56 protein-coding genes (2 of these 56 only partly in view) are annotated in these 57,671 nt (G+C 41.5%); 36 read left to right on the plus strand and 20 right to left on the minus strand.

Features of this window, described 5'->3' with window-relative positions:
- Together yhaM and AC623_RS03530 are read left to right on the plus strand one after the other, a co-directional pair.
- Nucleotides 1-94, plus strand: the end of a protein-coding gene (gene yhaM, locus AC623_RS03525; RefSeq protein ID WP_049660613.1) for a 3'-5' exoribonuclease YhaM. It extends 848 nt beyond the left edge of the window; the window shows 94 of its 942 coding nt (coding positions 849-942); its start codon lies off the left edge, out of view; its stop codon occupies nt 92-94.
- 77 nt (nt 95-171) lie between these two features.
- On the plus strand, nt 172-345 hold the full coding sequence (locus AC623_RS03530; protein ID WP_049660615.1) for a sporulation YhaL family protein: 174 nt from the start codon (nt 172-174) through the stop codon (nt 343-345).
- Between the two features lie 59 nt (nt 346-404).
- Here AC623_RS03530 and AC623_RS03535 read toward each other — a convergent pair whose 3' ends face one another.
- The 7 genes from AC623_RS03535 to AC623_RS03570 form a co-directional block, all read right to left on the minus strand.
- Nucleotides 405-1,298: a peptidylprolyl isomerase gene (locus AC623_RS03535; protein WP_049660616.1), complete on the minus strand. Its 894-nt coding sequence runs from the start codon at nt 1,296-1,298 to the stop codon at nt 405-407.
- 197 nt (nt 1,299-1,495) lie between these two features.
- A complete protein-coding gene (locus AC623_RS03540) occupies nt 1,496-1,681 on the minus strand; it encodes a hypothetical protein (protein WP_041100212.1) in 186 nt (61 codons plus the stop codon).
- A 139-nt stretch (nt 1,682-1,820) separates the two neighbouring features.
- The gene (locus AC623_RS03545) at nt 1,821-2,357 is read right to left on the minus strand and encodes a DUF3267 domain-containing protein (RefSeq protein WP_049660619.1); all 537 of its coding nucleotides are present in this window, start codon (nt 2,355-2,357) and stop codon (nt 1,821-1,823) included.
- Nucleotides 2,358-2,527: 170 nt separating this feature from the next.
- On the minus strand, nt 2,528-3,097 hold the full coding sequence (locus tag AC623_RS03550) for an HTH-type transcriptional regulator Hpr (RefSeq protein WP_049660621.1): 570 nt from the start codon (nt 3,095-3,097) through the stop codon (nt 2,528-2,530).
- Between the two features lie 150 nt (nt 3,098-3,247).
- Nucleotides 3,248-3,607 (minus strand): YtxH domain-containing protein, encoded by a 360-nt coding sequence (locus AC623_RS03555; protein WP_049660624.1) that lies wholly within the window; start codon nt 3,605-3,607, stop codon nt 3,248-3,250.
- A gap of 414 nt (nt 3,608-4,021) precedes the next feature.
- Nucleotides 4,022-4,540: a tryptophan transporter gene (locus AC623_RS03565; protein WP_049660628.1), complete on the minus strand. Its 519-nt coding sequence runs from the start codon at nt 4,538-4,540 to the stop codon at nt 4,022-4,024.
- Between the two features lie 141 nt (nt 4,541-4,681).
- Nucleotides 4,682-5,101: an HIT family protein gene (locus AC623_RS03570; RefSeq protein WP_049660631.1), complete on the minus strand. Its 420-nt coding sequence runs from the start codon at nt 5,099-5,101 to the stop codon at nt 4,682-4,684.
- Between the two features lie 153 nt (nt 5,102-5,254).
- Between AC623_RS03570 and AC623_RS03575 the strand changes: the two genes are divergently transcribed.
- Complete coding sequence (locus AC623_RS03575; protein WP_049660633.1) at nt 5,255-5,992, plus strand: ABC transporter ATP-binding protein; 738 nt, start codon at nt 5,255-5,257, stop codon at nt 5,990-5,992.
- Nucleotides 5,989-7,212 carry an ABC transporter permease gene (locus AC623_RS03580; protein WP_049660635.1) on the plus strand — a complete coding sequence of 408 codons (1,224 nt, stop codon included), beginning with the start codon at nt 5,989-5,991 and terminating at the stop codon, nt 7,210-7,212. Before AC623_RS03575 ends, AC623_RS03580 begins: the two co-directional genes overlap by 4 nt.
- Before the next feature lie 101 nt (nt 7,213-7,313).
- Here AC623_RS03580 and AC623_RS03585 read toward each other — a convergent pair whose 3' ends face one another.
- On the minus strand, nt 7,314-7,829 hold the full coding sequence (locus AC623_RS03585; RefSeq protein ID WP_049660637.1) for an antibiotic biosynthesis monooxygenase family protein: 516 nt from the start codon (nt 7,827-7,829) through the stop codon (nt 7,314-7,316).
- Nucleotides 7,830-8,128: 299 nt separating this feature from the next.
- Between AC623_RS03585 and hemE the strand changes: the two genes are divergently transcribed.
- From hemE to AC623_RS03620, 8 genes are all read left to right on the plus strand, one after another.
- Entirely contained in the window at nt 8,129-9,169 is a 1,041-nt protein-coding gene (hemE, locus tag AC623_RS03590; RefSeq protein WP_049660639.1) for a uroporphyrinogen decarboxylase, read from the plus strand.
- A gap of 19 nt (nt 9,170-9,188) precedes the next feature.
- The gene (gene hemH, locus AC623_RS03595; protein ID WP_049660640.1) at nt 9,189-10,130 is read left to right on the plus strand and encodes a ferrochelatase; all 942 of its coding nucleotides are present in this window, start codon (nt 9,189-9,191) and stop codon (nt 10,128-10,130) included.
- A 21-nt stretch (nt 10,131-10,151) separates the two neighbouring features.
- Nucleotides 10,152-11,552: a protoporphyrinogen oxidase gene (gene hemY / locus AC623_RS03600; protein ID WP_049660642.1), complete on the plus strand. Its 1,401-nt coding sequence runs from the start codon at nt 10,152-10,154 to the stop codon at nt 11,550-11,552.
- 133 nt (nt 11,553-11,685) lie between these two features.
- Nucleotides 11,686-11,883 (plus strand): hypothetical protein, encoded by a 198-nt coding sequence (locus AC623_RS03605; protein WP_049660644.1) that lies wholly within the window; start codon nt 11,686-11,688, stop codon nt 11,881-11,883.
- Entirely contained in the window at nt 11,876-12,268 is a 393-nt protein-coding gene (locus tag AC623_RS03610; protein ID WP_049666208.1) for a hypothetical protein, read from the plus strand. The genes AC623_RS03605 and AC623_RS03610 overlap by 8 nt, the downstream gene beginning before the upstream one ends.
- A 42-nt stretch (nt 12,269-12,310) precedes the next feature.
- Nucleotides 12,311-12,475: a hypothetical protein gene (locus tag AC623_RS21695; protein WP_197090938.1), complete on the plus strand. Its 165-nt coding sequence runs from the start codon at nt 12,311-12,313 to the stop codon at nt 12,473-12,475.
- A gap of 212 nt (nt 12,476-12,687) precedes the next feature.
- A complete protein-coding gene (locus AC623_RS03615) occupies nt 12,688-13,260 on the plus strand; it encodes a TetR/AcrR family transcriptional regulator (protein ID WP_049660645.1) in 573 nt (190 codons plus the stop codon).
- A 73-nt stretch (nt 13,261-13,333) separates the two neighbouring features.
- Nucleotides 13,334-15,631 carry a YhgE/Pip domain-containing protein gene (locus AC623_RS03620; protein WP_082174512.1) on the plus strand — a complete coding sequence of 766 codons (2,298 nt, stop codon included), beginning with the start codon at nt 13,334-13,336 and terminating at the stop codon, nt 15,629-15,631.
- A gap of 87 nt (nt 15,632-15,718) precedes the next feature.
- Here AC623_RS03620 and yhfH read toward each other — a convergent pair whose 3' ends face one another.
- On the minus strand, nt 15,719-15,853 hold the full coding sequence (gene yhfH, locus AC623_RS20875) for a protein YhfH (RefSeq protein WP_065410836.1): 135 nt from the start codon (nt 15,851-15,853) through the stop codon (nt 15,719-15,721).
- 195 nt (nt 15,854-16,048) lie between these two features.
- Between yhfH and AC623_RS03625 the strand changes: the two genes are divergently transcribed.
- The 4 genes from AC623_RS03625 (at nt 16,049) to AC623_RS03640 (ending at nt 21,041) form a co-directional block, all read left to right on the plus strand.
- Nucleotides 16,049-16,783, plus strand: a complete 735-nt coding sequence (locus AC623_RS03625) for an MBL fold metallo-hydrolase (protein ID WP_049660649.1) — start codon at nt 16,049-16,051, stop codon at nt 16,781-16,783.
- Between the two features lie 13 nt (nt 16,784-16,796).
- Nucleotides 16,797-17,786: a lipoate--protein ligase gene (locus AC623_RS03630; RefSeq protein WP_049660652.1), complete on the plus strand. Its 990-nt coding sequence runs from the start codon at nt 16,797-16,799 to the stop codon at nt 17,784-17,786.
- A gap of 135 nt (nt 17,787-17,921) precedes the next feature.
- Nucleotides 17,922-19,475, plus strand: a complete 1,554-nt coding sequence (locus tag AC623_RS03635; RefSeq protein ID WP_049660654.1) for a fatty acid--CoA ligase family protein — start codon at nt 17,922-17,924, stop codon at nt 19,473-19,475.
- Between the two features lie 249 nt (nt 19,476-19,724).
- Nucleotides 19,725-21,041, plus strand: a complete 1,317-nt coding sequence (locus tag AC623_RS03640) for a M48 family metallopeptidase (RefSeq protein ID WP_049660656.1) — start codon at nt 19,725-19,727, stop codon at nt 21,039-21,041.
- Nucleotides 21,042-21,174: 133 nt separating this feature from the next.
- Here the strand turns inward: AC623_RS03640 and AC623_RS03645 are convergent, their stop codons facing one another.
- A complete protein-coding gene (locus tag AC623_RS03645; RefSeq protein ID WP_049660658.1) occupies nt 21,175-21,405 on the minus strand; it encodes an IDEAL domain-containing protein in 231 nt (76 codons plus the stop codon).
- Between the two features lie 213 nt (nt 21,406-21,618).
- Here AC623_RS03645 and AC623_RS03650 point away from each other — a divergent pair, with 213 nt between their 5' ends.
- From AC623_RS03650 to AC623_RS03675, 6 genes are all read left to right on the plus strand, one after another.
- Nucleotides 21,619-22,236 (plus strand): TVP38/TMEM64 family protein, encoded by a 618-nt coding sequence (locus AC623_RS03650; protein ID WP_049660661.1) that lies wholly within the window; start codon nt 21,619-21,621, stop codon nt 22,234-22,236.
- Between the two features lie 140 nt (nt 22,237-22,376).
- On the plus strand, nt 22,377-25,856 hold the full coding sequence (addB, locus tag AC623_RS03655; RefSeq protein WP_049660662.1) for a helicase-exonuclease AddAB subunit AddB: 3,480 nt from the start codon (nt 22,377-22,379) through the stop codon (nt 25,854-25,856).
- Nucleotides 25,857-25,858: 2 nt separating this feature from the next.
- On the plus strand, nt 25,859-29,563 hold the full coding sequence (gene addA / locus AC623_RS03660; RefSeq protein WP_049660665.1) for a helicase-exonuclease AddAB subunit AddA: 3,705 nt from the start codon (nt 25,859-25,861) through the stop codon (nt 29,561-29,563).
- Nucleotides 29,564-29,711: 148 nt separating this feature from the next.
- Entirely contained in the window at nt 29,712-30,905 is a 1,194-nt protein-coding gene (locus AC623_RS03665; RefSeq protein WP_049660666.1) for a DUF418 domain-containing protein, read from the plus strand.
- Nucleotides 30,906-30,909: 4 nt separating this feature from the next.
- The gene (locus AC623_RS03670; protein ID WP_049660668.1) at nt 30,910-31,812 is read left to right on the plus strand and encodes a fumarylacetoacetate hydrolase family protein; all 903 of its coding nucleotides are present in this window, start codon (nt 30,910-30,912) and stop codon (nt 31,810-31,812) included.
- 75 nt (nt 31,813-31,887) lie between these two features.
- Nucleotides 31,888-32,250: a YisL family protein gene (locus AC623_RS03675; protein WP_049660670.1), complete on the plus strand. Its 363-nt coding sequence runs from the start codon at nt 31,888-31,890 to the stop codon at nt 32,248-32,250.
- A gap of 74 nt (nt 32,251-32,324) precedes the next feature.
- On the opposite strand, the gene aspA is transcribed toward AC623_RS03675, so the two are convergent.
- Both aspA and AC623_RS03685 read right to left on the minus strand, forming a co-directional pair.
- The gene (gene aspA, locus AC623_RS03680; RefSeq protein WP_049660674.1) at nt 32,325-33,815 is read right to left on the minus strand and encodes an aspartate ammonia-lyase; all 1,491 of its coding nucleotides are present in this window, start codon (nt 33,813-33,815) and stop codon (nt 32,325-32,327) included.
- Between the two features lie 35 nt (nt 33,816-33,850).
- Nucleotides 33,851-35,164 carry an anaerobic C4-dicarboxylate transporter family protein gene (locus AC623_RS03685; protein WP_049660676.1) on the minus strand — a complete coding sequence of 438 codons (1,314 nt, stop codon included), beginning with the start codon at nt 35,162-35,164 and terminating at the stop codon, nt 33,851-33,853.
- 877 nt (nt 35,165-36,041) lie between these two features.
- Here AC623_RS03685 and AC623_RS03690 point away from each other — a divergent pair.
- Nucleotides 36,042-37,493 carry an alanine/glycine:cation symporter family protein gene (locus AC623_RS03690; protein ID WP_049660678.1) on the plus strand — a complete coding sequence of 484 codons (1,452 nt, stop codon included), beginning with the start codon at nt 36,042-36,044 and terminating at the stop codon, nt 37,491-37,493.
- Nucleotides 37,494-37,726: 233 nt separating this feature from the next.
- Nucleotides 37,727-39,226: an alpha-amylase family glycosyl hydrolase gene (locus AC623_RS03695; protein ID WP_049660681.1), complete on the plus strand. Its 1,500-nt coding sequence runs from the start codon at nt 37,727-37,729 to the stop codon at nt 39,224-39,226.
- A gap of 49 nt (nt 39,227-39,275) precedes the next feature.
- On the opposite strand, the gene AC623_RS03700 is transcribed toward AC623_RS03695, so the two are convergent.
- The 3 genes from AC623_RS03700 to AC623_RS03710 all read right to left on the minus strand — a co-directional run bounded on the left by AC623_RS03700 (nt 39,276) and on the right by AC623_RS03710 (nt 41,628).
- The gene (locus AC623_RS03700; protein ID WP_049660682.1) at nt 39,276-40,142 is read right to left on the minus strand and encodes an SDR family oxidoreductase; all 867 of its coding nucleotides are present in this window, start codon (nt 40,140-40,142) and stop codon (nt 39,276-39,278) included.
- A gap of 108 nt (nt 40,143-40,250) precedes the next feature.
- A complete protein-coding gene (locus AC623_RS03705; protein ID WP_049660685.1) occupies nt 40,251-40,742 on the minus strand; it encodes a YajQ family cyclic di-GMP-binding protein in 492 nt (163 codons plus the stop codon).
- Between the two features lie 28 nt (nt 40,743-40,770).
- Nucleotides 40,771-41,628 (minus strand): DegV family protein, encoded by an 858-nt coding sequence (locus tag AC623_RS03710; RefSeq protein ID WP_049666209.1) that lies wholly within the window; start codon nt 41,626-41,628, stop codon nt 40,771-40,773.
- A gap of 143 nt (nt 41,629-41,771) precedes the next feature.
- On the opposite strand from AC623_RS03710, the gene AC623_RS03715 reads away from it, so the two are divergent.
- Nucleotides 41,772-42,587, plus strand: a complete 816-nt coding sequence (locus AC623_RS03715) for a YitT family protein (RefSeq protein ID WP_049666211.1) — start codon at nt 41,772-41,774, stop codon at nt 42,585-42,587.
- Nucleotides 42,588-42,638: 51 nt separating this feature from the next.
- Here AC623_RS03715 and AC623_RS03720 read toward each other — a convergent pair whose 3' ends face one another.
- On the minus strand, nt 42,639-43,472 hold the full coding sequence (locus AC623_RS03720) for a Cof-type HAD-IIB family hydrolase (RefSeq protein ID WP_049660687.1): 834 nt from the start codon (nt 43,470-43,472) through the stop codon (nt 42,639-42,641).
- Between the two features lie 189 nt (nt 43,473-43,661).
- Between AC623_RS03720 and AC623_RS03725 the strand changes: the two genes are divergently transcribed.
- Nucleotides 43,662-43,970, plus strand: coding sequence for a metal-sulfur cluster assembly factor (locus AC623_RS03725; RefSeq protein ID WP_049660688.1), 309 nt, complete (start codon nt 43,662-43,664; stop codon nt 43,968-43,970).
- 102 nt (nt 43,971-44,072) lie between these two features.
- Here the strand turns inward: AC623_RS03725 and AC623_RS03730 are convergent, their stop codons facing one another.
- Nucleotides 44,073-44,885, minus strand: a complete 813-nt coding sequence (locus AC623_RS03730; protein WP_049660690.1) for an undecaprenyl-diphosphate phosphatase — start codon at nt 44,883-44,885, stop codon at nt 44,073-44,075.
- Nucleotides 44,886-45,083: 198 nt separating this feature from the next.
- Here AC623_RS03730 and clpB point away from each other — a divergent pair, with 198 nt between their 5' ends.
- Nucleotides 45,084-47,681 (plus strand): ATP-dependent chaperone ClpB, encoded by a 2,598-nt coding sequence (gene clpB / locus AC623_RS03735; RefSeq protein ID WP_049660691.1) that lies wholly within the window; start codon nt 45,084-45,086, stop codon nt 47,679-47,681.
- Between the two features lie 36 nt (nt 47,682-47,717).
- Here the strand turns inward: clpB and AC623_RS03740 are convergent, their stop codons facing one another.
- On the minus strand, nt 47,718-47,900 hold the full coding sequence (locus AC623_RS03740) for a YjzD family protein (RefSeq protein WP_049660693.1): 183 nt from the start codon (nt 47,898-47,900) through the stop codon (nt 47,718-47,720).
- A gap of 195 nt (nt 47,901-48,095) precedes the next feature.
- On the opposite strand from AC623_RS03740, the gene AC623_RS03745 reads away from it, so the two are divergent.
- The 6 genes from AC623_RS03745 to AC623_RS03770 all read left to right on the plus strand — a co-directional run bounded on the left by AC623_RS03745 (nt 48,096) and on the right by AC623_RS03770 (nt 52,895).
- Nucleotides 48,096-49,064, plus strand: a complete 969-nt coding sequence (locus AC623_RS03745) for a BMP family ABC transporter substrate-binding protein (RefSeq protein WP_049660694.1) — start codon at nt 48,096-48,098, stop codon at nt 49,062-49,064.
- Nucleotides 49,065-49,066: 2 nt separating this feature from the next.
- Complete coding sequence (locus AC623_RS03750; protein ID WP_049660696.1) at nt 49,067-49,252, plus strand: ComZ family protein; 186 nt, start codon at nt 49,067-49,069, stop codon at nt 49,250-49,252.
- A 180-nt stretch (nt 49,253-49,432) separates the two neighbouring features.
- Entirely contained in the window at nt 49,433-50,365 is a 933-nt protein-coding gene (locus AC623_RS03755) for a beta-ketoacyl-ACP synthase III (protein ID WP_049660697.1), read from the plus strand.
- Between the two features lie 40 nt (nt 50,366-50,405).
- Complete coding sequence (fabF, locus tag AC623_RS03760) at nt 50,406-51,650, plus strand: beta-ketoacyl-ACP synthase II (RefSeq protein ID WP_049660699.1); 1,245 nt, start codon at nt 50,406-50,408, stop codon at nt 51,648-51,650.
- A gap of 188 nt (nt 51,651-51,838) precedes the next feature.
- A complete protein-coding gene (locus AC623_RS03765; protein ID WP_049660700.1) occupies nt 51,839-52,045 on the plus strand; it encodes a hypothetical protein in 207 nt (68 codons plus the stop codon).
- An 85-nt stretch (nt 52,046-52,130) separates the two neighbouring features.
- Nucleotides 52,131-52,895 (plus strand): YjbA family protein, encoded by a 765-nt coding sequence (locus tag AC623_RS03770; RefSeq protein ID WP_049660702.1) that lies wholly within the window; start codon nt 52,131-52,133, stop codon nt 52,893-52,895.
- Nucleotides 52,896-53,049: 154 nt separating this feature from the next.
- On the opposite strand, the gene trpS is transcribed toward AC623_RS03770, so the two are convergent.
- Together trpS and AC623_RS03780 are read right to left on the minus strand one after the other, a co-directional pair.
- Complete coding sequence (trpS, locus tag AC623_RS03775) at nt 53,050-54,039, minus strand: tryptophan--tRNA ligase (protein WP_049660703.1); 990 nt, start codon at nt 54,037-54,039, stop codon at nt 53,050-53,052.
- A 61-nt stretch (nt 54,040-54,100) separates the two neighbouring features.
- Nucleotides 54,101-54,475, minus strand: a complete 375-nt coding sequence (locus AC623_RS03780) for a DUF3899 domain-containing protein (protein WP_049660704.1) — start codon at nt 54,473-54,475, stop codon at nt 54,101-54,103.
- Between the two features lie 358 nt (nt 54,476-54,833).
- On the opposite strand from AC623_RS03780, the gene AC623_RS03785 reads away from it, so the two are divergent.
- The 3 genes from AC623_RS03785 to opp3C form a co-directional block, all read left to right on the plus strand.
- The gene (locus AC623_RS03785; protein ID WP_049660706.1) at nt 54,834-56,498 is read left to right on the plus strand and encodes a peptide ABC transporter substrate-binding protein; all 1,665 of its coding nucleotides are present in this window, start codon (nt 54,834-54,836) and stop codon (nt 56,496-56,498) included.
- 150 nt (nt 56,499-56,648) lie between these two features.
- Entirely contained in the window at nt 56,649-57,578 is a 930-nt protein-coding gene (gene opp3b / locus AC623_RS03790) for an oligopeptide ABC transporter permease (RefSeq protein WP_049660708.1), read from the plus strand.
- Nucleotides 57,578-57,671: the start of an oligopeptide ABC transporter permease gene (gene opp3C / locus AC623_RS03795; RefSeq protein ID WP_049660709.1), read on the plus strand. Its footprint extends 935 nt past the window's final position; the window shows 94 of its 1,029 coding nt (coding positions 1-94); the start codon lies at nt 57,578-57,580; its stop codon lies beyond the right edge, outside the window. The genes opp3b and opp3C overlap by 1 nt, the downstream gene beginning before the upstream one ends.

The raw sequence follows: 57,671 nt of genomic DNA on the forward strand, positions 1-57,671 counted from the left end.
CCGGGCGCTAGAGCGTACAAAGCCGGGTGAGTTTTCTGAGCGTGTATTTGCTCTCGACAACCGTTCCTTTTATAAGCCGCATTTTTCTTCTTAACATGTCCAAATTTGGGCATGTTTTTTTCTTTCTCCGAATACACTGTTTAACAAATGCGGATAAGAAAGGAGATTAGAATGACAATCCCATTATGGATTTATGCAGTAGTCGCAGGAATTTTTTTTAGCGCATTTATGACGATTAAAACATCAAGAGCGGAGAAGAAGATAGATGAGGAATTTATTGAGCAGGAAGGGCAGGTTTATATACAAAGGATGGAGAAAGAAAGAGAAATGAGAGCAAAGAGTTAAAAGGAAAGAGGCTGTTTGATAAGTGATCGCCACTTATCGGACAGCCTCTTTTAAGGTGTTTATTTTTCTTCTTTTTTACTCGAGTCAGATACGCCTTCGAAAGCACCTTTTAAGTCTTTGTCTTTGACTTCGACATCGGCCGCTTTCATTTCTTTATCTAACTTTTTCTGAATCGTTTCTGGATCTGCTTTAGATTTCTTCAGTTCTTCTGTCATTTCAGCTTTCATTTCTTTAAATGGTTTTTTCGCTTTTTTGTCTGTCACTTCAATAATGTGGTAACCATACTCTGACTTGATCGGCTTGCTGACTTCGCCTTTTTTCAACGTATCAAGGGCTTTTGAGAATTCTGGAACGAACTGTTGACGTCCTTGATTATCGACCCATCCAAGCTCACCGCCATTTTGTGCGGAGCCCGGGTCAGAAGAATATTCTTTAGCTAAGTCTGCGAATTTCTCGCCTTTTGCTAGCTTGTCCTCTACTTCCTTGGCTTTCTTTTCATCCTCGACTAGAATGTGACGCACTTTTACTGGGGCTTTCCAGTTATCGTAGTAGGCTTTTACTTCTTTATCTGTTACTTTTACATCAGCAAGGGCTGCTTTTTCTCGTAAAAGCTCCAGCTTTAAAAATTCTTTGAACCCTTTTTCGTCAAGGTTATATTGAGCTAAGAACGCTTCGTATTGCGAGCCTAGCTGTTCTTTCGCTTTTTTAAGCTCTTTGTTCACTTCTTTATCGGATACTTCGTATTTATCAGAAAGTACCTTTTTGTACATTACTTCCTGAAGCGCTTGCTCCATTTGTGGAGAGTATTTCTCCTTCATTGCATCGTACAGCTCTTGCTGTGTTACGTCGCCTGCTTTCGAAGTAGCAACCACATCATCATTTCCCCCGGCGCCGCATCCAGCCAGACCGACGGCCCCTGCGAGTAAAGAAGCAGACAGGATCCATTTTTTCATTTCTTAAACAACTCCCTGGTTTATCAGCCGGCTTTCATGCAGCAACGGCTTTTTCAATTTTTTGTACAGGTCATACTATATCATATTTTTATGAAGCAGCCAAAAAATTCAATTCAAAAAAGCGAGAATGTGCCAGTTGTTTAGATGGGTGAACTTATTAGATTTAAAAAAAGAAGCCAGCTTTTAAGCGGCTCCTTTTATGTAAAAAGAATTTCCACATAAGAGGAAATCAACAAAATCGTGATGTAGATATTAATCGTACGAAAAATTTTAGGGTGGCGTTCCTCCGGGATCTCTTTTTGAACGCAAAGAATATTGGTCATACGATTGATATTGTAGAGAATTAATGCTGAAAAAATAATAAATACGATAATAACGGAGATCACTCTATCCCCTCCCTTTTTGTTCAGATGTAATAAACATAACAAAAATTGTGTTAAAAAGATAGAAAAATAGCTAAAAGCAGAGAATGGAGTCTCTGCTTTACATCTCGAAAGTACTCATGAAAACAATGCAGCTCTTTTATTGCGGGATGAGAATTTCATATCCTCTGTCATGCTCCTCAATGACGGCATATTTTGGAGAAGCAGCCATTGCTTTTAAATAAAGCAGGTCAATGGCACACATACCCATATGGAAAGCAGTCAGCATCGTAAAGTAATGAATATAATGAGGAAACAACATTCCACAGATCAGCAAGGCTGGATTAATAGTAAAGAAAGGGAGCAGAAGGCTCACCATAAATGTTCTCTTAGGAACGGGCTGTTTTATATTAATCGAAATGATAGGCATACAAAAACAAGTCATTTTGCATCGGCATTTCATTTGCCGCCAGTAATGCAAAATTGGTAAAAGATGAACAAGCTTATGCAGCGGATAAATGGCCAATAAAGCTATCAGAAAAAAATGAAAGTAACCTGAATACAAAGTTTTTGAAAAGAGCGATTGCATGAGAGCAAAGCTGAAGGAAAAGAACAGCATTGTCAGCAAAAGAGAATAGATCAGGATCTTATTCGTGCCGTATCTCCTTTCAAAATCAAATGTACGCCAGCATTTCATTGGAATCATCCCTCCGTTTGACGTTAAGACGTCCTATTGCCTAACAACTTTACGATGTGCTCAAAGAAAAATCAAGCCATTTTTTATTAAAAATAAGTAAAGTTTGCGACAAGACAATCAAAAGGGATGCCAGAGAGAGAAAGGAAGCGCTTTTCCGTTGAAAAGGGCTATTAAACTTTTTGTTCGATCTTTTTCTTTCGCAATCTTCCATCTTCTTCATCAAGGTCTTCACCAATATTATGCATAGACTTCTCAAATATGTCGACAAAGTCTTCGCCATAAATGTTTTTTACGATGGCCATTACCTCAATAAGGTCAGGAAATTTACCAAATAGTTCACGTAATGGAGCGCTGCCTGTAAAGACAGAATTTGCGGCAGGATCAAAATTTTCCATTAGGTCCAGTAAAAGCTGTTCTCCCTGTTCAGTAATTTCTACATACGTGTTTCGCTTATCGGTTTCTTTTTTAGAAAATCTTAAGTAGCCTCTTTCTTCTAATTTTTTTGAAAAGTTAAAGGCAGTAGAAACGTGCATCACCCCAAATTTAGCAATATCAGAAATAGAAGCTCCTTTTAGGTGATAAGCAATCCATAGAATATGATGTTCATTAATATTTAAGTCATAAGGCTTGATCCAGCGCTGCCAATCTTTTTCTATTGCTTTCCATAACGCTTTGCTTAATTGAGCCATTCTTTGGCTAAAAATAAGCGCTTCTTTCATTGAATATTGATGATTTGTCATTTTTGCACCTTCTTTTCCGAATTCTTTCACTCCTAATGAATAGTAAGTTACAGAGTCTATTAATATTATTATGCCAATAAAGTAAAAAATAATAAAGACATAAATTAACTAAATTTTCGAAAAAAATGGAGAGCCTTGGACGGCTCTCCATTATTTTCGAGCAGGCAATGCCTTTTGCAAGTCTTCTACTGTTTTTTGGACTTCCACAACGTCCTGCTGCAATTTTTGAATATTCGGCTCTGTGCTTTCCTTCCAGATACCAGCGCTCACTTTTAAGCCGTCTGCTACTTCTCCAATGTTGTCCTTGCTAACGTCTTTTAAATGGATAACAGCTTGCTTTACTTGTTCCGCTTCTTTCTTGATTACTTGTGCATTGCTCTTTAAGGCTGATTGAGCTACTTTTACTTTTTGTCTTGCTTCTTGACCTGATAGGGGCGTGCTCAATAAAGTAGCGGCTGCCCCGACAGCTGTGCCGGTAAGCATACCGATTAATAATGATTTTGCGTTCATATTTTTCACCTCTCCTGATTAATGTTCTCGTTAAAAAACAAAATTCCTCTAATTCAATAGGGGACAGGTACATTGCCAGTTGGCAGATGCATAGTATGTAGAAAGACCCCGCTTTGTTATAGTTCCCTTAAGTAATCAAAAACAAACGATTGATTCTGGTTAAAGGAGTGGCATAGATGGAAGGCATCATCTTTGGACTATTTGCCCTGAGCTTTATCCTTTTGATCAGTATGATTCATCACATTCGATCGATATGGAGGCCGGGCATCTCTATGTCGAGACCTCTCTTAATCAAGAGGGCTCGTATTCTTGGAATTGCAGGGGGCTTTGTTTTACTTATTGCCGTACTGTTGCTGTATAGGTAGAAATATACCAAAAAGACTCCTTTGTTTAAAAGGAGTCTTTTTGGACTGTTTACACTTGTTCAGCTAGACTAGAACGTTTTAGCACGGATTGTACGATTGGATAGATCACGAGCATGACAACGGCGTTTACAACCGAAGCAGGCAGCACAATCGTAACAAACAAAGCAGCAAACGGTCCTGGAAGGCCTACGATAACAAGGGCAGAGCCTAGGAAGACAACCCCAGAAACAATGGTGCCAACAGCCGTTAACACAGCTGCTCCGATAGCATTTTTGCTATATTTAGCAAATAGAATGAACAAACCATAGAAAACAAAAGCAGTAACTGGTTTATCAATCATATTAGGAATCAGTCCGCCTGGAAAAGATGTTGTTAGACCAGAAATCATTCCAGTTACAAGTCCGGCAAGCAGCACACTTTTCACGTTCGGGAACAGCAAAATTCCTAAAAACATCATCGTCAGCATCATGTCGGGCTTCATTCCAAGAAACAATCCTGGCATAACAGTGTGTAAAACAGCCCCTATACCTATTAATAGTGATAGGGTAACTAAAGATTTTGTATTCACTTCTCATCTCTCCTCTTCTCATCTCTTCTCGAGTTGACTTTTCCTGACGTGCGCTCATCGCCGCCAGCGAAAAGATAGAATAAGTATATCATATGAAATAGTACTAAGGAAGCTGAATATTCAGTCAACCATCAGTCCTTTTTAAAGATGAGCGGCAATTTCTTTTGCAATTTGCTGCAGATCTTCTCCTGTATATTTACTGTCATGTGTTTCAAAAACAGGATGGAAGCCGTCTTGACGTCCGTAGCGTGGAATAAGATGAATATGATAGTGGAATACAGTTTGTCCGGCTGTTTCACCATTATTGTTTAAAATATTTAATCCGTCAGGGTTATAGGCTGCTTTCAGTGCTTGGGCGATAATAGGCACCCGTTGGAATAAGCGGCTTGCTTCTTCCGGGGAAAACTCAAAAATATCTTTTTTGTGGGTCTTTGGGATGAGCAAAGTATGGCCTTTCGTTACCTGGCTAATATCGAGAAAAGCGTACACTTCTTCGTCTTCATACACTTTGGCAGAAGGGATCTCTCCATTAATGATTTTACAAAAAATACAGTCGCTCATTTTTTTCATCCTTCCTATGTATAATTGTCAAAATTTTATCATAAAAGCGATCTTTATTAAATAGACAAGTATAGAGAGGGGTTTCTTAACAATGAGATTCTACGAATATTTTGTTAAAATACATGTATGACTTTATGAGAAAGGGCGTTTTTTATGTCTTTATTAACGGTAGAGGGACTGGTTGGCGGTTATACCCGCAAACCGGTATTAAATGATATTTCCTTTTCGATTGGCAAGGAAAGCATTGTTGGTTTAATTGGCTTAAATGGAGCAGGAAAGAGTACAACGATCAAACATATTATCGGATTGATGGAACCGAAAAAAGGGAAGATTTCCATTAATGGCATCACGTTGCAGGATAGCCCGGAAAAATATCGGCGCCAATTCTCTTATATCCCGGAAACCCCTATTTTATATGAAGAACTAACATTAGAAGAACATATGAAATTAACGGCGATGGCGTATGGGTTAACGGAGGATGAGTATAGCCGGCGTATTGGCCCATTATTAAAAGAATTTCGTCTCGATTCAAAAATGAACTGGTTCCCGGCTCATTTTTCAAAAGGCATGAAGCAGAAGGTGATGATCATGAGTGCCTTTCTAACAGAACCTTCGCTATATATTATCGACGAACCGTTTCTCGGTCTTGATCCGCTCGGTATCCAGTCTTTGCTTGAATGGATGAAGACGACGCGCGACAACGGGGCAGGTATTCTCATGTCAACCCATATACTGGCGACGGCGGAAAAATATTGTGATTCCTTTATTATTTTACATAATGGTGAAATTCGGGCGAAGGGAACCATTGCGGAGCTTAGAGAACAATTTCAAATGCCGGGTTCTTCTCTTGATGATATTTATATTCAATTGACGAAGGAAGAAGAGCGATGAAACAAGTAGAGGAGTTATGGAAATCACGAATAACGGCTTATTATGCAGAACTGCGCAAGTACTTGCGCTATATGCTGAATGACCATTTGCTATTTGTTTTAGTGTTTGGGCTCGGCGCAGCGTTATATTACTACAGCGGCTGGATCAAAACACTAGATGAGACATTCCCAGCGCCGCTTGTCATGGCTGTTTTGTTGGGCGCTTTGCTTTCCTGGAGTCCTGTATATACATTTTTAATGAGGGCAGATACAGTGTTTCTACTCCCGCTCGAAGAGAAAATGGCTCCTTATTTTCGTAAAGCTGTCTGGACAAGCTTCCTTTCTCAAAGTTACTTACTAATCGCTGCGCTTGCTGTATTTATGCCCTTATATACACAAGTAAAAGGCGGTTCGATGAAGATCTTTTTCTTTTGGCTGCTTTTGGCCGCTATTATGAAAGTTTGGAACTTACATGTTCGCTGGCACGTGCTTAAGATACAAGAAAAAGAGAGCAGACAAATTGATTGGGGCATCCGATTAGCGTTGAACGTTTTGCTTCTTTATTTCATATTTTCAGGAGCATCGAGTCTCTTTGCGGTCGCTATAGCCGTTGTTATGGTTGCCTATTATATGTATTTTCGTAACACAGCAAGAAAGATGGCACTGAAATGGGAAACGCTCGTTGAGTTAGAGGAAAAGCGGATGGCTGCTTTCTACCGCCTAGCTAACTTGTTTACCGATGTGCCTCATTTACGAGGGACTGTAAAGCGGCGAAAATGGCTGGACAAGCTGCTAGGCAAAGCTTCCTTTCAGCCGGCTGAAACATACACATACTTATTTCGGCGCACCTTTTTCCGAATGAATGAATTTTTTGGACTATACATTCGGCTTACCATCATTGCGGCCCTGATTATTGGTTTTAGCAGCCAGCCGATCTTGCAGCTCATTATCGCTTTATTGTTCATCTATTTAACCGGATTCCAGCTATTGCCGATGATTCGCCTGCATGAGACGAAGATATGGGTATCTTTATATCCTGTAGCCGCTGAACGAAAAAGTGCTTCATTGCTTCGTTTGATCAATCAGCTGCTTTTGCTGCAGGCCGTTGTATTTAGCTTGGCGGCATGGGCAGGCCATTCAATAAGTCAAGCGGGCATTGTGCTGGCAGCTGGGGTTGTGTTTGCTCTGTTTTTTGCTAAAATGTATGCACCAGTGCGGCTTGATAAAATCGTTCGATTATAGAGCCAGCAACAAAGCTGCGAAAGCAGTTCGCTAAAAAAGACAGCCTGAAGTCGGTTTACACCGATTTTAGGCTGTCTTTTTGTTATCATCATGAGGCACCATTAATCATTCTCACTAGGAACTGCATAAGTTGTCACATAAGAAGGACTAGAGAAAATATGCGGTTGTTGATTGACACCTGCTTCTGGCTTTTTCGTTTCATGGGCTTGTTTGAACTCTTTAGAGTCCTTCCAGTTTGTGAATGATTCCCGGTCTTGCCACTGTGTTAAGATGACATACGTGTCTGAGTTAAGCGGTCGAAGTACACGGATCGCTATAAATCCCGGTGTGTTTTCGATCGCTCGGGCTCGACCCTTGAAACGGTACTCGAAAATAGGGCGTCCTTCATCTGTCACAGGGATGTTATTGCACACAACGAAGCCGTGATCAGCTAATTCCCCAGAGGTGTCAATTACCTCGTATTTACGCGGAGATTGAAAAATACTCTTCTTATTATTCGTTTCGTGTAGAAGGGCAGCCCCCTCTGCATTTTCCATTAAAATAATTTTTTCAGATGCATGTTTCTCTTGGAGAGTCTTCATGAAGTTATATGTACCCGTCGTAATAAAAATATACATGTCTCCACCTCATTCACTAATAGTTATTGTCTCTATAATATATTACTTTACACTTAGATGCTGCTCTCTAAACTACTATACGAGCAGAAGAAAGGGCAGGAAGTCTCTTGAAAGAGGAGAAATAGCTGTTTTCTTTGGAGAATTTATGACATTTAAGAGTCCATGCTATACTTTTCTTCGTAAAAGAACTATAGTGTAAACGTATAAATAGATAGGATTCGTCGCTTATCTCCGTTTACGGACTGAATATAAAGTGATAGATCGATTTTTATAAGATGAAAGGTGGATGTGCAGCAGCTATGAGACAAATTAATGAAACATTTTTAAAAGCGGCAAAAGGGGAAAGGACAGAATATACACCAGTTTGGTATATGCGGCAAGCAGGCCGTTCTCAGCCAGAATATCGTAAATTAAAAGAAAAATATTCCCTCTTCGAAATTACCCACCAACCTGAATTGTGTGCTTATGTCACCAAGCTTCCGGTCGATCAATATAACGTTGATGCAGCCATTCTTTATAAAGACATTATGTCACCGCTTCCTTCTATAGGAGTAGATGTCGATATTAAATCAGGCATTGGACCCGTCATTGATAATCCAATCCGCTCTTTAGCTGACGTAGAAAAGCTAGGAGAAATTGATCCAGAAAATGATGTTCCATATGTACTGGATACGATTCGTTTGTTAACGAAGGAACAGCTTGATGTTCCGCTTATCGGCTTTGCCGGTGCGCCTTTTACACTTGCCAGTTACATGATTGAAGGCGGCCCTTCTAAAAACTACAACAAAACAAAAGCTTTTATGTATGCGGAACCAAAAGCATGGCAAGCACTGATGAATAAGCTAGCAGAAATGACTGTAACGTATGTGCGTGCACAAGTTAAAGCGGGAGCTCGTGCTGTCCAAATTTTTGATTCATGGGTAGGCGCTTTAAACGTATCTGATTACCGTCTATTTATTAAACCGGTAATGGAGCGGATTTTCAGTGAGCTTCGCGAAGAGAATGTTCCATTAATTATGTTTGGCGTTGGCGCCAGCCATTTAGCTAAAGAATGGCATGATCTTCCGCTTGACGTTGTGGGCCTAGATTGGCGTTTATCGATTAAAGAAGCTAGAGCGATGGGAATTACGAAAACAGTACAAGGAAATCTTGATCCTGCCATTTTGCTTGCTCCTTGGGAAGTAATCGAAGAAAGAGCGCGTGCTATTTTAGATGAAGGTCTTGCTGAACCAGGACACATCTTTAATTTGGGGCATGGTGTATTCCCAGATGTAAATCCGGACACATTAAAACGCCTGACAAGTTTTGTACATGAATACAGTGCGGCAAAGAGAAAATAAGGCAACAGAGGTGAGAGACATGACGAAGAAAAAAATGGGCTTATTAGTCATGGCATACGGGACGCCATATAAGGAAGAAGATATTGAACGCTATTACACACATATCCGCCGGGGCAGAAAGCCGACGCCTGAAATGCTTGAAGACTTACGTTCTCGCTACGAAGCAATTGGCGGCATTTCACCGCTCGCTTCAATTACGAGGGAGCAGGGAGAGAAGCTAGAGGAATATTTAAATGCAGCACAGAATGAGGTTGAATTTAAACTGTATATCGGCTTAAAGCACATTGAGCCGTTCATTGAAGACGCTGTTCAGCAAATGAAAGCGGATGGTATTGAGGAAGCGGTCTCGCTTGTGCTCGCTCCTCATTTCTCAACGTTTAGCGTAAAGTCGTATAATGGCCGAGCTAAAGAAGAAGCAGAAAAAATTGGAGGACCTCTCATTACATCTATTGAGAGCTGGTACGAAGAGCCAAAATTTATTAATTATTGGGCGGAAAAGATTAAAGAAACGGTTGCTCAGATGTCTTCGGAAGAGCGCAAGAATTTCGTAATGATTGTTTCTGCACATAGTCTTCCAGAGAAAATTACCACAATGGGAGATCCGTATCCAAAGCAGTTAGAGGAGACAGCTAAGCTCATTGCTGAAGCGGCAGGCATTGCAAATGTAGAGGTTGGCTGGCAAAGTGCAGGAAATACTCCTGAGCCGTGGATTGGCCCGGATGTGCAAGACTTGACACGCGATTTGTTCGAACAAAAAGGCTATCAAGCTTTTCTTTATGTACCAGCAGGGTTTGTGGCTGATCACTTAGAGGTTCTATATGACAATGATTACGAATGCAAAGTAGTGACGGATGAAATTGGTGCAGGATATTACCGTCCACCTATGCCTAATGCTCGTCCAGAGTTCATTGAGGCTCTCGGTGAAGTAGTTCTGAAACATTTAGCAGCAAACACAAAATGATAAAAAGAAGGCGATGAAACTGTGCTAGGCGAAAAAAAGAGGGTTGTTGTCGTAGGGGGCGGAATTACAGGTTTAACCGCGGCTTACTACTTGCAGAAGGCTGCTAAGACCAGCAAGCTTCCATTAGCTGTCACATTAATTGAAGCAACACCTCGCCTAGGCGGCAAAATACGAACGGTAAAGAAGAATGGCTTCATTATTGAGAAAGGCCCAGACTCCTTTCTCGCAAGAAAAGAAAGCGCCATCCGGCTAGCAAAAGAGGTAGGATTGGGCGATCAATTAGTAAACAGTAAGGAAGGCCGTCCATGCGTATTGGTGAATGGCAAGCTTCACCCGATACCTGAAGGGTCTATCGTCGGAGTTCCGACAAAAATAACGCCTTTTCTGACAACGAACCTTTTTTCTGTTGCAGGAAAGGTAAGGGCAGGCGCAGACTTTTTTCTGCCAAAAATGGAGTTGAAGAATGATATTTCGCTCGGCGGATTTTTTAGGCGCCGCCTCGGCGACGAAGTGGTCGAGCACTTGATCGAGCCGCTTTTGTCTCGTGTATACGCGGGTGATATTGATAAACTTAGCTTAATGGCGACGCTTCCGCAGCTTTATAAAGTAGGACAAGAGCATCGCAGCTTAATATTAGGAGCAAAACAGATAGCCGCTGCACTTGCTAATGAATCAGGCGGTTTTCTAACACTGAAAGCAGGGTTAGAAGAATTGGTGGAAGGAATCGAAGAACGGCTTGAAGGCGGTTCGGTTTTAAAAGGTATACGTGTAAAGAGGATTGACAAACGAGAAGGCGAGAAGTTTGTCCTGTCGCTAAATGATGGCGGAAACATCATCGCTGATGGAGTTGTTTTGGCGACTTCACACCTTACACTGCCTTTTATCATGCCGCAATACGGTTTTTTTGATTCTTTAAAAGAGATGCCATCCATGTCCATTGCTACGGTGGCGATGGCTTTTCCAAAAGAAGTTGTTTCGCGGCACATAGACGGAACAGGATTTGTCGTCTCACGAAACAATGATGTCACGATTACAGCCTGTACATGGGTGAATAAGAGGTGGCCGCATGCCGTACCTGAAGGAAAAGCATTGCTGCGCTGTTACGTCGGCCGTGCTGGTGATGAAGCCATTGTTGATTTGTCAGACGCTGAAATTGAACAGATTGTCATAGATGATCTGAAAAAGATCATTTCCCTATCGTCCAAGCCGGATTTTACAGTAGTAAGCCGCTGGAAACATGCAATTCCGCAATATACGATTGGTCATAAAGAACGCCTGGACACGATTGAAGAGCAGATACGAGAGAACCTGCCGGGGCTTTTTATTGCCGGCAGCTCCTTCAGAGGGCTCAGCATTCCAGATTGTATAGAACAGGGAGAAGCAGCAGCACAGCAAGCGGCAGCGTTTATTTCAAAATTATAAAGAAAAGAGACGATTCTAGAGAGCATCTGCTTTTAGAAGCCGTCTCTTTTTTGTAGTTGTTTCAATAACTTTTTCGTATGACTTTTCTTCAAAGGGAACAATAGAAATACTAAATCATAAAGGAGGTTCCCACATGGAGAGAGATAAATTAGATATGAAGGGTGAAACGACAAATTTACACATAAAAAGAGAAGCCAACGACCAAGTATTAGAAATTAGCTCAACTGGATATGGACTTGAATCCGTTTCAAGAAGAGAAGCAGCGGAAGACAAAAACGAAATGACTTCCCCTATGAAGGAGCAGCCTTTTGTTGAAAACAAGCATGAATGAAAAGGAGAAGCACAAGATTGTGGAAGTGATCGATCCCGTTTTGAAAGAACGTATTCATAAAGAAGTAGACGGTCTAAAGTTTACGAAAAACTTCCGTTCGGCTACGGCAGAGGAGTGGTATATTTTTTTGCCAGGATTTGCGGCTGGACCAGCGGGCAGCGCAGCAGGGAAAGCGCTAATCCATTATAATCTTTACGGCAATCGGGATATATTTATTCATACGACGATTATCTTTGATGATCGGGCAATGGGAGAACCAAAGCTTTATAGGTTGGTTTATGCGATTGCGGATGAAATAGTCAACCGGCTTGTTGGTTACGCGGATACATTGCTTTCTGTCCATGCTGGAGAGAATTCCTATGAAGCGGAATATCGATCACCTTAATAGAAGAAATGAAGCCATTATAAAGTAAAGGAGGGGAACAATATGGGAAAGTGGAATGAACAAGCAGCTCCTAATAACAATATGGATGCGTCTGAAATAAAAAGGGCATTCAGGAAAAATCAGCAGGAGCATGTGGAGTTTTCAGAGGAATTAGCAGACGGAGGAGAAAGAAATAAAAGCTTTGAAGAACAGAAAGATAAATTGTAAGCTGATAGAGGCCAACTATTTCACTATAGTCCATAATGGTTAAGTAAAAGCGATGTTCAAAATAATTTTACTTATCCTTTTAAATTCTGTACACGACTGTACAGAATTTTTTCTTGCTTTCGTTTAAAGCCCTTGCTATCTTTAAGTGTTTGCAGTATGATGTTTATATGAATTGACCGGATTGTTCATTTGGTCAGAATGGGAGGCAGGGAATGGCAGTTGACCGAAAAAAACAAATTGTTGAAGCGGCTACCAAATCCTTTTCACTCTTTGGCTACAAAGCGACAACGATGGACCAAGTAGCTAAGCTTGCCAATGTCGGCAAAGGGACGATTTATACGTTCTTTAAAAACAAGGAAGAATTGTTTGATGAAATCGTTCAGACGCTTATTATTGAGATGAGAGAAGCGGCAGAAAAAGCGATCGATCCTTCCAAGACATTCCATGAAAATGTTCATAGAGCTCTTTTTCAAATTCTTCAATTCAGAAAAAAGCATCAGCTAACGATCAAGCTGTTTCAAGAAGGAAAAGAGATGGGAACCCCTGCTGTTCTCGAAGTAATGAATATGATGGAGGAAGCGGTTCTTTCTTTTATTAAGGAAAAGATCCTGTTAGCTGTTGAAGCAGGCGAAATTAAGCCATGCGATCCCGAGGTCACAGCATTTGTTATGTTTAGACTCTATATTTCTTTGATTTTTGATTGGGAGCAGAGAAAAGAACCATTAAGTGAAGAGGATATTTCCCGATTGTTTGAGCTGTATTTATTTGAAGGGTTATCCATTTAAGGAGAATCCTTTTCTTTTACACTAGATTGACCAAATGAATAAAATGGTCACTATTATTACGATGGAGGCAATTATGAAACGATCTATGTTTATAGCAGAATTAAAAAATATTGCTGGCAATCGAATGTTATTCATTTCAATGATAGCCATCTTGCTTATTCCTCTTTTATACGCAGGAATGCTTTTATGGGCGTTTTGGGATCCGTACTCACAATTAGATAAATTGCCGGTAGCCATTGTGAATAAAGATGCCGGCGCGGACTTTGATGGTGAAAAACTAGCCATTGGTCAGGAATTGACGAAAGAACTCAAGAAAAGTGATGATTTTGATTTTCAGATTGTGAGCGAGAAAGAAGCACAAAAAGGAATAGACAATCAAGAGTATTATATGATGATCGAAATTCCAGCTGATTTTTCTGCAAACGCTACTACGCTGCTAGATGATACACCTAAAAAGCTAGAGTTGAAGTATGTGCCGAATGAAAGCTACAATTTCGTTTCTTCGCAAATGGGGACAACAGCCATGAAGGAAATTCGGGCTTCTGTCCAAAAGAGCGTGACAGAAACGTATGCAGAAACGATGTTTGATAAAATGAAGTCGATGGGGGAAGGCTTTGAAACGGCAAGCAAAGGGGCCGGAGAACTAGATGAAGGAGCAGATAAGCTTTCTGAAGGAGCCGCCCAATTAAAAGAAAACTTAGCTATTCTAGCTGATCGCTCTGTACAATTTTCTGAAGGTATTTCGAAAGCCGGGAAAGGATCAAAAGAATTAGCAAATGGAGCTTCAAAGCTAAGTTCAGGGCTAGCACAACTTGAGCAGGGCCAAAATAAGCTCACAGCCGGCAGTCAAGAGTTACAAAAAGGCACGAGTGAATTAGCTTCTGGCCTTTCTAATTTACAAACGGGCCTTCACACCGTAGATGGAAAAATGACGGAGCTTAATTCCGGCACGGCCCAAATGAAAGAAGGCGTGCAGCAGTTTCAAAGTAAACTTCCTGAATTAACAGAAGGCACACAGAAGCTCTCAGCTGGTGCTGAACAGTTAAATACTGGACTAGGGCAGTTTGAGGAACAATTGATTGCTGGTATGAATGAATCAATGAATCAGCAATTAGAGCAATACATGCCATTGCTGGAGAAAAAGTTCTCTCCTGTAGAAATTGCGCTCATTAAGCAAAAATTAAAAGAGCAGCAAAACCAAATGGCGGAGCAAATCAGAACGAATGTCGGTCAACTACAGGAAGGAAGCAAGCAGCTTGCTTCTGGTTCTAAAGCGGTTAATCAGGCCATTAGCGGACAGCTTGCCCCTAATATTAAGTCATTAAATGAAGGACTTGGGAAAGTACAGACAGGACAACAACAGTTACAAGCAGGCATTCATAAGCTAGCAGAGGGATCCGATCAATTAGCTGCTGGCACGGGACAGCTGCAGGCTGGAGAAGAGACTCTCACAAATGGCATGAATCAAGTGGGGGAAAAACTTTCTGATGCAAAAAATGGATCGGCAGAACTGGCAAGTGGAGCTGAATCATTAAATAGCGGTTTAGGAGAATTAAATAATGGCTCATCTAAATTATCGGAAGGAGCTGGAAAGCTGGCCGAAGGCTCTACTGAGTTAGAAAGCGGCTCCGTAAAACTGAAAGAAGGAACGAAAGAGCTGCATGATAAATTAGGAGAAGCGGCAGGCAAAGCAAACGAAGTACACGCAAAAGACGACACATACGACATGATGGCAGAGCCTGTGAAAGTGGATAAAGAGGTTCAGCATCATGTGCCGAACTACGGAACAGGTATTGCTCCTTACTTCCTGTCTCTCGGCTTGTTTGTCGGGGCGCTCATGTTAACGATTGTCTTTCCGCTTAGAGACCCTGCGGAACAGCCTTCGAGCGGTTTCCGGTGGTTTATCGGCAAGACGGGTATTATGCTCACTGCAGGAATAGCACAGTCATTGCTCGTTTCAGCTGTTTTATTATTTGGATTGAAAATAGAAGTACAGAGTGTACCATTGTTTATTTTAACGACGATGATTACAAGCCTGACCTTTATGGCGATTATTCAAATGCTTACAACGCTGTGGGGAAATCCAGGACGCTTTATAGCGGTGTTAATTTTAATTTTGCAATTAACCGCGAGTGCCGGTACATTCCCATTGGAATTAATACCAAAGGCATTGCAGCCATTTAATTCGATTTTGCCAATGGCGTATTCTGTCCGGGCCTTTAAGGCAGTGATTTCCAGTGGTGATTTTCATTTTATGTGGACAAACGAACAAATTCTTCTTTCGTTTGCGGCAATTTGTCTAGTCATTACCGCCCTGTTCTTTAAACGGTTGTTTAAAAAACAATATGGTGTGCAGACGGTGGAAGAATAAAATTAAAAAAGCAGAACCAGCTCAAGGCGAAGCTGGTTCTGCTTTTTTATATAGTATGGAATTGGAGGCTAAAGGAATAGGGATATCTTAAAGATCTTGAATGTCAGTACACTCATCACACACATGGCCGTAGCACTCATGCTGTTCCTCAATATAAGAGCCGCACTTTGCGCATTGTTTTGCCGGTAAGTTTTTGAAAAAGTCAACGATGTTTTTAACCATTTGATGTTTCCTCCTCATTTTTGTTATATAACTGATGTCTTATTTTTATTTATTGTATTATAACAGTATGTGCTAGTCAACCGTTTTTTATTAAATTTTTTAACAAATCAAATAATTCATGAAGTTGAACGAAAGACATTTGGGGAATACAATACGTATGAAGATAAAATCTAATTGATGGAAAGGAGCCCTTTCATGAACGTTACGGTTATTGGCTGCTGGGGCGGCTATCCAAAAGTGAATGAAGCAAGTTCAGGCTATTTGTTTGAAGAAGGCGGATTTAAAATGTTAGTTGATTGCGGAAGCGGAGTTCTCTCGCATTTGCAAAACCATATACAGCCCGAACAACTTGATGCTGTTTTGCTGTCACATTATCATCCAGACCACGTAGCAGACATTGGTGTGCTGCAGCATGCTCTTTTAATCGGCAAACATTTAGGAAAAGACATTTCACCGCTGCCGATTTATGGGCACAAGGAAGACGAAGCAGGCTTTGCTGCTCTTACATATAAAGATCTGACAGTAGGAAAGGCTTATCAACCAGAAGAGAAGCTAGTCATTGGACCATTTACAGTGGAGTTTCTGCGAACTGTGCATCCTGTGCCTTGCTATGCTATGAAAATATCCAACCACCGGCAATCTGTCGTTTATACAGCTGATTCTGCCTTTCAGGAAGCTTTTATTCCGTTTGCAAAAGGAAGCAGTCTGCTTCTGTGCGAGAGCAATTTTTATAAAGGGATGGATGGACAAGCAGCTGGTCATATGACAAGCGTAGAAGCTGGAAGACTAGCACGCCTCGCAGAAGTCAATACACTCGTATTAACACATCTTCCGCATTTTGGGGACGTGGCAACCTTAAAAGCAGAGGCCGAGGAAGAATTTTATGGTACCGTATTACTGGCGGTAGAAGATTTAGAAATAGGATTATAATGGAGGAAAAGCCATGCTGTTTATCAACAATAAAGGAATAACCGATCCACGGGTTAATTTGGCGATTGAGGAATACGCAGTCAAATATTTAGATATCAACGAATCGTATTTACTGTTTTATATAAATGAACCATCCATTATTATTGGTAAAAATCAAAATACGATTGAAGAAATTAACGTTGACTATGTGGAAGACAAAAACATTCATGTTGTCCGCCGCCTGTCTGGAGGGGGAGCGGTTTACCACGATTTAGGAAATTTGAACTTCAGCTTTATTACAAAAGATGATGGCGACAGCTTTCATAACTTCAAAAAGTTCACTGAGCCTGTCGTGGCCGCTTTACGTAAATTAGGCATTGAAGCGGAAATGAGCGGAAGAAACGACATTCTGTCCAATGGATTAAAGATATCGGGCAATGCACAGTTTTCCACAAAAGGAAGAATGTTCAGTCATGGTACGTTAATGTTTCAAACTAACATGGACGATGTTGTCGCAGCCTTAAAGGTACGGAAAGACAAAATCGAATCTAAAGGAATTAAGTCCATTCGCAGCAGAGTCACCAACATCGCTGATTTGTTAAAAGAATCGATGACGATCGAGGAGTTTCGTCAATTTTTGCTGGAAAATATTTTTGAAGGAGAGTCTCACATTCCTGAGTATCAGCTTGAGGATAAAGATTGGCGTGTAATTGAACAAATTTCACAGGAACGCTATAAAAACTGGGACTGGAATTATGGAAAGTCGCCAGCGTTTAATATCCAGCGTTCTCATCGTTTTCCGGTTGGCCTTATTGATGTTCGGCTTGATGTAAAAAATGGCCTCATTCAAAGCTGTAAAATATATGGTGACTTTTTTGGAGTAGGCGATGTAGAAGAAATGGAGAAAGGCCTTACCGGCGTTAGATATGAAAAGAATGATATTAAACAAGCTCTTGAGGCACTCGATGTACCTCACTACTTTGGAAACGTAACGAAAGAAGAAATTGCTGATTTATTATATTGATATGTAAAAAACTGCCATAGATGATGGCGGTTTTTTTCTTTTGTTGCAGCCTGGAAAAAATTGAATTATAATAAATATTGAAAATTCAAATATGAATGACTATTCATTCATGTTTCACAAGGGGGAGTGGATGGAATGAATCTTTCGATGGCATTAGAACAGGCAGCTGCCAAACAAGGGGGAAAAGCGGCTTATCACTTTCTTGATCAAACCGCTACATATGAAGAGTTAAACATGGCAGTTCAGCGATTTGCATCCGGTTTAAAAACGTTGGGCATCGAACAGGGGGATCATGTTGCTTTAATTGTGGGAAACTCGCCACATTTTATTGTGGCACTTTATGGAGCTTTGCGGGCAGGGGTAACGGTTATCCCGATCAATCCTCTTTATTCACCTGAGGAAATCAGCTACATTGTTCAAAATGGCGATGCTAAAGCCGTCATTTTACTTGATATCCTAGTCCCGCTCGTGAATAAATTAGATGCTTCTTTGCCATTAGTCGAGCATTACATCGTTTGCGAAACGAATGATGAACGGGTAAAAGGAGGGGAGCCTAAGCAATTTTCCATTTATGAAAAAATGAAAACGTTTTCTGAAGTGATCAATATTGGTCTTCTCCCATTCTATCCGCCGGTTGTAGACGAGAATGAAACAGCCGTCATTCTCTATACTTCTGGGACGACTGGCAAACCGAAAGGCGCGATGCTCAGCCACAAAAATTTATATTCCAATGCTCGTGATATCGCTTCCTATTCGCAATTTAGCGGAAAAGATCGAATTATTACAGTCCTGCCGATGTTTCATGTATTTTGTCTTACCGTGTGCCTCAACGCCCCGCTTATTAGCGGTGCCACGATGATTATTTTTCCAAAATTCAGCCCTAAAGAAGTATTTGCGCAGGCTAAGCACTATGAGGCAACAGTTTTTGCCGGTGTTCCAACGATGTATAACTTTCTCTATCAAGCAAGTGAGGGCCACTTGGAAGACTTTGCTTCTATCCGCTTATGCATTTCAGGTGGTTCCTCGATGCCAGTAGCTCTACTGGAGAATTTTGAGAGAAAATTCAATGTAAGAGTTTCGGAAGGGTATGGATTATCCGAAGCGAGCCCTGTAACAGCTTTTAATCCACTGGACCGACCTAGAAAAGCTGGTTCCATTGGTTGTTCGATTGGTAATGTAGAGAATAAAGTAGTGAATGAACTAGGGGAAGAAGTGCCAACTGGTGAAGTAGGGGAATTGATTGTTCGGGGTCCAAATGTGATGAAAGGATATTATAAACAGCCCGAGGAAACAGATGCAGCGATTAAGGATGGCTGGCTGTATACAGGAGATCTTGCTAGACAGGATAAAGAGGGCTATTTTTATATCGTCGACCGTAAAAAAGATTTAATTATTGTGGGAGGATACAACGTTTATCCGCGTGAAGTAGAGGAAGTGCTATATAGCCATCCGGATATCGTAGAAGGAGCCGTTCTTGGTGTGCCTGATCCTAACTACGGGGAAGCGGTGCTCGCCTTTGTTGTCTCAAAAAATGAACAGCTCACGAAAGGAGAGTTAATGGAATATTGCCGCAGTCGTTTAGCTGATTACAAATTGCCTAAAGAAATTGAATTTTTAACAGAACTCCCTAAAAATACGACAGGCAAAATATTAAGAAGAGCTTTAAAGAAGCAAGTATTAAAGAATTAAATGAGAGAGCGAAACTGCTTGGAAGAATGCGAATCAGCTTCTTCTAGGCAGTTTTATTATATAAGGAGTATTTACATGTTTCTAAGGGAATACGATTAAACTAGGCAAGAGACTTGTAAAAAAGTGCTGTTATTGTTCGCCCTTAGGACTTTTAGGTAAAAAGCTTGGGGGATAATTCTGTTTTCTGTTCTAAGTGGACAACATATATATTAAATATAATAAGGGATAAAGAAAGGAGTGAGGAGGACAGTGAAAAAGTGGGCCGTGTTTGCTTTAGTTGGATATGGATTATTTGCGCTGGCCATTTATTACTATTTATATGATATGGCACCTGGAGAAATCCCAGAAATTTATAAAGGGACAAGCGCTGATCCATCTGTTTTCTTAACCGCGGCAGAACAGACTTTAGGAAAAGAATATTCAACGATCAAGAATTTTTTATTTTTTCTCGGTGTTCCATTTGAGTGGCTTGTTTATTTCTTTATCTTAGTTTTCGGCGTTTCAAAGAAATTTGAGGAATGGTCGAAACAAACAGTGCGCTTTTCAGTTGGGCAAACGGCTATTTACTTATTTTACTTATCTCTGCTGACATTTCTGCTTGCATTTCCTCTTCAATATATTAGCTATCACTTTTCAAGAGTTTACAGAATTTCCGCTCAAACGTTTCCCCAGTGGATGAAAAATGAGCTTATTGATTTCTGGGTTAGCTACGTACTTATGTTTGTTCTTGTGTTTGTCCTCTATGCCTTGATTAAAAGGTTTAAGAAGAAGTGGTGGCTAGCTGCATGGGCGCTGTTTGTGCCGTTCACTGTGTTCATGATGTATGTACAGCCGGTACTGATTGATCCGCTTTATAATGACTTTTATCCATTGAAAAATAAACAATTGGAAACAAAAATTTTAAATTTGGCGGACAAGGCAAACATCCCAGCCGATCATGTGTATGAGGTAAATAAATCAAAAGAGACGAACGCCTTGAATGCTTATGTTACCGGGATAGGGGGAAATGCTCGGATTGTTTTGTGGGATACGACATTAAAGAAGTTGAATGAAGAGGAAGTCCTGTTTGTTATGGCGCATGAAATGGCCCATTATGTAAAAAAACACATCTATATTGGAATTGGCAGCTATCTGGCTTTTGCATTTTTTGGATTTTGGCTCGCAGCCAAATGGATGGAGAGATGGGTTCGCAAGTATGGAAAGCAGCTGCATATTAAGGAGTTGTCCCAATTGAGGACTTTGCCATTGTTTCTGCTTGTGATTTCCATGATGGCGTTCGCTTCCAGTCCTTTTTCTAATGCTATTTCCCGATTTGAAGAGAAACAGGCTGACGCCTATGCGATTGAAATGACAAGAGACAAGGAAGCTGCCATTAGTGCCTTTCAAAAGCTGGCACGAGAAGGGTTATCCGAAGTAAAACCTCCAGCGCTCGTAAAAATATTCCGATATGGACATCCCGCAATGGCAGAAAGAATTTATATGATGGAAACTTATCCGTTAGAAGTTAAAGAAGGAAAAAGGAAAGAAGAGAGGAGCAGCGCAAGCGCTCAAAAAAACCGAGACTAACCCACAAGTATATGGCGCCTCTTTTAAAGAGGTGCCATATACTTGCCTTTCGTCGAGTCAGCCTCCGATCTAGTGTCTTATCGACATAAGGGGAGTTTAGTATTAAAGAGGAGTAGCTTTAAAGAAGAATTAATTAATGTTTAAATTTTTTCTCTAACTCATTTAACTTGGCTGATAATTCAATAAATAATTGGCGATTTCCTTCATCCAAGGACTGATCGATCGCTTTCATCAGCTTTTGTTTTTCTTGTTTAAACAAGATATCATTTAACAAGTTGTCAATGTAAGCAGCTGTTGCATTTTTGACTTGTTCACGCGGCATCGGGGACTTCATCATTTCGGCAAAGTAATTATTGTTTTCCATTTTCATCACCTCAGATACCTTTTTCTTATTATATGTGATACCCTGAAAGGAATCAACCAAAACTTTTAAAATATTTAGAAAAATTATTTTTTAAGAGAATTAATTAAGTAGGGTTCCCTTTTTCCGCTTTTAAGCTCTTCCATTAAGATGAAACACCTAGTTGTGGTAAAATAAAAAAAATCGAACGTCAGCGGATATAAGGGGTAGAACAATATGGATGTTACAAGCCTGAAAGAATGGTTTACGATTGAAAATATAATGGATGTCATTCAAAAATACGAATCATTTGGGCCTATTCCTGGTTTTCTTCTGCCATTAATTGAAGCTTTTTTGCCTTTTTTGCCTCTTGTTGTATTTGTAATGGCCAATGCCAGTGCTTTTGGATTGTGGTGGGGGTTTTTACTATCATGGGGAGGATCGGTTACTGGCGCCATTCTCGTGTTTCTGCTTGTGAGGAATTATGGGCAACGAAAGATATTATCCTTTTTACATAGGCATCACCAAGTGAAGAAATTAATGAATTGGGTGGACCGTCATGGTTTTGGTCCTGTCTTTTTGCTTTTATGCTTTCCGTTTACTCCTTCAGCTGTAGTCAATATTGTGGCTGGTTTGTCTAATATTAGCATTAGGCAGTACTTGCTTGCGGTGATGGCGGGGAAAGTGGTCATGATTTTTACTATTAGCTTTATTGGATATGATTTCTTTTCATTAATAAAAGAGCCAATACGTACGACGATTCTTGGTGTCATCATTTTCGTTTTGTGGGCAGTTGGAAAACAAATTGAGAGACACCTTAATAAGAAGGAAAAGAAAGAAAGAGCGAGAGGCTAAAGCAAGCCGCGCTCTTTTTTGAATTATCGTTTCCTTATTAAGTTTTAGTAAGATGACAGAACGTATGATCTGTATTATGATAAAGGGATAGATCATGCAACAGCAGGCAGAATGCCGGAAATTTACTGGAGGGAAAGAATGTGTCTGTTCAATTTATAATCGGCCGGTCAGGGACTGGCAAAACGAGACGAATGCTTGATGAGATAAAAAATAACTTGATAGAAAAGCCGATAGGCGATCCCATTATTTATCTTGTGCCGGAACAAATGACGTTTTTATCCGAATACAGGCTAGCATCGGACTTGGAGCTTGGTGGTATTATACGCGCCCAAGTATACAGCTTCACACGGCTTGCCTGGCGAGTGCTTCAGGAAACGGGAGGAATGAGCAGACAGCATATTACTTCCTCCGGCTTAAATATGCTCATTCGTAAAATCATTGAAGACAAGAAAGAAGACTTAAAAATATTTGCTGGTGCAGCTGACAAGAACGGGTTTGTCAGCCACGTCGAAAGCATGTTGACAGAATTTAAACGGTATTGTGTGACGCCAGATGAGTTAGCAAAGAAGCAGGAAGAGCTTGTACAAAGTACGGGTTCAAAAGCATTGAAAGATAAGCTTCACGATTTACAGACAATATACAGTGATTTTGAAGAAGCGCTGATCGGCAAGTACGTCGATTCGGAGGATTATTTGCGTCTTTTAGCAGAAGCAGCAGCGATCTCCGACTATATAAGAAAGGCAGAGATTTATGTAGATGGCTTCCACAGTTTTACACCGCAGGAATATGCCGTGCTTTTGCAGTTAATGAAACAGGCAAAGAAGGTGACCATCGCCTTAACTGTTGATGCTCCCTTTCGTTCGATGCCGCCGGAAGAAACACATTTATTCCGTTTGACTGGCGACACGTATGCCCGTGTATATGAGCTGGCATTGGAAAATGGCATACAAGTAGAAGAAGATATTCTTTTAACAACGGGGGAACGGTATAAGGAAGAAAGCTTAAAGCATTTAGAAGCATACTTTGATCGCCGTCCGCCTGTCCCTTTTGAACCGTCAGATAATCTTTGTTTAATAAAGGCGGCAAACAGAAGAGCAGAAATTGAAGGGGTGGCGAGAGAAATCCGGCGGCTTGCTCGTGAAGAAGGATTTCGCTTCAAGCAAATGGCGGTGCTTGTCCGTAATGGAAAAGACTATCAGCAATTAATTGAAACGGTTATGCGAGATTACGATATTCCCTTTTTCATTGATCAAAAGCGTCCTATGATGAACCACCCTCTTATTGAACTGATTCGTGCTACGGTAGAAACCGTAACGAGTAACTGGCGGTATGAGTCTGTATTCCGTGCCGTAAAAACAGACTTGCTTTTCCCTATCAATGAAAATTGGCAACTGCTACGCGAGAAAATGGATCGCTTGGAAAACTATGTATTAGCCTATGGAATAAAAGGAAATCGTTGGACCGAAAAAGATAATTGGAAGTATCGGCGTTTCAGAGGGCTTGAGCAAATAAACAAAGTTCAGACAGATGAAGAGAGAGAAATAGAAACGGAACTAAATGAGGGTAGACGACTTATTTCTGAACCTATTTCTCGACTGTCCGGCAGACTGAAGAAGGCGAAACTTGGCAGAGAATTTGCCCAAGCCCTCTATTCTTATTTGGAAGAGCTGCATATTCCAGAAAAGCTAGAAGCGTTTAGCTTGGAAGCAGAAGAGAGAGGGGATCTTGTAACAGCAAGAGAACATAATCAGGCATGGAACGCCGTTATGGAGCTGCTGGATCAATATGTAGAAGTGCTCGATGATGAGGAGATGACGCTGCAGAAGTTCTCCGCCATCATAGATGCGGGACTAGAAGCGATGGAGTTTGCGATTGTACCTCCAGCTGCTGATCAGGTAACCGTGGCGAATCTAGAGCTTTCTCGTTTAAGTGAGGTGGAAGCGGCGTTTGTGATCGGGGTGAATGAGGGCGTATTGCCGGCGAAACAAATGGAAGACGGAATTTTAGCGGACGAGGATCGGGAAAGATTGCTGGCAGAGGGAATGACGCTGGCACTTAGCAGCAGGCGAAGGATGCTTGATGAAGAGTTTACTGCTTACCGAGCGTTTACGGTTTCAGCGAATCGGCTTTATGTCTCTTATCCTATTGCGGACAACGAAGGCAAAGCACTGCTTCCTTCTTTTTATATAAAAAGAATAAAAGAGCTGTTTCCGACGATGAAAGAGCGGCTATTTGTGAATGATCCGTCTGAATTAAGTGAAGAGGAGCAGTTGCAATATGTATGTCATCCTGATCCGACGCTGTCATACTTAGCTTCCCGTTTGCAGCTGAAACGTTTCCATTATCCCATGTATGACTTTTGGTGGGATGTGTACAACTTCTACATCAGTCATCCGCAGCAAAAGGAAAAAGCAGAAAGCGTATTATCTAGTCTATTTTATAAAAATGACACGACTTCACTAGATGAAGTAACGAGTACAGAATTGTACGGAGAAGAAATACTGGCGAGCGTGACAAGGATGGAGATGTTTAATAGCTGTCCATTTTCTCATTTTGCCAGACATGGACTGAAACTTAAGGATCGAGATGTTTTCCGCCTGCAGGCACCGGATATCGGCAACTTGTTCCACGGAGCGCTGAAATGGATTGCTGATGAGGTGGAAAGACGCGGCTTAAAGTGGGCCCAATTGTCAAAAGAACAATGTCGAAAACTATCAAGCGAAGCGGTCAAACAGCTGGCACCACAGCTGCAAAACCAGATTTTATTAAGTTCTAACCGTCACCTCTATTTAACTCGGAAACTGGAACAAATTATTTGGCGGGCTTCTTATGCATTGAGCGGACAGGCGAAAGCAAGCGGTTTTGCACCGGTAGGCCTTGAACTTGGATTTGGGCCAGGGGAGAAGCTGCCGCCTTTAGCATTCACGTTGAAAAATGGTGCGAAAATGGCACTTGCCGGCCGGATTGACCGGGTTGACCAAGCTGAAGGAGAGGATGGCATTTATCTGCGGGTCATTGATTATAAGTCGAGCGGCCGCGATCTGGATTTAACAGAGGTATATTACGGGATTGCGCTGCAAATGCTAACCTATTTAGATATTATTTGGACGTATTCGCCGCACCTTGTTGGAACAGAAGCCCATCCGGCGGGAGTATTGTATTTTCACGTGCATAATCCTTTTATCAGCAGCAAAAAATTGCTGACGCTAGAGGAAATTGAACGGGAATTATTTAAGAAATTCAAGATGAATGGCTTAGTTTTAGGGGAAGATGAAGCCCTGCAGCTTATGGATGCTAATCTAGGCGCAGGTGCTTCTCCTATTATTCCTGTTGCTTTTACGAAGACCGGAAAGCTGGATAAAAGATTTTCCAAAACGGCTGACAGAGAAGCATTTAATGGCATGAGACAGCATGTTCGCCGCCTCTATCAGCAGTCGGGGGATGAAATTGTCAGCGGAAAGGTGAACATCGCCCCTTATCAATATAAAGAAAGTACACCTTGTGGCTTTTGCTCGTATCGTCCAGTTTGTCAATTCGATGATACGCTTGAAGAAAATAATTATCGGCTGATCGCACCGAAAAAAGACATTCTTGAAGAGCTAAAGAAAGGAGGAGAGTAAGCATGGGCAAGCTGATTATACCGGATAAGCCGAAAGATGTTTCCTGGACAGATGACCAGTGGAAGGCGATTACGGCGGAAGGAAGGGATATTCTCGTTGCTGCGGCTGCCGGTTCGGGAAAGACCGCTGTTCTTGTAGAACGGATTATTCGTAAAATTACGGCTGATGAAGCTCCTGTGAACATTGATGAACTGCTGATTGTGACTTTCACCAATGCAGCGGCTGCCGAAATGCGCCACCGTATTGGCACGGCCCTCGAAGCAGAAATGGAAAAAGATCCATCCTCTCATCATTTGCGACGGCAGTTAACGTTGTTGAATAAAGCGCCAATTTCGACCCTTCACTCTTTTTGTCTAGAGGTGATTCGAAAATATTATTATTTAATCGATATTGATCCTGCTTTTAGAATTGCGGATGAGGGAGAATTAACGTTACTTCGCGAAGAAGTGCTTGACGACTTTATGGAGGAAGAGTACGGAAGAGAAGGCAATGAAGAGTTTTACCGGCTTGTTGATACTTTTTCTAGTGACCGCAGCGATGAAGAACTGCAAAAAATTATTCATATATTATATGATTTTGCCCAATCACATCCTCATCCAGACGAGTGGCTGAACGGGCTTTCCAAATTATATGATGTAAAAGAGGGGGCTGACACGATTGACAGCCTGCCGTTTATCGAGATTTTAAAGTTTTATATCGGCCTTCAGCTGGAAGCGGCAGAAGAGATGCTGACAGAATGTGTTGATATGGTTCAAATGCCGGGTGGTCCCGTTCCGAGAGAAGAAATGTTTCTGGCCGAGCAGCAAATGGTTCGCAGGCTGCGTGAGGCTCTTTCTTCTTGGCAACACCTTTATGAAGAAATGCAGACGGTAGGCTTTAAGACATTAAAGAGCTATAAGGGCGAAGAATACGATGAAGAGCTGAAAGAACAGTCCAAGTACTTGCGGACAGAAGCTAAGAAGATCGTTGAAAAGCTGAAAGAAGACTTCTTTTCTCGTCAACCGGAAAGCTACGTAAGCAATATGAAGGAAATGAAGGGCGTAATCGCTGCCCTGGCCCGTCTTATCCAGCGATTTACGAATAGATTTCAAGAAGTGAAGCGAGAAAAGGGGATTGTTGACTTTAGTGACCTAGAACATTTAACCCTCGCTATTTTAACAGAAGATGGACATCCTTCTGAAGCCGCATGTGCTTACCAAGAGCAATTTAAAGAAATATTTCTTGATGAATATCAAGACTTTAATATTGTTCAGGAATCAATTATCCAACTGCTTAAAAGCGGAGGGGAGGAAAACGGCAACGTCTTTATGGTAGGAGACGTAAAGCAGAGTATTTACCGTTTCCGTCAAGCCGAGCCTAATTTATTTTTAAGCAAGTATAGACGGTTTTCAACAGATGGCCACGACAGCGGGCTGCGCATTGATTTAGCACAAAATTTCCGCAGCCGTGCTGAAGTACTGGCTGGCACAAACTTTTTATTCAAGCAGATCATGGATATAAAAATTGGAGAAATTGAATACGACCGCCAGGCGGAACTAGTAAAGGGGGCTGCTTATCCAGAAGACAGGGAGTTCCCGATTGAAGTGGCGATTATTGATCAAGGTGCAGTCGGACAAGCAGAAGATTCCGACATGAAGGATGTAGCGCAATCTGAGCTTGAAGCAAGGTGGATGGCCGAGAAAATTAGGGAGTTAATTGAGTCAAGGCACCTTGTCTACGATCCGAAAACGGAAAAGGAACGGCCAATTGAGTACCGGGACATCGTTGTTCTATTACGGTCGACAACATGGTCTAGTGTGATTAAAGAAGAATTTAAACGGGCAGGTATACCGCTGCATGCAAAAGTTTCAGGCGGTTATTTTCAAACGATAGAAATTGCTGTGATGATTTCGTTGCTGCGCGTGATTGACAATCCATACCAAGATATTCCGCTGGCTGCTGTTTTACGCTCTCCAATCGTGGGCTGCACCGAGAATGATTTGGCTGCTATTCGGCTCGCTGCTAAGTCAGGCTCTTATTATGAAGCGGTGAAGGCGTTTGTCTCTAACCGTCCAGAAGCACGTTATGAGAAGCTGCACGAGAAAGTAAGCAAGTTTCTTGAGAAATTGTCAGGCTGGCGTTCACTGGGCCGTCACGGTGCATTGTCCTCACTTATATGGCAGTTGTATCATGATACTCATTTTTACGACTTTGTCGGCGGCATGCCGGGCGGAAAGCAGCGGCAGGCTAATTTACAAGCTTTGTACGATCGAGTGCGTCAATATGAGGAAACGTCTTTTCGGGGATTGTTCCGTTTTTTGCGCTTCGTAGAACGGATGCAGGAACGCGGGGAGGACTTAGGAGAAGCAGGAGCTTTAAGCGAGCAGGAAGATGTCGTGCGTTTAATGACAATCCATGCCTCTAAAGGATTAGAATTCCCATTTGTTTTTGTCGCCGGCTTAAATAGATCCTTTAATATGACTGATTTAAATAAAAGCTACTTGCTTGATAAAGAGTTTGGCATTGGAACAAAATATGTGAATACTGAAAAGCGAATCAGTTATCCTTCACTGCCGCAGCTTGCCTTAAAGCGTAAAAAGCGGTTTGAACTGCTTGCTGAAGAAATGCGCGTACTATATGTGGCCTTAACGAGAGCGAAAGAAAAGCTGTTCTTACTTGGCACTGTAAAAGATGCAGACAAGGAAACGGCTAAATGGGAAAGAGCCGCAAAGAACGAAGAATGGATTTTAGATAATGCTTCACGAGGGGCGGCTAAGTCTTATTTTGACTGGATCGGTCCGGCGCTTGTCCGTCATCTGGATTATACAAAAACAGCGAAAAGCCGCCCCGTTGTATTTACGGATGATACATCTAAATGGATTATCGAAACGATCAGTGCGGAAACATTGCAGCCGGCTGATCTAGAACAGACAGAAGAGAACGGCAGTTTGCTGGAAAAAGTACAATCCTTTGAACGTGTGTCTGTTTCCTCTTCATTTAAGACAGAAGTAGAGGCGCGAATGAATTGGCGGTATGAGTATGAGCCTGCTACCCATTTACGCTCCAAGCAGTCTGTTTCCGACTTAAAGCGCATGAACGAAATTTTTAATGAAGGGGCAGGGAATGAGCTGTCCCGCCAATATCAGCGGCCTATTTTTCGCCGGCCAGCGTTTATGCAGGAAAAAACACTGACACCAGCTGAGGCAGGAACGGCTCTCCATACCGTCATGCAGCATGTTTCTCTTCAGGGAGAGCCAGACGCAGTGGAGATTATGGAACTGCTAAAAACTCTGGTTTCTCGCGAGTTGTTGACAGACGAACAGGCTTCTGTCGTTAACCCCGAAAAAATCGTTTCTTTTTTTCGTACTCCGATCGGAAAAGAATTGTTAGGATCAGAAAAGGTTTACAGAGAAATACCGTTCAATATGGGGGTAGGCGCTAGTGAAATTCATCCGGACTGGCAAGGTTCTGAGGAAGCTGTATTAGTCCAAGGGGTCATTGATTGCTTATTTGAGAAAGATGGGAAGCTGTACTTACTAGACTATAAGACAGATCAAATTACTGGTCGTTTTCCAGGGGGAATAGAGCAAGCAAGACCCATTCTGGAAAAACGATATCGTGTGCAAATCCGTTTATATGCCCAGGCTATTGAACAAATTTGGAAGCGAAAAGTCGACTGCAAGCTGTTGTTCTTCTTTGATGGAGGCCATGTGCTTCCGATAGATTAATTGAAAAAAAGCTGTTCTCAGTCTCTTGGCTGTTGGAACGGCTTTTTTTATGTAACTTGTCTGCGATTCCTTCTGTATTGTCGAGCGATCCTAGCGCTGTGTGATATGATGGGAAAGATGATATGAGGAAGAAAGGGGAAAGAAGAGTGTGCAGTTAGCGCCATTAAAACAGGAAGAGCGGATTGGAACATTAGATAGTTTACGAGGTTTGGCTCTTTTAGGAATTTTTTTAGTGAATATGATTTCGTTTCATTCGCCTTATTTTTATTATGATCCTTATGAATGGTGGAAAGAATCGGAGAGCTTTTGGCATTATCGCTGGATTGATATTTTTGTACAAGGAAGCTTTTATCCGTTGTTTGCGATGATGTTTGGGTTTGGTACGGCTATGCAGCGGGAGAATGCCATGAAGAGAGGCCAGTCATTTTTGCCGACAGGAATTCGCCGCTTTTCCTTTTTGCTAGTGATCGGTGTGATTCATGCTTTTCTTATTTGGCCGGGTGATATATTAATAAATTATGCCATTTTTGGGCTTTTTCTGTTGCTGTTTTTACGGCTTTCTGGAAAAATATTAATTATCATTGGTAGTGTTTTGCTGCTGTTGCCGAACATTTTTCTGAGCATTTTGCTCATTCTTTTGGCAACAGTTGACCCAACAAGTGCAGTGCATTGGACAGATATCGCGGGAATCGAGAAATCCATCGCTGCTTATGGAAGCGGGACGTTTGCTGAAATTACTCAGCAACGAGTGGCAGACTGGCTTACAGGAAATGAACCAAGTGTCTGGTGGGCACAGGTCGTCTCCATTTTCCCCCACTTTCTAATTGGCGCGGGTGCTCAAAAGCTGAGAATCTTTACGAGAGGCCAGGCTCGTCCTGATGCTGCTTTTATCACGTTTATTACTTTTTTTGCAGTCGGTGTCGTGTTAAAGTCGCTGCCGTATATGATTGAACCTAATCTAGCTTATGTACATGTCCAAGATTCGATTGGCGGCCCGTTGCTGGCTGTTAGTTATGCGGCACTTATCATTGGCATCAGCTTTATGAAAAATGGAAGCAAGCTGTTGAAGCCGTTTGCAGCGGCAGGCAGAATGTCTTTAACGAATTATTTGCTGCAATCGGTGATTGGAACGCTGATTTTTTACCATTATGGATTAGGGCTATACGGACAAATAAAACTTTCTACCGGCGTGTGGATTGCTGTAGCGATCTTTGTTGGACAAATGATTTTATCGGAATTCTGGCTGTCTAAGTTTAAGCGTGGACCAATGGAAGCTTTATGGCGAAAAGTTACTTATGGATTTCAAAAAGAAAGAGAACAAAGGATCATCAAAGGAGGATAAAGTGATGAAGTTAGTGAGCTATCGTGTCAACCAAAGGGATACATATGGAGTGTATGAAGAGACAGAAAACATGATTTGGAACTTGCCGTCACTCGAGGAAAGCATCACAGGGAAAAAAATGCTGCCTGATACACTGCTGGAGGCCATTGCTGCTGGAGAAGAATTTACAGAACGAGTAAAGCAATGGCTCGAGGCAGCGGGAGAAAAAGAGAAGGAAGCCGCTGCTGTCTCTGCGGAGGAAGTAGAATGGCTCGCTCCAATCCCTCGTCCATCCAAGAACATTATGTGCATCGGTAAAAACTACCGTGATCATGCGATTGAAATGGGTGGGGAAGAAAGTATTCCAACCGATTTAATGGTATTCACGAAATCACCGACTGCTGTGATTGCAGCAAACGAGCCGATCCCAGCTCATGAAGGCTTAACGAATGCACTTGATTATGAAGGAGAGCTTGGAGTCATTATCGGCAAAAAAGGAAAAGGAATTTCTAAAGAAGACGCACTTGACTTTATTTTCGGCTATACGATTATTAATGATGTGACAGCGCGTGATCTTCAAAAGCGCCACAAGCAATTTTTCCTTGGAAAAAGCTTAGACGGCACTTGTCCGATGGGCCCATGGATTGTCACAAAAGACGACATTAAAGATCCGCACAATTTGAATATTGAAACGAAAGTGAACGGGGAAGTTCGCCAGCAATCTAACACAAAGCACTTTATTTTCCCGATTGATGAAATTATTTCAACGCTTTCAAAAGGGATGACGCTTGAGCCAGGAGATGTGATTGCTACAGGTACACCTGCAGGAGTCGGACAAGGAATGAATCCTCCAGGGCTTTTGAAATCAGGCGATACCATTGACATTAATATTGAACAAATTGGCACATTATCAAACAAGGTCCAATAATCTTGGCACAACATTTCCTTCTCTTCTAGCAAAATGATACTATAGAAAAGAAAAGCAGAAAGGAGGGGGACTGACATGGAAAGTTTATTTTTTAACAGTACCCATTTACATATTACAACTTGGGTGATCGCGATTATCTTATTTTTTATCGCTGTTAGCAAATACTCTACGGGTGCTCATATGGCATTGAGATTGTTTTATATTCTCGTATTAATCACTGGCTTGCTGCTCTTTATCAGACACCATGGCATTAATGACATGCTGTATGGTATGAAGATGCTTGCCGGTATCCTAACTATTGGACTAATGGAAATGGTGCTAGTCCGCAAGAAAAAGGGAAAAGATACGAGCAAGGTATTGATCGGTGCCATTGTTTTGCTGATCATAACACTTTACTTAGGATTTAAACTGCCAATGGGCTTGAATTTCTTTGCTTAATGTAGAAATGAAAAAAGCTGTACCTGAATTCACTCAGGTACAGCTTTTTATGTTTAAGAGGGGGAGTTACCCGATCATTGTGTTGGGTTAATGTCATTCTCTTTCTGGGGAAGAGACTTGGTTTGTAATCCTAGTGATCGCTTTACTTCTATCAATTCGCGTCCGGAAATACCAGGATCGGTCATTTCGTATGGATGAAGGATAATGTCGAGCTCTGCTTCACTTAAGACTTCACGCTCGATACAAATTTCCCTGACAGACTTGCCGGTGTCGATGGCCTCTTTGGCGATCGAGGCGGCCGTTTCATAGCCGACATGGGGGTTGATTGCTGTGATAATGCCGACGCTGTTATTAACATAGTCCTGCATCCGCTCGGTATTGGCCTGAATGCCTTCCACACAGTATTTGCGAAAAACCGTAAATACGTTCGTTGTGATCTTAATGGATTGCAGTAAGTTAAAAACAAGAACAGGTTCCATGACGTTCAGTTCAAACTGGCCTGCTTCGGAAGCGAGGCATATAGTATGATCATTGCCAATTACCTGGAAGGCGGTTTGGTTCAGCACTTCCGCCATGACAGGGTTGACCTTGCCTGGCATGATAGAGGAGCCGGGCTGGCGGGCTGGCAAGGTGATTTCTCCTAATCCGGCTCGTGGGCCAGATGCCATTAATCTCAAGTCATTCGCCACCTTCGACATGTTCATCATACATACTTTGAGAGCCGCAGACACTTCAAGATAAGCATCGGTGTTTTGTGTGGCGTCGACTAAATGGGATGCTTTCAAGATAGGGAATCCGCTGTTTTCTCTTAAATATCCAACTACTTTCTCGATATATAGGGGCTCAGCGTTCAGGCCTGTTCCTACAGCAGTTGCTCCCATATTTACTTCATATAAATGCTGGCGCGACACATCAACTCGCTGAATATCCCGGCCTAAAACACGAGCATACGCTTCAAATTCCTGACCGAGACGGATCGGTACGGCATCCTGTAGATGGGTACGGCCCATCTTTAGAATAGGATTAAATTCGATGGCTTTCTTATGAAAAGCATTAGACAGTTCTTCCATCACTTCCAGTAATTTATTTACTTGAGAGATGACCGCCAAATGGATGGCTGTCGGAAAGGCATCATTTGTTGATTGAGCCATATTCACATGAGAGTTAGGACTAACCATCTTATAAGATCCCTTTTGTTCGCCCAACAATTCAAGAGCCCTGTTGGCAATTACTTCGTTAGCGTTCATATTAATGGAAGTGCCGGCTCCTCCCTGGATAGGATCGACAATAAACTGATCATGAAGACTTCCATTTATCACTTCCTCAGCCGCCTCTATAATAGCATCGGCTATTTTCGGATCAAGCTGTCCGATATCCCGGTTGGCTTGGGCAGCTGATTTTTTAACGATGGCGATCGCCTTAATCAGGCTATCATCGATTCTGTAGCCAGTGATCGGAAAATTCTCGACAGCTCTCAAGGTTTGGACACCATAATAAGCGCCAAGTGGTACCTTTTTTTCTCCAAGGAAATCTTTTTCTATGCGAAATAATTCATCAGTATTCAATGTTCATTCCTCCTATCAATTTATTTTTTGAACGATTAAAACAAGAGAGAGGAGATCAGCAGTCCAATGCCTACTGCACCAATTGTAGCGACAAGGCCGGGAATCATAAAGCTATGGTTCAAGATATAGTTTCCAATCCTGGTAGTCCCGGTCTGATCAAAGTTAATGGCTGCTACTACTGTTCCATAATTCGGTATAAAGAAATACCCATTGACTGCTGGGAACATGGCGATTAACAGCGCTGGAGCGATTCCTAATGAGATCCCGAGCGGCATTAAGGCGCGGACAGTGGCCGCCTGACTATACAGCAGGATGGACAGTATAAATAGAGCAAAGGCGAACAGCCATGGAGCCGAGGTAACCATCTCGTGAATCGATTCTTGAATTAAAGCCATATTCCCATTAAAGAAGGTATCACCCATCCAGGCAATTCCGAAAATCGCCACAACCGCTGTGACACCTGCTTTGAAAACAGTACCGGAAGCAATCTCTTCTACGTCTGGTTTGCAAAGAATAATAATAAGAGCTGAAATCGTTAACATGACCATCTCGATTGTATGGGGCATAGATAATCTTACGAATTCACCTTCAATGGTCCAGCCTGGACGGAGTGCTTCGGCGGAACCGAGCAATACAACTAAAACAGCCGCTAATAAAAATAAAGCGACCGATAGTTTGGCTTTGTTTGTTACATGTATTTCTTTTTTCCCTGAAATAAGTGGAGTTATGCCCTTTTCCAAACGTTCCAGATAGATTGGATCCTCCTCTAATTCTTTCCCCATTTTGCTGGCAACAAATGCTGCAATCATGCAAGCAATGAAAGTGGAAGGGATACAAATTAGTAAGATATCTATTAGATTAATATTAAAATCCGCTAACAAAGCGACTAGCGCTACTGTGGCCGCTGAAATTGGGCTAGCTGTGATCGCTTGTTGGGAGGCGATGACGGCGATTGACATCGGCCGTTCTGGACGCACTTTCGATTCACGCGCCACTTCGGCGATAACAGGAAGTACAGAATAGGCGACGTGACCTGTCCCGGCGCAAAGAGTAAATAAATAGGTAACCATCGGTGCTATAAAGGTGATATGCTTTGGGTTTTTTCGAAGTGCTTTTTCTGCAGTGCTGACGAGATAATCCATCCCTCCAGCTGCTTGCAGTGAACTGGCAGCGGTGATCACCGCAACAATCATGAGCATAACGTCAATCGGCGGCTCTGTCGGCTGTAATCCAAAGCCGAAAACGAAAATCGAGAGGCCAACGCCACCCATGACTCCAAGTCCGACTCCACCTAGTCTTGCTCCAATAAAAATACATAGAAGCAAGATAAGAAACTGTAGCCAAAACATGGCTGTTCCCTCCCTTTTTTATTTTCTACATGTTTCCACAAGAGAACGATAAATAATCGTTCTCGAGAGAAAAAGTGCCATTTTTTCAAAAGATTAAAGTCTGAATAAACGGAAAGCAGGGGTAGTAAAATAGATAAATAAAAATAGCCCCTGTTCTTTAAAGTTTGCTATACAAAAAAAGGAAGCGTATGGTCCTTGATATACATGCTTGAACCATGACTAACATGGTCTTTTGTATAATGAGAGTACGGTATTCGGAGAAGGATCCTAGCCGGAAACATGTTCAGAAATTGAGAAAACATTTTTAGCTACACTTATTTCAATATAGCTTTATCGTACTAATAGTGAATTGGAAGGTACTGTTGGGCTTACAGTTTGTGATCCCCATAGAGCTTTACTTTTATTCAATGAAATGCCCCTGCTTATTTTCTCTTTAACTGGTCAGGGAATACTCCCCTCTTTATGAGGAGGTGATCAGAGATATCTCATGTTAAAGTAGATAATCAATGACAAAGGTATCACCGATCCAATAGAAGCCATTTGCACCAAAAGGATGATGAAAAAGGGAAGAAGACGTCCAATCGAGCGGCTTCTCTATAAAATCATTTGCATAAAAATTGATTTTTTACGCTAATCATACTCTTTTTTTAGAATAATAGTATCCCTATGTCCTTGATTTAGAGATTACTTGTGAATGTTTCAGATCTCTGCACTAACACAAGCGTTTTTGTTCTTCAAAAACCTTTTTGGCATATAGTATAAATATGTAATATATAAAATATTTAAACTTTTCAAATAAAATTGTTGTCTAAATTGTCCGCTTCTATTTATAATGTAGGAGAAAGGACATATGAACAAACAAAGGGGGAGTATCTAGTTGGAGCAATTTATTAATGGATTAAACGGCATCTTGTGGAGCACACCGGTCATCTATACCTTGCTAGGGGTAGGGCTTATATTTTCCATTCTCACTCGTTTTCTGCAAGTAAGGCACATTAAGGAAATGATCACGCTTATGTTTAAGGGGAAAAGCTCTGAAGCTGGTGTGTCATCCTTCCAGGCACTTTCGATCGCACTTTCCGGGCGTGTCGGAACAGGGAATATTGCTGGTGTAGCTACAGCTATCGCATTTGGGGGCCCAGGGGCTGTATTTTGGATGTGGGCCATTGCTTTCATCGGAGCATCAAGCGCGTTTATTGAATCAACGCTTGCACAAATTTACAAAGTAAAACAGGATGGACAATATCGGGGTGGCCCAGCCTACTATATTGAAAAAGGGATTGGCTGGAAGTGGTTTGCTGTATTGTTTGCATTTGCCGCATTAGTGGCGATGGCTATTCTTATGCCAGGCGTGCAATCAAATTCCATTGCGGCTGGAATTGAAAACGCTTTCGGAATTGATCCTGCCGTTACAGGTCTTGTCATTGTTCTTTTATTAGGGTTCATTATTTTTGGCGGGGTAAAGCGGATTGCAAATGCAGCACAGATCATCGTTCCATTCATGGCACTAGGCTACATTGTATTATCAGTGGTTATCGTCTTGATGAATATCACAGAGCTTCCTGGTGTAATTGCTCTTATCTTTAGAAGTGCATTCGCATTAGATTCAGCGTTTGGCGGCCTAATCGGGATGGCCATTTCTTGGGGAGTAAAACGTGGTGTCTATTCAAATGAAGCCGGCCAGGGAACTGGTGCACATCCAGCTGCAGCTGCAGAGGTGTCACATCCGGCTAAACAAGGCTTGGTTCAGGCATTTTCCGTATACATTGATACATTATTCGTTTGTTCAGCAACAGCATTCATGATTTTGTTCACGGGCATGTATAACACACAAGCAGAAGATGGCTCTTTCATTGTTGAAAACTTAAAAGGAGTAGAAGTGGGACCTGCGTTCACACAGGCTGCCATTGACAGCGTGATCCCAGGATTCGGTGCAGGCTTCGTTGCTGTTGCCTTATTCTTCTTCGCCTTTACTACAATCATGGCCTACTATTATATTGCCGAAACAAATATTGCCTACTTAATTCGCAATAATAATAAATGGGCAACATTTGCTTTAAGAATTGTCATTATGGCTGCTACATTCTATGGTTCGATTAAAACGGCTTCCTTAGCTTGGGCACTTGGAGACGTAGGATTAGGAATCATGGTATGGCTGAACGTTATCGCGATTGTGATTCTGGCAAAGCCAGCCATTGTGGCACTAAAGGATTACGAGAAACAAAAAAAGCAAGGCTTGGATCCTGTTTTTGATCCTAAAGCATTAGGCATTAAAAATGCAGATTATTGGGAGAAAGAATATAAACATGATAAAGAACAAGTCTCTTAAAGCCATTAAAAGCTGGAACCTATTTTAAGAGATTGCCCCCTGTTTTTAGTCAGGGATTAAAATACCTTTTACACAACCAGTTGTTGGCAGTCTGCCGGCGACTGGTTGTTTATTTTTGTTTGGCTGCCTAATTCTTGTAGATTTGTTGAATTTTCTTTTTTGCGTTTGACGGCTGTCCCGGAAAAGCGTAATCTTAGAAGCGGTACGATCATTTTTTGGAGGGGGAAGCGGAAGTGAAAAAAACATTATTTTCGCTCGTCTTATTGCCGTTTCTTCTTTTATACGCCTTACCTGTTAGCGCTGTAGAAAAAGAAGAACGAACGTGGCAAGATGAAACAATGTATTATGTAATGACCGATCGTTTTCATAATGGTGATAATAAGAATGATAAAGAGATTAATAATCATGATCTGCGAGCCTATCAAGGCGGGGATTTCACTGGTGCGGCTGAGAAGCTGGACTATTTGCATGATATGGGGATTACTTCTATCATTATTAGCCCAGTTTTTGAAAACGCAAAGGGTGGCTATCATGGCTACTGGATCACTGATTTTTATAAAACGAATAAACAGTTCGGTTCCCTGAAAGAACTCAATCATCTCGTCAAGGAAGCGCATGATCGGGATATGAAAGTCATTGTTGATTTTCCTATTATGCAGGTGAGCCCATCTCATCCATGGGTAAAGGATGCGGCAAAAGCAGATTGGTTTGTCACAAAAAGTGGCCATGCAGAAGAAAAGTGGCTCGGTCAAATGGCTGTGCTAAATCTTGAAAATGAAGCGGTGAAGCAGGAATTGACCAAAGTTGGTAAGTGGTGGATGAAGAAAGCGGATGTTGATGGGTACTACTTAAGCGATTCTGCCAACGCCCCTATTTCTTTCCTGCAAGATTTTTCTGCCCAACTGAAGCAGCAACAGAAAAACTTCTTTTTGCTTGGCAGCAATGATGGAAAAACGGAAATTAAGCACTTTGAAAAATCTGGTCTTGATAGTGTGATGAATGCAGAACTTGCGGGCTTGCTTCAAGAGCAATTTAAAAATGTAAATGAACCTTCTAATCAAAGTGCTGCCCTTTTAAAGAAAGAGTCGGAAGAGAGTTCGCTGTTGCTAGCCAACTATCTAGATTCTAACAAGACCGATCGCTTTACGAAAAAAACGGTAGAAGAAAACATGTTTCCAGGTACAAGATGGATGATGGCCTTAACCTATTTATATACCGTGCCAGGCGTGCCGGTTGTTTATTATGGCTCAGAAGTGGCGCTTAATGGGCAAGAAGGTCCGGAAAGCCATCGTCTGCTCAGCTTCAAAGAAGATCAGGAATTAATTGATCATATGAAAAAAATTGGAGAATTGCGTCAAAAGCTTCCAGCGTTAACACGCGGCTCCTATGAACCGATTTATGATAAAGATGGTATGACGGTATTTAAACGGCAGTATAAAGATGAAACACTGATTGTGGCAGTCAATAATTCAAATAAAACGCAAAAGGTAACGATTCCAGCTGAAGAGCTCGATCGCAATAAAGAGTTGCGGGGTTTGCTTGAAGGAGGACTGGCTCGTCCGGAAGAAGAAAAGTTTTCTCTCATACTCGATAGGGAGACAGCAGAAATATATGCACTTACTGAGAAGGTAGGAGTGAATAAGTTATTTATCGCGGCTCTCGCTGCTGTCTATATTATTTTTATGGCTTTCCTCTATCTTGTATGGAAGAGGGGAAAAGCATCTCGCCAATAAAATTAACAAAAAGGGACTGCATAGTAAGCAGTCCCTTTTTGCTTCGTTATCACCCGTTTACAACCGTTCCTCCATTCACATGAATCATTTGGCCGGAGACATAGCTGGAGTCATTGCTTGCTAAGAAAACATAAGCAGGTGCCAGCTCGTAAGGCTGTCCGGCACGGCCAAATGGTGTATCAGCACCGAACTTGGACACTTTTTCCGCAGAGAAAGTAGAAGGGATGAGCGGTGTCCAAATAGGACCTGGTGCTACGCCATTTACACGAATGCCATCTTTTGCAAGCGAGGCGGCGAGAGAACGTGTAAAGGAAACAATCGCTCCCTTCGTTGCTGAGTAATCAATCAATGTTGGATTTCCTTTATAGGCAGTAATCGAAGCTGTATTAATAATGCTTGCTCCTTTTTTAAGATGAGGAAGTGCAGCCTTCGTCATGTAAAAGTAGCCAAAGATATTCGTGCGGAACGTTTTTTCGAGCTGCTCGGCTGTAATATCAAGCAGGCTATTTTGCGGATGCTGTTCACCGGCATTGTTAACGAGAACATCGATTTTTCCAAATGCATCGAGTGTTTTTTGTACGGCTTCTTGACAAAATTCCTCAGAGCCAATATCTCCTGCAATGAGGAGGCATTGCCGGCCTTCTTGTTCAATGAGTTTTTTCGTTTCTTCTGCGTCTTCATGGTTCTCTAAGTAAACGATGGCAACATCGGCACCTTCGCGGGCAAAGTAAACAGCTGCTGCCCGGCCGATTCCGCTGTCCGCACCGGTTAATAATGCTTTTTTGCCTTCCAGTTTGCCGCTGCCTTTATAGTCACTGTCCACATGATCAGGCTGCGGATGCATCAGCTCAGTTTTTCCCGAATGCACGTCTTGATGTTGTTTCGGAAAAGTTTGCTTTTGTTCTTGCTGACTCATCGAATCACTCCTTATATAAATTCTATGTCCACGTTATGTTTACCCGTCATATCCGCGTTTAACCATAAAAAAACCGGATGGAGTAGTTCCATCCGGTTAACATAAGGATTAACGAAAATTAACAAATTGCACATCTACAGCCAAATCGGCTTCGCGGACAAGAGACATGACTTTTTGAAGGTCATCTTTGCTTTTGCCTGTTATCCGCAGCTGGTCTCCTTGAATTAGTGATTTTACCTTTAGTCCACTGTCTTTAATAAGTGAATTGATTTTCTTAGCAGTCTCTTTATCAATGCCCTGTACCAGTTTGGCGCGTTGGCGGACAGTGCCGCCCGAGGCTCCTTCTATTTTTCCATAGTCAAGATTTTTTACAGGTACAGAACGTTTAATGAGCTTGCTGATTAGTACGTCTTTTAATTGTTCCAATTTGAACTCATCGTCTGAAATAAGAACGAGTTCCTCTTTATCGAGTGAAAGGTCGCTTTTGCTTCCTTTAAAATCATAGCGTGTCTGAATTTCCTTTAACGCTTGGGTGATGGCATTCGTTACCTCCGAAAAATCTACTTTTGACACAATATCAAATGAGTTTTCTTTTGACATGTCTTTTCCACCTTTCTATTTGTTCAATTTAGGATGATGGTACTTTATTTAAGAAAAATAGGGCAATTGTGCCTGGTCCTGCATGAGAAGCGATTGCTGAACCGATAATATGGGTAAAAATTTCTTGAGAATGAAAACGTTCATCAATCATCTTTTTTAGCAGTTCGGCTGCTTCAGGATCATCACCATGACTAATCGCGATTCGTTGCTTGTTAAGCTGTTCTCCGCGCTGCTCCATCATATCGAGCATCCGGTTAAACGCCTTTTTACGACCGCGAATTTTCTCAATAGGGATGAGTTTTCCTTCACTTACGTGTAAAATTGGCTTAATGTTTAACAATCCGCCAATCCAAGCGGCGCCGCTTGAGAGTCTGCCGCCTTTGGCAAGATGATTCAAATCTTCAACGGTGAAAATATGCTCCATATGTTGACAATAGAATTCGATGTCCGCTATAATACTTTCTTTTGGCCAGCCTTTTTGTAAGTTTTCAGCGGCCCTCATGACGATTAAGCCATAGCCTAAGGAGGCGGCCTTCGTGTCGATAATCGTTAGATCAAGGTCAGCGTACTTTTCTTTTACTTGATCGCGAACCATGACGGCTGTCTGATATGTACCGGAAAGGGCAGAAGAGAAGGCAGGATAAATACCCGGTTCGCCGCTTTCCGCAAGTTCTGTAAATAGTTTTTCGAGCAGAAGCGGGGAAATTTGGGACGTTTTCGGCATTTCACCTTGACGAATAGCCTTGTATACTTCTTTTGGGTCGATGCCTTTTATATCTTCATAATCTTTGCCGTACAAATGAACATGAAGCGGAATGAGTGTGACCTGATGGCTTTCAAAAAAATGGAGTGGCAGATCGCACCCTGAATCAGCGAATAGCTTCATTTGTTGAATACCCCCTTTATCTGTAATAATTGTAAAGGCTTCACCGGAAAATAACAATTAAATTTAACCCCAGCTGCTTAGCAGCAGAACGAGGAGGAGAGAAGTTGGTAAAAGAGTCAGTTTGGAGTTTATCAAAGAAAATAATGATTGTAATTATTGGTGCTTTTTTAAATGCCTTATCCATGAACTTGTTCTTAATCCCAGCAAATGTATATGCAAGCGGCTTCCAAGGCGTAGCTCAGTTGCTGTCTAATATTTTTACTTCTTTTACGCCAATTAATGTATCTGTAGGATTCTTACTGGTCTTATTAAATATTCCTGTAGCGCTTTTAGGCTGGTTCAAAGTAGGAAAGTCTTTTACGGTTTTCAGTTTTTTATCAGTTGTGATTTCTACCATTTTTCTTGAATTGATCCCGATAAAAGCAGTATCCGAAGATATTATTTTAAATGCCGTTTTTGGCGGTGTCATTGGGGCTACAGGTGTTGGGCTCACGTTAAAGTGGGGGGCATCAACTGGTGGGCTTGATATCGTAGCGATGATTCTTTCTAGAATGAAAGATCGGCCAATCGGGAACTATTTCCTCGTAATGAATGGGATTATCATTTTGCTGGCAGGTCTCATTTTCGGTTGGGAAAAAGCGTTATATACACTCGTAGCATTATATGTCACTACACGCGTAGTCGATGCGATTCATACCCGCCACGCTAAATTGACCGCCATGATTATTACCGATAAATCCGAAGAAATGAAAAAGGCGATTCATGCTAAGCTTGTGCGGGGAATCACAGTGCTGCCAGCAAAAGGGGCTTTCTCAGGTCATGAGCGTGAAATGCTGATGATTGTCATTACACGATATGAGCTTTACGATTTAGAACGAATTATAAAAGAAGTAGACCCAAATGCTTTTACCAACATTGTAGAAACAGCAGGTATTTTTGGTTTTTTCAGGAAGGATTAACGAGAGAAAGGGCCGGCTTGTACGCAAGGATAGCGTGCAAGCCGGCCCTTTTTAAATCACTGATTTTTCATCAATGGTAATGTTTAGTTTATCCTCTAAAAAGATCGCTACTCCATCTTCTTCATTCGTTAAGGTCACTTCGTTGGCAATGTTTTTTAATTCATTGATCGCATTGCCCATTGCCACCCCGGTGCCTGCATATTCGATCATTTCCAAATCGTTGTCCTCGTCACCGAAAGCAATGATCCGCTCTTTAGGAATATTCAGGTCAGCAGCTGCCCGCTGGATGCCGATTGCCTTATTCAGGCCTAATTTAACTAGCTCAATCACATGCCATGGGGCAGTCCAACGTCTATGATGAATGACTTCGGCATGAACCTCGCTTAAATGATCGCGAATGAGAGGGGCTGTTTTTTCAGTGGCATGGATGAGCATACAGGTAGGATCATCCATAAGCATTTGGCGCAAGTCGCCAGTGGTAATAGAAGGTTCCCCTAAATTAAATAAGTTAATCAGCCGTTCATCATGGTAGTGGAAATACAAATCATCCTGAACTTCTGCAATAATATTATGAAAATCAAAATCGTGGCATGCTTCTACGATTTCGGCAGCTGTTTTGATGTTCATCGGTTCATGATAGATTCCCCAGTTATTGTTTCTCGGATGATGAACAAAGGCGCCATTAAAATTGACGATAGGCGTTACTAATCCCAGCTCATGGTAATAAAGTCCGCTGGAGCGATACGGACGCCCTGTCGCAATCATGACTTCATGGCCTTGCTCCATTGCTTTTTTCAACACTTGTTTTGTACGGGTGGAGATCTGTTTATCATCCGTAAGCAGTGTTCCATCTAAATCGACGACAATTAAATGTTTTTCAGCCATTGACTTGCAGACACTCCCTTTCATCGTTTCTCTTCTTTCAGTGTACGCTTAATTCCATACTTATGTCCAATAAAGCATGGATATTTACATTAAATTTACCGCTTCGTTGGAAAATAAGCATTCTAGGTGATAATTTGTCCGTTGCTTTGTTATCATAGGAGTAACCCAAAGCTAGAAGGAGGAAGAAGAATGGATCAGGATCTGAAAGAAAATATTTTAGGAGCGCTTGAGCAAGTCGTTGACCCTGAGCTTGGCATTGATATTGTCAATCTTGGGCTCGTATATGACGTTGACATGGACGAAGCAGGTAAAACGAAAGTAACCATGACATTAACTTCAATGGGCTGTCCGCTAGCCGGCATTATTGTAGATCAGGTGAAAGCAGCGCTCGCAGATATTCCAGAAGTGAAAGAGGTAGAAGTGGACATTGTTTGGAACCCGCCATGGTCACGAGATATGATGTCACGCTACGCTAAGATTGCTCTTGGCATTCAATAAATAATGACAAAAAAGCACCGGCTGCTGAAAGCAGGTGCTTTTTTATGGACTATTAAATTTTAAAAAAGATGAACAGGCTTTCAAGCTAAGATAATTTCTTAATTAAAGGAAAAGCAATACGAGCGGTCCGACGATGAAACAGTAAATAGCAAAGTATTTTAAATTGCCCTGAGCCATAATGTTCATGAACCATTTTAAGGAGAAGTAAGACATAATAAACGATCCGATAAAAGCAACTGTATAAGGAATAGCCAAATGCTGTAAGTTAGGGTCGCTTAAAATATCGGAAAAGCTTAGAATCATGCCGCCGACGCTAACAGGAATAAATAAAAGGAAAGAAAAGCGAAGAGCCGTCTCTTGTTTCATACCAAGCCCCATAGCCGCCACAATGGTCGCCCCTGATCGGCTGATTCCTGGAATGAGGGCGATTGCCTGGGCACAGCCGATGATAATCGCATCTTTTAATCTCATGTCTCCATCATTTTTGCGACCTCTTAAATTTCGGATCGTCCAAAGGGCAATCCCTGTAATAATCAGTGTAATGGCTACTGTACGGACAGATGACAATTTGTCTTCAATAAAGTCACCGAATACGATACCAATCACACCAGCTGGAATAGTAGCAATCACTAAGTAGACAATAAACATGAACTCAGAGCGATCCTTTGGATTACGGTCTTTTATGTAGCTCAGTCCATTCCCGGCAAGGCGCATAATGTCAGCTCGATAAACGGCAAGTACGGCGAGTAAGGAGGCTGAGTTAACGAGCAGTTCAAAAGATAGTCCTTTAATCTCGATTCCGAAAAAGTGTTTAGCCAGTTGCAGATGACCGCTTGAAGAAATTGGAATTGGTTCTGTAAAACCTTGGAACAAACCTAAAATTAAGTATTTTAATAGTAAATAAGCATTCTCCACTTTAAACTCCTCCATTAATCCATTTCACTTTTATACTGTAGCATCATAGGGAAAGAAAGTATAAAGATATCCTTTTATTTTAAAAGAACCGACAATGTAAAAAGTTTTCTTTGATTACCTTATTACTTTACATTTCAAGTTAGAAGGAAATATAATCTAATCAAAGGTCAAAAAAGGTCAAGAGAGGTGGAGAGCAATTTGGATATCGAACGGATGACACTGTCAGTGCAGGAAACATTGGCTCAATCGCAAAAAATTGCAGAAGAACATCAACACACAGAAATCGATCTTGTCCATTTCCTGCTGGCTCTGATCGACCGGCCTGACAGCCTTATGGCAAGAATTATAGAACGAGCAGGCAGTAATAATGCTAGGTGGATTTCATTTTTGCAGGAAGAGCTCGCAAAGAAACCATCGATTGCTGGAGCTGGGGTAAAGTACGGAGCCTACCTTTCAGCAGCTTTGCAATCTGCTTTGAATGAAGCGGAGCGGCTGAAGGAAAAGTGGGAGGATGAGTATTTATCGGTTGAACATATTGCTGCGGTTCTGCCTGTGACAAGCGATTACGCAGTAAAGAAATTTTTAGAGAAGGAACAACTGACGAAAGACAAAATAAATGAAGCAATTAAAGAGATAAGGGGGAATCAAAAAGTGACATCACAACAGCCGGAAGCAGGCTATGAAGCATTAAAAAAATATGGCCGTGATTTAGTGGAGGAAGTTCGCTCTGGAAAGATTGATCCCGTGATTGGCCGTGACAATGAAATTCGCCATGTAATTCGCATTCTTTCCCGGAAAACAAAAAACAATCCAGTTCTCATCGGTGAACCAGGGGTCGGAAAGACGGCGATCGTTGAAGGGTTGGCACAAAGAATCGTTCGTAAAGATGTGCCAGAAGGATTAAAGGATAAAACGATTTTTGCGCTTGATATGAGTGCGCTTATTGCCGGCGCAAAATTTCGCGGAGAGTTTGAAGAAAGACTAAAGGCCGTTTTGAATGAAATTAAAAAAAGTGACGGCCGTATTTTACTGTTCATCGACGAGCTGCATACGATTGTTGGAGCTGGAAAAACAGAAGGGGCTATGGATGCCGGCAATATGTTAAAGCCGATGCTTGCACGGGGAGAACTGCATTGTATTGGTGCAACCACACTTGAAGAGCATCGAAAATATATTGAAAAAGATCCAGCATTAGAGCGTCGTTTCCAACAAGTACTCGTTCAAGAGCCGACACCTGAAGACACTATTTCCATTTTGCGGGGATTAAAGGAGCGGTTTGAGATCCATCACGGGGTAAAAATTCACGATCGCGCACTCGTTGCTGCCGCCGTATTGTCCAATCGGTATATTACTGACCGTTTTCTGCCGGACAAGGCCATTGACCTTGTGGATGAAGCCTGTGCAACAATCCGGACGGAAATCGACTCAATGCCAAGCGAGCTGGATGAAGTGACCCGTCGTGTCATGCAGTTAGAAATTGAAGAAGCGGCTCTTCAAAAAGAGACGGATCTCTCGAGTAAAGAAAGATTAGAGCAATTACAGGAAGAATTGGCGAATTTAAAAGAAAAAGCAAATGAAATGAGAGCGCGCTGGTCTGCTGAAAAAGAAGCGATTGGGCAGGTACAGGAAAAAAGAGAATTGCTTGAAAAGCTTAGAAGAGAATTAGAAGATGCGGAAAGCCGTTATGATTTAAATAAGGCTGCTGAGCTTCGACATGGCAGAATCCCGGCTGTCGAGAAAGAGCTTGCCCGGTTAGAGGAAGAAATGGAGCAAGCCAATAAAAGCGATAACCGTTTACTCCGTGAAGAAGTGACAGAGGAGGAAATTGCCGATATTGTAGCACGCTGGACAGGCATTCCTGTAACAAAGCTCGTGGAAGGCGAACGGGAGAAGCTGCTTCGCTTAGAAAGCATTATGCATGAGCGCGTTGTCGGACAAGATGAAGCCGTTCAACTCGTCAGCGATGCAGTCCTTCGCGCGCGTGCTGGAATTAAAGACCCAAACCGGCCGATCGGTTCATTTATTTTCCTAGGTCCGACTGGTGTGGGAAAAACCGAGCTGGCGAAGACACTGGCTAGCACATTGTTTGACAGCGAAGAGCAAATGATTCGTATTGATATGTCAGAATACATGGAGAAACATGCGGTTTCCCGCTTAATCGGTGCGCCTCCCGGATATGTCGGTTTTGAAGAAGGCGGTCAGCTGACGGAAGCTTTGCGCAGAAAGCCATATTCTGTTGTGCTGCTTGATGAAATCGAGAAGGCGCATCCAGAAGTATTTAATATTTTGCTGCAAATGCTGGACGATGGGCGGATTACTGACTCACAGGGACGGACTGTTGATTGTAAAAATACAGTCGTGATTATGACGTCTAATATTGGCTCTGAATATTTGCTTGATCGCAAAGAAAATGAAGAAGAAATTCAAGAGGAAACAAAAGAAAAAGTACTGCGGCAGTTAAGAAGCCATTTTCGCCCTGAATTTTTAAATCGTGTGGATGATATCGTGCTCTTCAAGCCATTAAGTCTTGAAAACATTAAAGGCATTGCAGAAAGAATGGTCAATGACTTGAAAAAACGGCTTGAGGATCAGCAAATTAATTTGGCGCTTACAGAAAAAGCAAAGGAATTTATTGCAAAAGAGGGGTTCGACCCTGTATATGGAGCACGGCCATTAAAGCGTTTTATTCAGCATCAAATTGAAACGAAGCTTGCTCGTGCGATTATTTCCGGGGCTATTCCTCCTCACAGTGAAGCGACAGTCGATGTTGAAAATGAAGAGCTTGTTATTATATAAAAGAAAAGCAGCTGCATTTGCAGCTGCTTTTGTAAATTAATGCTGTCCGGCATGCTCGTCTGTGATAAGTGTCGAAAGAATAAACAAAATGATAGTAGCAAGAATTGAAAGCATCAAGCCTGTCATGAAGCTGAATTCAGAGCCGTTCATCGAGCTAACAACATATGTTAACATTTCCGTCAATAAGAAAGTCCAAAAGAAAGTCATGATATATTGCATGGAATATCCCTCCTTCGAAAGAAGATATGTATATAAGCCAACACTAATCATAGCACAATAGAGAAACAGATTTAAATGAATTTTTGTCATTATTATTAACATTTTTATTCATCTTATGTAAAAAAACTTTTTCTTCTTACTAAATACAGTTAAGATAAAGGAAGGTGGGTGTTTTTCTATAAAAGGAGAAAGAACATGGTCAACAAAAGATTACTAATGATACTAGGGATTTGTTTACTTATAGTTCTTCCAGGCTGTTCAGAGAAAAAAGAAGACAAACTGGAGAGAGTCGGCTTGCTTGTTCCTGATACAATTAACGATCAAGTATGGGGAACAAACGGGTACAAGGGAATGTTAAAAATCCAAGATAAGTATGGAGTAGATATTTTTTATAAAGAAAACATTCATTCTCAAATACTAGTAGAACGGGCTGTTGAGGAGTTTTCACATAAAGGGGTCAATATTGTATTTGGCCATAGCAGTGAATATGCCGACTATTTCAACAAGCTCGCGCCTGAGTACCCTAACATGCACTTTGTTAGTTTTAATGGCAATGCTAACGAGAAAAATACAACAAGTTTGAAGTTTGAAGCCCATGCGATGGGGTTCTTTGGAGGAATGACAGCCGCTCATTTTTCTAAAACAGGAACCATCGGTGTGGTAGCAACTTATAAATGGCAGCCGGAAGTAAAAGGATTTGTAGAAGGTGCAGAATTCGAACGCAAAGACATTCGTGTCGTCACCGAGTACGTCGAAAATTGGGATAATACCGATAAAGCCCTGCAGCTGCTTGATAAAGTAACCGAAGAGGGCGCTGATGTTGTCTATCCAGCCGGAGATGGCTATAATGTACCTGTTATTGAAAGGCTAAAAGCAAAAGGGCTGTATGCAATTGGGTATGTATCGGATCAGTCGGATCTTGGAAAAGATACGGTCTTAACGAGTACAGTTCAGCACGTAGACCAACTGTACTTGCTCGTTGCTGACGAATTCGTAAAAGGAAAATTGAAATCTGGCAATCTTCATTTTGACTTTGCGGACGGGGTCATTTCCTTAAGTCCGTTTAGCCCGGAAGTAGATAAAGCTTTTCAAAAGAAAATAAAAGGGTATATTGACCAGTATATCAAAACTGGCAAGCTGCCGAATAAGCAAATGGAGGAATAAGAATGAACGAAAACAAAAACATGGAATTCATGCAAATTGCGATGAAATACTTGCCGGAAGCACAAGAAAAACTAAAAGAGTCGGGCATTGAGTTTTCAATGGATTTAATCGAACCATTCATGAGCATGTTCTTGAACGTGATGAATGAAGCATATGAGTTAGGCAAGAAAGACGCACAACAGGATTAAGAGTAAAAAGGAGCGGCTCCAAACACGGAGCCGCTTCTTTTTTGTAGACAGGATCATACCCCATACGCCGTAAAATGACAGGATTCACCTATTGCAAAATCGGCCCTTTTTCAGTAAAATTAGTACCAAGTCTTAATAATTGATTATATACTAATAAAGCAGTTGAAAGAAGGGAACCTGATGAACGCAGGGATTATTGGAATGGGCCAATTTGTGCCTGAAAAAGAAGTGACAAACTTTGATTTAGAAAAAATAATGGATACATCAGATGAATGGATCCGTACAAGAACAGGAATTGAATCTCGAAGAATCGCAGATGATGATACAGATACATCCGATATGGGAGTAAAAGCAGCCGAGCAGGCTGTGAAGAATGCAGGAATTTCTCCGGAGGAAATTGATTTAATTATTGTGGCCACCGTGACTCCAGACTACCGTTTTCCTTCTGTTGCGACGATGATCCAGCATCAAATTGGTGCAAAAAATGCGGCGGCTATGGACATTAGTGCGGCTTGTGCCGGTTTCATGTACGGGATTGTAACAGGAAAGCAATTCATTGAAACGAATGATTATAAGTATGTCCTTGTTGTAGGTGTGGAGAAACTAACAAAAGCAGTGGATTGGTCAGACCGGAATACAGCTGTTTTATTCGGTGACGGCGCCGGAGCGGCTGTTCTTGGCCAGGTATCGGAAGGACGCGGTATTTTATCTTTTGAACTTGGTGCGGATGGTTCTGGTCTAAAGCATTTATATCAAAAGGATTATATTAAAATGAATGGCCGGGAAGTGTTCAAATTTGCTGTGCGCCAAATGGGAGAGTCTTGCGTAAACGTATTAGAAAAAGCAGGTCTTCAAAAGGAAGACGTTGACTTCTTACTGCCGCATCAGGCAAATATCCGCATTATGGAGGCAGCTCGCCAGCGATTAGATTTGCCTCAGGAAAAGATGTCAGTCACAATTAACAAGTATGGAAACACATCATCTGCTTCTATACCGATCACGTTAATGGAAGAGCTTCAATCAGGAAAAATTAAAGACGATGATTTGTTAATTATGGTTGGTTTTGGCGGCGGACTCACATGGGGTGCGATTGCAATGAGGTGGGGACGCTAGACTCGTATAGTTATTGAATCAATGCTAAGGAGTGGAAAAAGTGGAAAAACGCAGAGTAGTAATTACCGGGCTTGGAATTGTTTCGCCCGTTGGAAGTACAGTAGAAGAAGCATGGGCTAATATTTTAAGTGGTGTTAGTGGCATTAAGCCGTTAACAAGAGTAAATCCGGATGACTATCCAGTAAAGGTAGCGGCAGAAATTACAGATTTCAATCCGGAAGATTTTATGGATAAAAGAGATGCCCGCAAAATGGACCGTTTTACACAATATGCGGTTGCAGCAGCGAAGATGGCTGTGAAAAACGCTGATTTGACAATTGATGAATCAAATGCTGACCGCATCGGTGTTTGGGTTGGTTCTGGAATCGGCGGTATGGAAACGTTCGAAAACCAGTTCAAAACCTTCCTTGATCGCGGTTACCGCCGTGTCAGTCCATTCTTTGTGCCAATGATGATACCAGATATGGCGGCTGGACAAGTATCTATTTTCTTAGGAGCGAAAGGTGTTAACTCTTGTACAGTAACAGCATGTGCAACTGGTACGAACTCGATTGGTGATGCCTTCAAAGTGATTCAACGCGGAGATGCAGATGCAATGATCACAGGAGGAAGTGAAGCGCCAATTACCCAAATGTCTGTAGCTGGTTTCTGTGCGAATACCGCTTTATCGACAAATCCTGATCCAAAAACAGCAAGCCGTCCGTTTGACGCGAATCGTGATGGCTTCGTTATGGGAGAAGGAGCAGGCATCGTTGTTCTGGAAGAACTTGAACATGCTAAAAAGCGCGGAGCCCACATTTATGCAGAGATTGTCGGTTACGGTTCTACAGGTGATGCCCATCATATTACAGCACCAGCACCAGATGGCGAAGGTGGAGCAAGAGCGATGAGCATAGCGCTTGAAGACGGTGGAATTAAGCTGGAAGACGTAGACTATATTAACGCTCATGGAACAAGTACACCGTATAACGATGAATTTGAAACAACGGCGATTAAGCATGTATTCGGTGAGCATGCTTATAAATTAGCGGTCAGCTCAACAAAGTCCATGACAGGCCACTTGCTTGGTGCTGCTGGAGGAGTAGAGGCGATCTTTACCGCTTTGGCGATCAAAAACAACATGCTGCCGCCAACGATTAATTACGAAACACCAGATCCAAAATGTGATTTAGATTACGTAACGAATACATCACGAAAAAAAGAAATAGACGTGGCTCTCAGCAACTCACTTGGCTTCGGCGGCCACAATGCAACCATCGCTTTGCGTAAATACAAACCTGAATAAACTACATGAAGAAGATGAATAAAAGATCGACTTTTATTCATCTTTTTGTTTACTTCAGCGTTTTCCAAACAGTATGTTCGTCCCGAAAGTTGTATTCTAATAAGTCTTTTGGACATTTTTTTTTTTAAAAGGCATACATATATAGGACAAGCTGCTGCAGCCTAATCAATTGATAAAGGAAGAAGAAAATGGCCCTACGCCTAGTTGCCTTTTTAATCGGATTCGGCTTGTCCATTCTTGGTGGAGTAAGCTGTATCATGTATTTAAATTTGCTGACAGCCGGATTCACTGTGCAGGAATATTTCCAATTTGTATTTGAACGAACGGAATGTTATTTGTTGGCCGCTGGCGTTTTCATGATGACAGCCGCTCTTTATTTTCCAACGAGGCAATAAAGAAAAAATAGTCGTTCAAGGAATAATTTTACTTCGCTTTGCCCATACTTTAAGACAAATAGATGAAGAAGTGAGGAGGTTCATTATGTTATATCTTCATGATGTCTGGGTGAACTGGTTTGAAGGGGAGGAAAACGGGTACAACGTATGCCATTATCATGAATGGCGCAAAGAGGACGCTGTCGAGCTATTAGATCAGGTGCCTCTGCTTTTAATAGATGAGAAATTATTTTATTATATTGAAAATCAATTAGCGGAATTACCAAAACAAATGCTTGAGGATGTTCGGAAAAAAGCCTTCCTTAGAAGAAATCATGAGCGGATTCAACTTGAACATTGCTTCGTCGTCACGGATGGAAAAGGCATTTTAGCTGTTGATACGATGGGTTACACAATTCCCGTTCGAAAAAGCCGTCTTGTGCCGAGACAAGAACAGTTAGCTTTCGAGATGTTTGAAGTTCATCCTGTTACTTCCTATGAGCTAGAATGGGAAATGGAAGAAAAGGAATATCATATTTTATCGCTTTCTCCTGAGAGCATGAGCGGATTGACAAGAAAAGAAAGACAACTAAAACAGCTCTTATTTATGGCACTCGATCAATTATTTTCTTCCAAAAACTCAGCAGAAATTCGTTATTGGTATACAGAGTGGATGCCAGAACGCTATGAAGATATTCAGACGATGAACGTGGAAGACATCAAGCGGATTTTCCTTGAGGAAGCACTAGAAGGGTGGACAAGCCGCCACGATCGTCTTTGTGAAAATCTGATAAAAGGGCAGCCGTTTTTTGAAAAGCTGTGGGAAACAGAACACTCTTCAAAATTAAATCAATTAAACGAAAAAAGCTGAACCGGATAGGGTTCAGCTTTTTCAGACTGTTGACAAACGCTCGCTTTCTTTGTTGCTCGTCCGATTGCGGTGCTCATGACCCTCATGGTCACTCTGCTCCTCGTCAGGCTTCGCGCCTCGAAAGACAAACGCTTTCAATCAGCCTGAGATGTTCTTATTTTCTTTTTCGGCCAAGGCCCATAGCGTTTTCCATCTTCTTTACCATCTTGCCCGCCACTTGATTGGCTTTAGCGGCTCCTTCATCAAGGATATCGTCAAGCTCTTCAGATTCGACAAGCTCATAGTAACGCTTTTGAATTGGCTCTAAATGACGGACAACCACTTCAGCTAGTTCAGCTTTAAAGTCACCGTAACCTCTTCCTTCATAGCGCTTTTCAATGTCTTCGATAGACAAGCCGCCCAACACAGAATAAATGGACATGAGATTGGAAATGCCCGGTTTTTCCTCTTTGTCGTATTTGACAATGCCGTCTGAGTCCGTCACAGCACTTTTAATTTTCTTTTCAATTTGTTTCGGATCATCTAGCAGTGAAATGAACGCTTTGCTATTTGGATCAGATTTACTCATTTTTTTAGTCGGGTCTTGCAGTGACATCACCCGAGCGCCCGCTTTAGGAATGCGCACTTCAGGGATTGTGAAAATATCATTGTATTTGCGGTTAAATCTTTCAGCAAGATCTCTCGTCAGCTCAAGGTGCTGTTTTTGGTCTTCACCAACAGGGACTAGATCCGCTCCATAAAGGAGAATATCTGCAGCCATGAGCGGCGGATAGGTTAATAAACCTGCAGAGACGGCTTCTTTGCCGGCTGATTTATCTTTGAACTGTGTCATCCGCTCTAATTCGCCAATATAGGCAACACATTGAAGCATCCAGCCTGCCTGAGCATGAGCCGGTACTTCTGATTGGATAAACAACGTAGCTTTTTTAGGGTCGATTCCAACAGCTATGTATAAAGCGGCTAGGTTGCGGATATTTTGACGCAGCTTAAGACGATCTTGCGGAACCGTAATAGCATGCTGATCAACGATGCAGAAATAACAATTGTAATCATCCTGCAGTTCAGTAAATTGTTTGAGAGCCCCAATGTAGTTGCCAAGCGTAATAGTTCCACTCGGCTGGATGCCGGAAAATATTGTTTTCATAAAATAATCCCTCACTTCTTAGTTGACAAAATTATAAACAAATACTCTGCAACTTTCAAGATCAGGAAATAAGCGCGAGTACGAAAGTAGCAAGCGCAATCCAGCCTCCGCCACTTAAAAGGGGATATGTCCATTGATGCCTTTTCTTTTTTGGATACTCTTCATGCGGTGAATTTGTATCGTCAAGATCGTCGAATTCAGCAATATATTGTCCTTCTTTTGTAGATTTGCGAAACAGCTTAAAGCTATGATTTATGCTGTTAAAAAAGCCGCCTTCCAAAACGAATAAAAAGGCACCTGCCGTCACACAGAAAAGGGAAGATAAAAAAGCAAAATCTAAGAAGCTGCGAAAAAATACAGTAGAAAATAACGCATATACAACAGAAAGAATAATAATACAAGCGCTGATAATAAGAAATCTTTGTAAAAATTTCATTTATTAATCCTCCATGAATAATAGGAGTATAGCAAAATAAGGGAACGTACTCCAGTTTTTCCTATAGAAATTCTCCAAAAATAGCTGTATTAAGGTGAATAAATTATATCAAAATATTTTATCTTGATAAACTATTCTGAATTGCTAGCAAATGAAAGCGCTTCATACTTATGGATTATTATTCGTTTGAATACAAAATGGGCCTTAAGGCTTATTTTACAGGAACGAACTGCTTGATTACGAAAATGTGTCTAACTTGTTAAAAAAATTAAAATAATTATTGCAAAAAAACTAATAAAGTTTATAATTAGTAAAGAAATCTTCTGAATAATCAGGAAGAAAATGATGGACAAGGGGGATGAAGATGAAGAAGAAAAGTTACGCTCTATTTCTCGTTCTGTTGCTGGCAATGAGCACGTTCTTAGCTGCTTGCGGCGGAGGCGGCAATGACAGTAAAGAGAAAGCTGGCAGCGGCGGAAAAGGCTCTGATAAGAGCGACAATGTTTTGAATCTAACAGAAACACAAGATATTCCTTCTATGGACTCCGTTTTAGCAACGGATACTGTTTCTTTTACTACATTAAACAGTACGATGGAAGGGTTGTACCGATTAGGTAAAAATGATGAAGCAGTGGATGGAATGGCTGACGGTGATCCACAAATCAGTGAAGATGGCAAAACGTGGACATTCAAGCTTCGTGATGCGAAGTGGTCTAACGGAGAACCGGTAACTGCAAACGATTTCGTCTTTGCTTGGAGAAAGGCTTTAGATCCTAACACTGCTGCTGAATACGCTTACATCATGTATGATATTAAAAACGCCCAAGCTGTCAATGAAGGTAAAATGAAACCTGAAGAACTTGGCGTTAAAGCAGTAGATGACAAAACATTAGAAGTGCAACTGCAAAATCCAGTGCCATATTTTAAAGAATTGCTAACTTTTGGCACGTTCTTGCCACAAAATGAAAAATACGTAAAAGAGCAAGGCGATAAATACGGCCTAGAAGCTAACACTACTTTATACAATGGTCCATTCACTTTAGATCAGTGGAAGCATGAAGACAAGTTCGTATTAAAGAAAAATCCTGAGTATTGGGATGCTGATACGGTTAAGCTGAACCAAATCAATACAAAGATTGTTAAAGATACACAAACAGATGTTAACCTTTTTGAAAGCGGTGACGCTGATTTAATTAAGCTTTCTTCTGAGTTTGTAGATAAGTATAGAGAAAATGAAGGCTTCTTCACAGTTAAGGAATCTTCTATTTTCTTCATTCGTATGAATCAAACGAAGAGCGAATGGTTGAAAAATGTAGATGCCCGTAAAGCGATTGCTATGGGCTTTGATAAAAAAGGCATCACAGATGTGCTATTGAATAATGGATCTGTTGTAGCAGATTTCTTCGTTCCAGAAGAATTCGCGAAAGGGCCAGATGGAAAAGACTTCCGTGAATCAGGCGATAAATACTTAAAGACAAATCTTAAAGAAGCGAAAAAGCATTGGGAAGCAGCAAAGAAAGCACTTGGACAAGATACAGTTACATTGGAATTGTTGAACTATGATGATGACTTATCTAAAAAAGTCGGCGAATACATTAAAGAACAACTTGAAAAAAATCTTGATGGCTTGACTATCAATCTTAAACAACAGCCATTTAAGCAAAAGCTTGATCTTGAAACAAAAATGGATTATCAATTGTCTCTTGGCGGTTGGGGAGCAGACTATTTAGATCCAATGACATACTTAGATATGTATGTAACTGGCGGGGCTCATAACCAACAAGGTTTCTCTAATAAAGAATATGACAAATTAATCCAAGAAGGCAAAACGACTTTGCTTCTTGAGCCAGAAAAACGCTGGGAAGCTCTAGTGAAAGCTGAGAAGATCCTGTTAGAGGATGAAGCAGCTATTGCTCCAATGTATCAAAGATCTCGTGCTTACTTATCAAATCCGAAATTAGAGGGTGTGTTATTCCACAAAGTTGGACCAGAACGCTCTTATAAATGGGCAGAGTTTAAGTAAGCAGGTTAAATACCTATATTGAGAAGGAGGGTGTATGCGCTAGAAGCATATGCTCTCCTTTTTCCCTGCTAAGGGGATAAAAATCTGAATTGAATGAATTTATTAAACAATAAAAAGAATTTATTGAAAAATAGTAAAGGAGGGCTTCCAATGGCAAAGTTTGTTTTTAAAAGATTAATCTATATGGTTATTACTTTATTAATTATTGCAACACTTACTTTCTTCTTAATGAAGCTCCTGCCAGGATCGCCACTTAAAAATCAAGAAAAACTAAGCCCGGCCCAACAAGAAATTATTCTTGATAAGTACGGGTTAAATGATCCTCTTCCTGTCCAATACGTTCATTATATGGCCAATCTGTTTAAAGGGGACTTAGGTTTATCTTTTCAATATGATAATCGTCCGGTCTCAACCATGATTGGTGAGCGTATTGGCCCCTCCGCGTATTTAGGTTTCCAAGCTGTTGTATTTGGAACAATTGTTGGGATTATTTTAGGTCTGCTTGCTGCTATAAGACAAAATAGTCTGTTGGATTATGCAGCTACGACCGTTGCCGTCTTAGGAATATCAATCCCTTCTTTTGTCTTCGCTGGATTATTGCAGTACTATTTTGCAGTTAAATATCCAATTTTTCCGGTAGCCGCATGGGAAGGGTTTGAATACACGGTGCTTCCGACCATTGCTTTATCCGTATTTGTAATCGCTACCGTGGCACGGTACATGCGGTCTGAACTCCTAGAAGTATTAAGCTCCGACTATATTATGCTGGCGCGCGCAAAAGGAATTAGCTCTTTTGATATTATGGTGAAACATGCTCTGCGAAATGCTTTAATTCCGATTATCACATTATTGGGCCCGTTAGCGGTAAATATTATGACAGGTTCACTCGTTATTGAAAATATCTTTGGTATTCCTGGAATCGGACAGCAATTTGTCCGTTCGATCATGACAAATGATTTTCCAGTCATTATGGGTGTAACGCTCTTTTATAGCGTGTTATTTATTTTTGTTGTCTTTATTGTCGACATTCTTTATGGTGTGATCGATCCACGTATCCGATTGAGTGGAGGGAAGAAATAATGAGCACAGAACAAGCGGAACAAAAAGTTGAATTGCAAAAAGACCTTTTTCAGCCAGCCGAAAAGCAAGCTTTGCAATCAGACACGATCAGTC

This window comes from Bacillus sp. FJAT-27231 (genome assembly GCF_001183975.1).
In the GTDB taxonomy this organism is placed as follows: Bacteria; Bacillota; Bacilli; order Bacillales; family Domibacillaceae; genus Pseudobacillus; species Pseudobacillus wudalianchiensis.

Bases quoted from the DNA above. Each gene is read 5' to 3' on its own strand.
- AC623_RS03530 (WP_049660615.1), top strand. From the start codon at position 172: ATGACAATCCCATTATGGATTTATGCAGTAGTCGCAGGAATTTTTTTT.
- AC623_RS03535 (WP_049660616.1), bottom strand. From the start codon at position 1,298: ATGAAAAAATGGATCCTGTCTGCTTCTTTACTCGCAGGGGCCGTCGGT.
- AC623_RS03545 (WP_049660619.1), bottom strand. From the start codon at position 2,357: ATGAAATGCTGGCGTACATTTGATTTTGAAAGGAGATACGGCACGAAT.
- AC623_RS03550 (WP_049660621.1), bottom strand. From the start codon at position 3,097: ATGACAAATCATCAATATTCAATGAAAGAAGCGCTTATTTTTAGCCAA.
- AC623_RS03555 (WP_049660624.1), bottom strand. From the start codon at position 3,607: ATGAACGCAAAATCATTATTAATCGGTATGCTTACCGGCACAGCTGTC.
- AC623_RS03570 (WP_049660631.1), bottom strand. From the start codon at position 5,101: ATGAGCGACTGTATTTTTTGTAAAATCATTAATGGAGAGATCCCTTCT.
- AC623_RS03575 (WP_049660633.1), top strand. From the start codon at position 5,255: ATGTCTTTATTAACGGTAGAGGGACTGGTTGGCGGTTATACCCGCAAA.
- AC623_RS03580 (WP_049660635.1), top strand. From the start codon at position 5,989: ATGAAACAAGTAGAGGAGTTATGGAAATCACGAATAACGGCTTATTAT.
- AC623_RS03585 (WP_049660637.1), bottom strand. From the start codon at position 7,829: ATGTATATTTTTATTACGACGGGTACATATAACTTCATGAAGACTCTC.
- hemE (WP_049660639.1), top strand. From the start codon at position 8,129: ATGAGACAAATTAATGAAACATTTTTAAAAGCGGCAAAAGGGGAAAGG.
- hemH (WP_049660640.1), top strand. From the start codon at position 9,189: ATGACGAAGAAAAAAATGGGCTTATTAGTCATGGCATACGGGACGCCA.
- AC623_RS03605 (WP_049660644.1), top strand. From the start codon at position 11,686: ATGGAGAGAGATAAATTAGATATGAAGGGTGAAACGACAAATTTACAC.
- AC623_RS03610 (WP_049666208.1), top strand. From the start codon at position 11,876: ATGAATGAAAAGGAGAAGCACAAGATTGTGGAAGTGATCGATCCCGTT.
- AC623_RS21695 (WP_197090938.1), top strand. From the start codon at position 12,311: ATGGGAAAGTGGAATGAACAAGCAGCTCCTAATAACAATATGGATGCG.
- AC623_RS03615 (WP_049660645.1), top strand. From the start codon at position 12,688: ATGGCAGTTGACCGAAAAAAACAAATTGTTGAAGCGGCTACCAAATCC.
- AC623_RS03620 (WP_082174512.1), top strand. From the start codon at position 13,334: ATGAAACGATCTATGTTTATAGCAGAATTAAAAAATATTGCTGGCAAT.
- yhfH (WP_065410836.1), bottom strand. From the start codon at position 15,853: ATGGTTAAAAACATCGTTGACTTTTTCAAAAACTTACCGGCAAAACAA.
- AC623_RS03625 (WP_049660649.1), top strand. From the start codon at position 16,049: ATGAACGTTACGGTTATTGGCTGCTGGGGCGGCTATCCAAAAGTGAAT.
- AC623_RS03630 (WP_049660652.1), top strand. From the start codon at position 16,797: ATGCTGTTTATCAACAATAAAGGAATAACCGATCCACGGGTTAATTTG.
- AC623_RS03635 (WP_049660654.1), top strand. From the start codon at position 17,922: ATGAATCTTTCGATGGCATTAGAACAGGCAGCTGCCAAACAAGGGGGA.
- AC623_RS03645 (WP_049660658.1), bottom strand. From the start codon at position 21,405: ATGGAAAACAATAATTACTTTGCCGAAATGATGAAGTCCCCGATGCCG.
- AC623_RS03650 (WP_049660661.1), top strand. From the start codon at position 21,619: ATGGATGTTACAAGCCTGAAAGAATGGTTTACGATTGAAAATATAATG.
- addA (WP_049660665.1), top strand. From the start codon at position 25,859: ATGGGCAAGCTGATTATACCGGATAAGCCGAAAGATGTTTCCTGGACA.
- AC623_RS03670 (WP_049660668.1), top strand. From the start codon at position 30,910: ATGAAGTTAGTGAGCTATCGTGTCAACCAAAGGGATACATATGGAGTG.
- AC623_RS03675 (WP_049660670.1), top strand. From the start codon at position 31,888: ATGGAAAGTTTATTTTTTAACAGTACCCATTTACATATTACAACTTGG.
- AC623_RS03685 (WP_049660676.1), bottom strand. From the start codon at position 35,164: ATGTTTTGGCTACAGTTTCTTATCTTGCTTCTATGTATTTTTATTGGA.
- AC623_RS03700 (WP_049660682.1), bottom strand. From the start codon at position 40,142: ATGAGTCAGCAAGAACAAAAGCAAACTTTTCCGAAACAACATCAAGAC.
- AC623_RS03705 (WP_049660685.1), bottom strand. From the start codon at position 40,742: ATGTCAAAAGAAAACTCATTTGATATTGTGTCAAAAGTAGATTTTTCG.
- AC623_RS03710 (WP_049666209.1), bottom strand. From the start codon at position 41,628: ATGAAGCTATTCGCTGATTCAGGGTGCGATCTGCCACTCCATTTTTTT.
- AC623_RS03715 (WP_049666211.1), top strand. From the start codon at position 41,772: ATGATTGTAATTATTGGTGCTTTTTTAAATGCCTTATCCATGAACTTG.
- AC623_RS03720 (WP_049660687.1), bottom strand. From the start codon at position 43,472: ATGGCTGAAAAACATTTAATTGTCGTCGATTTAGATGGAACACTGCTT.
- AC623_RS03725 (WP_049660688.1), top strand. From the start codon at position 43,662: ATGGATCAGGATCTGAAAGAAAATATTTTAGGAGCGCTTGAGCAAGTC.
- AC623_RS03740 (WP_049660693.1), bottom strand. From the start codon at position 47,900: ATGCAATATATCATGACTTTCTTTTGGACTTTCTTATTGACGGAAATG.
- AC623_RS03745 (WP_049660694.1), top strand. From the start codon at position 48,096: ATGGTCAACAAAAGATTACTAATGATACTAGGGATTTGTTTACTTATA.
- AC623_RS03750 (WP_049660696.1), top strand. From the start codon at position 49,067: ATGAACGAAAACAAAAACATGGAATTCATGCAAATTGCGATGAAATAC.
- AC623_RS03755 (WP_049660697.1), top strand. From the start codon at position 49,433: ATGAACGCAGGGATTATTGGAATGGGCCAATTTGTGCCTGAAAAAGAA.
- AC623_RS03765 (WP_049660700.1), top strand. From the start codon at position 51,839: ATGGCCCTACGCCTAGTTGCCTTTTTAATCGGATTCGGCTTGTCCATT.
- AC623_RS03770 (WP_049660702.1), top strand. From the start codon at position 52,131: ATGTTATATCTTCATGATGTCTGGGTGAACTGGTTTGAAGGGGAGGAA.
- trpS (WP_049660703.1), bottom strand. From the start codon at position 54,039: ATGAAAACAATATTTTCCGGCATCCAGCCGAGTGGAACTATTACGCTT.
- AC623_RS03780 (WP_049660704.1), bottom strand. From the start codon at position 54,475: ATGAAATTTTTACAAAGATTTCTTATTATCAGCGCTTGTATTATTATT.
- AC623_RS03785 (WP_049660706.1), top strand. From the start codon at position 54,834: ATGAAGATGAAGAAGAAAAGTTACGCTCTATTTCTCGTTCTGTTGCTG.
- opp3b (WP_049660708.1), top strand. From the start codon at position 56,649: ATGGCAAAGTTTGTTTTTAAAAGATTAATCTATATGGTTATTACTTTA.